69 protein-coding genes, 1 tRNA gene and 1 pseudogene (1 of these 71 running past the window's edge) are annotated in these 53,756 nt (G+C 63.8%); 61 read left to right on the forward strand and 10 right to left on the reverse strand.

From position 1 onward, the window contains the following. The first annotated feature begins 332 nt into the window (after positions 1-332). The 12 genes from ET21_RS0114840 to ET21_RS25975 all read left to right on the forward strand — a co-directional run bounded on the left by ET21_RS0114840 (position 333) and on the right by ET21_RS25975 (position 7,575). Positions 333-869 (forward strand): phage baseplate assembly protein V, encoded by a 537-nt coding sequence (locus ET21_RS0114840; protein WP_030540295.1) that lies wholly within the window; start codon positions 333-335, stop codon positions 867-869. Between the two features lie 8 nt (positions 870-877). Further along, positions 878-1,219 carry a GPW/gp25 family protein gene (locus tag ET21_RS0114845; protein WP_337587956.1) on the forward strand — a complete coding sequence of 114 codons (342 nt, stop codon included), beginning with the start codon at positions 878-880 and terminating at the stop codon, positions 1,217-1,219. A 15-nt stretch (positions 1,220-1,234) separates the two neighbouring features. Beyond that, positions 1,235-2,410: a phage tail sheath subtilisin-like domain-containing protein gene (locus ET21_RS0114850; RefSeq protein WP_030540297.1), complete on the forward strand. Its 1,176-nt coding sequence runs from the start codon at positions 1,235-1,237 to the stop codon at positions 2,408-2,410. A 38-nt stretch (positions 2,411-2,448) separates the two neighbouring features. Next, complete coding sequence (locus ET21_RS0114855; protein ID WP_030540298.1) at positions 2,449-2,961, forward strand: phage major tail tube protein; 513 nt, start codon at positions 2,449-2,451, stop codon at positions 2,959-2,961. Between the two features lie 60 nt (positions 2,962-3,021). After that, on the forward strand, positions 3,022-3,249 hold the full coding sequence (locus ET21_RS25965; protein WP_237751571.1) for a phage tail assembly protein: 228 nt from the start codon (positions 3,022-3,024) through the stop codon (positions 3,247-3,249). 82 nt (positions 3,250-3,331) lie between these two features. Next, on the forward strand, positions 3,332-3,472 hold the full coding sequence (locus ET21_RS0114865; RefSeq protein WP_030540299.1) for a GpE family phage tail protein: 141 nt from the start codon (positions 3,332-3,334) through the stop codon (positions 3,470-3,472). Next, positions 3,472-3,837, forward strand: coding sequence for a hypothetical protein (locus tag ET21_RS28535; RefSeq protein ID WP_237751572.1), 366 nt, complete (start codon positions 3,472-3,474; stop codon positions 3,835-3,837). Before ET21_RS0114865 ends, ET21_RS28535 begins: the two co-directional genes overlap by 1 nt. A 41-nt stretch (positions 3,838-3,878) precedes the next feature. Then, entirely contained in the window at positions 3,879-5,426 is a 1,548-nt protein-coding gene (locus ET21_RS28540; RefSeq protein WP_237751573.1) for a phage tail tape measure protein, read from the forward strand. Then, positions 5,423-5,950: a hypothetical protein gene (locus ET21_RS28545; RefSeq protein WP_030540302.1), complete on the forward strand. Its 528-nt coding sequence runs from the start codon at positions 5,423-5,425 to the stop codon at positions 5,948-5,950. The genes ET21_RS28540 and ET21_RS28545 overlap by 4 nt, the downstream gene beginning before the upstream one ends. Before the next feature lie 12 nt (positions 5,951-5,962). Beyond that, on the forward strand, positions 5,963-6,148 hold the full coding sequence (locus ET21_RS27725; protein WP_037471078.1) for a hypothetical protein: 186 nt from the start codon (positions 5,963-5,965) through the stop codon (positions 6,146-6,148). A gap of 5 nt (positions 6,149-6,153) precedes the next feature. Further along, positions 6,154-6,567: a phage tail protein gene (locus tag ET21_RS0114890; RefSeq protein WP_030540303.1), complete on the forward strand. Its 414-nt coding sequence runs from the start codon at positions 6,154-6,156 to the stop codon at positions 6,565-6,567. 222 nt (positions 6,568-6,789) lie between these two features. After that, positions 6,790-7,575, forward strand: a complete 786-nt coding sequence (locus tag ET21_RS25975) for a contractile injection system protein, VgrG/Pvc8 family (protein ID WP_237751574.1) — start codon at positions 6,790-6,792, stop codon at positions 7,573-7,575. On the opposite strand, the gene ET21_RS0114900 is transcribed toward ET21_RS25975, so the two are convergent. The 4 genes from ET21_RS0114900 to ET21_RS27730 all read right to left on the reverse strand — a co-directional run bounded on the left by ET21_RS0114900 (position 7,572) and on the right by ET21_RS27730 (position 9,107). Beyond that, positions 7,572-7,838 (reverse strand): hypothetical protein, encoded by a 267-nt coding sequence (locus ET21_RS0114900; protein WP_030540304.1) that lies wholly within the window; start codon positions 7,836-7,838, stop codon positions 7,572-7,574. The genes ET21_RS25975 and ET21_RS0114900 overlap by 4 nt on opposite strands. Further along, complete coding sequence (locus ET21_RS0114905) at positions 7,835-8,140, reverse strand: BrnA antitoxin family protein (RefSeq protein WP_051768189.1); 306 nt, start codon at positions 8,138-8,140, stop codon at positions 7,835-7,837. Before ET21_RS0114905 ends, ET21_RS0114900 begins: the two co-directional genes overlap by 4 nt. Beyond that, on the reverse strand, positions 8,133-8,381 hold the full coding sequence (locus ET21_RS0114910; RefSeq protein WP_030540306.1) for a BrnT family toxin: 249 nt from the start codon (positions 8,379-8,381) through the stop codon (positions 8,133-8,135). The genes ET21_RS0114905 and ET21_RS0114910 overlap by 8 nt, the downstream gene beginning before the upstream one ends. A 213-nt stretch (positions 8,382-8,594) precedes the next feature. Beyond that, positions 8,595-9,107 (reverse strand): hypothetical protein, encoded by a 513-nt coding sequence (locus ET21_RS27730; protein WP_156029200.1) that lies wholly within the window; start codon positions 9,105-9,107, stop codon positions 8,595-8,597. 3 nt (positions 9,108-9,110) lie between these two features. On the opposite strand from ET21_RS27730, the gene ET21_RS0114925 reads away from it, so the two are divergent. The 10 genes from ET21_RS0114925 (at position 9,111) to ET21_RS0114975 (ending at position 13,839) form a co-directional block, all read left to right on the forward strand. Then, a complete protein-coding gene (locus ET21_RS0114925) occupies positions 9,111-10,433 on the forward strand; it encodes a hypothetical protein (RefSeq protein WP_030540307.1) in 1,323 nt (440 codons plus the stop codon). Beyond that, on the forward strand, positions 10,399-10,935 hold the full coding sequence (locus tag ET21_RS0114930; RefSeq protein ID WP_030540308.1) for a hypothetical protein: 537 nt from the start codon (positions 10,399-10,401) through the stop codon (positions 10,933-10,935). Before ET21_RS0114925 ends, ET21_RS0114930 begins: the two co-directional genes overlap by 35 nt. A gap of 16 nt (positions 10,936-10,951) precedes the next feature. Beyond that, on the forward strand, positions 10,952-11,392 hold the full coding sequence (locus tag ET21_RS0114935) for a hypothetical protein (RefSeq protein ID WP_156029203.1): 441 nt from the start codon (positions 10,952-10,954) through the stop codon (positions 11,390-11,392). Then, complete coding sequence (locus ET21_RS0114940; RefSeq protein WP_030540310.1) at positions 11,392-11,571, forward strand: hypothetical protein; 180 nt, start codon at positions 11,392-11,394, stop codon at positions 11,569-11,571. The genes ET21_RS0114935 and ET21_RS0114940 overlap by 1 nt, the downstream gene beginning before the upstream one ends. A gap of 11 nt (positions 11,572-11,582) precedes the next feature. Next, on the forward strand, positions 11,583-11,825 hold the full coding sequence (locus tag ET21_RS0114945; RefSeq protein WP_030540311.1) for a DUF2312 domain-containing protein: 243 nt from the start codon (positions 11,583-11,585) through the stop codon (positions 11,823-11,825). Positions 11,826-12,105: 280 nt separating this feature from the next. Beyond that, positions 12,106-12,333 (forward strand): hypothetical protein, encoded by a 228-nt coding sequence (locus ET21_RS27735; RefSeq protein ID WP_156029206.1) that lies wholly within the window; start codon positions 12,106-12,108, stop codon positions 12,331-12,333. Between the two features lie 97 nt (positions 12,334-12,430). Continuing rightward, positions 12,431-12,730: a hypothetical protein gene (locus ET21_RS0114965; RefSeq protein ID WP_030540313.1), complete on the forward strand. Its 300-nt coding sequence runs from the start codon at positions 12,431-12,433 to the stop codon at positions 12,728-12,730. Further along, the gene (locus tag ET21_RS25985; protein ID WP_037471085.1) at positions 12,727-12,972 is read left to right on the forward strand and encodes a hypothetical protein; all 246 of its coding nucleotides are present in this window, start codon (positions 12,727-12,729) and stop codon (positions 12,970-12,972) included. Before ET21_RS0114965 ends, ET21_RS25985 begins: the two co-directional genes overlap by 4 nt. Then, entirely contained in the window at positions 12,969-13,628 is a 660-nt protein-coding gene (locus ET21_RS0114970) for a hypothetical protein (RefSeq protein ID WP_051768190.1), read from the forward strand. The genes ET21_RS25985 and ET21_RS0114970 overlap by 4 nt, the downstream gene beginning before the upstream one ends. 25 nt (positions 13,629-13,653) lie before the next feature. Then, a complete protein-coding gene (locus ET21_RS0114975) occupies positions 13,654-13,839 on the forward strand; it encodes an AlpA family transcriptional regulator (RefSeq protein WP_030540315.1) in 186 nt (61 codons plus the stop codon). Between the two features lie 6 nt (positions 13,840-13,845). Here ET21_RS0114975 and ET21_RS0114980 read toward each other — a convergent pair whose 3' ends face one another. Both ET21_RS0114980 and ET21_RS27740 read right to left on the reverse strand, forming a co-directional pair. Beyond that, positions 13,846-15,189, reverse strand: coding sequence for an integrase arm-type DNA-binding domain-containing protein (locus ET21_RS0114980; RefSeq protein WP_030540316.1), 1,344 nt, complete (start codon positions 15,187-15,189; stop codon positions 13,846-13,848). A gap of 243 nt (positions 15,190-15,432) precedes the next feature. Further along, the gene (locus tag ET21_RS27740; protein WP_156029209.1) at positions 15,433-15,600 is read right to left on the reverse strand and encodes a hypothetical protein; all 168 of its coding nucleotides are present in this window, start codon (positions 15,598-15,600) and stop codon (positions 15,433-15,435) included. Positions 15,601-15,628: 28 nt separating this feature from the next. Here ET21_RS27740 and ET21_RS0114990 point away from each other — a divergent pair, with 28 nt between their 5' ends. The 4 genes from ET21_RS0114990 to ET21_RS0115000 all read left to right on the forward strand — a co-directional run bounded on the left by ET21_RS0114990 (position 15,629) and on the right by ET21_RS0115000 (position 17,964). Next, on the forward strand, positions 15,629-16,024 hold the full coding sequence (locus ET21_RS0114990; RefSeq protein ID WP_202807132.1) for a hypothetical protein: 396 nt from the start codon (positions 15,629-15,631) through the stop codon (positions 16,022-16,024). A 414-nt stretch (positions 16,025-16,438) separates the two neighbouring features. Further along, positions 16,439-16,966: an antirestriction protein ArdA gene (locus tag ET21_RS0114995; protein ID WP_030540317.1), complete on the forward strand. Its 528-nt coding sequence runs from the start codon at positions 16,439-16,441 to the stop codon at positions 16,964-16,966. A gap of 217 nt (positions 16,967-17,183) precedes the next feature. Continuing rightward, complete coding sequence (locus tag ET21_RS28905; RefSeq protein ID WP_081856739.1) at positions 17,184-17,399, forward strand: DUF6499 domain-containing protein; 216 nt, start codon at positions 17,184-17,186, stop codon at positions 17,397-17,399. Positions 17,400-17,490: 91 nt separating this feature from the next. Then, on the forward strand, positions 17,491-17,964 hold the full coding sequence (locus ET21_RS0115000; RefSeq protein ID WP_237751575.1) for a DUF2285 domain-containing protein: 474 nt from the start codon (positions 17,491-17,493) through the stop codon (positions 17,962-17,964). 17 nt (positions 17,965-17,981) lie between these two features. On the opposite strand, the gene ET21_RS0115005 is transcribed toward ET21_RS0115000, so the two are convergent. Beyond that, positions 17,982-18,269, reverse strand: a complete 288-nt coding sequence (locus tag ET21_RS0115005) for a DUF2285 domain-containing protein (protein WP_030540319.1) — start codon at positions 18,267-18,269, stop codon at positions 17,982-17,984. Positions 18,270-18,739: 470 nt separating this feature from the next. Between ET21_RS0115005 and ET21_RS0115010 the strand changes: the two genes are divergently transcribed. The 32 genes and pseudogenes from ET21_RS0115010 to ET21_RS28555 all read left to right on the forward strand — a co-directional run. Continuing rightward, the gene (locus ET21_RS0115010; RefSeq protein ID WP_003052294.1) at positions 18,740-19,012 is read left to right on the forward strand and encodes an AlpA family transcriptional regulator; all 273 of its coding nucleotides are present in this window, start codon (positions 18,740-18,742) and stop codon (positions 19,010-19,012) included. Further along, positions 19,013-20,092, forward strand: coding sequence for a replication initiator protein A (locus tag ET21_RS0115015; protein ID WP_030540320.1), 1,080 nt, complete (start codon positions 19,013-19,015; stop codon positions 20,090-20,092). 58 nt (positions 20,093-20,150) lie between these two features. Then, positions 20,151-20,669 carry a DUF2840 domain-containing protein gene (locus tag ET21_RS0115020; protein ID WP_030540321.1) on the forward strand — a complete coding sequence of 173 codons (519 nt, stop codon included), beginning with the start codon at positions 20,151-20,153 and terminating at the stop codon, positions 20,667-20,669. Next, positions 20,666-21,211 (forward strand): S26 family signal peptidase, encoded by a 546-nt coding sequence (locus tag ET21_RS0115025; RefSeq protein WP_030540322.1) that lies wholly within the window; start codon positions 20,666-20,668, stop codon positions 21,209-21,211. Before ET21_RS0115020 ends, ET21_RS0115025 begins: the two co-directional genes overlap by 4 nt. Positions 21,212-21,248: 37 nt before the next feature. Beyond that, positions 21,249-21,581 carry a DUF736 domain-containing protein gene (locus tag ET21_RS0115030; RefSeq protein WP_030540323.1) on the forward strand — a complete coding sequence of 111 codons (333 nt, stop codon included), beginning with the start codon at positions 21,249-21,251 and terminating at the stop codon, positions 21,579-21,581. Between the two features lie 3 nt (positions 21,582-21,584). Beyond that, entirely contained in the window at positions 21,585-22,427 is an 843-nt protein-coding gene (locus ET21_RS0115035) for a lytic transglycosylase domain-containing protein (RefSeq protein ID WP_237751576.1), read from the forward strand. Next, positions 22,424-23,002, forward strand: a complete 579-nt coding sequence (locus tag ET21_RS0115040) for a hypothetical protein (protein WP_030540325.1) — start codon at positions 22,424-22,426, stop codon at positions 23,000-23,002. Before ET21_RS0115035 ends, ET21_RS0115040 begins: the two co-directional genes overlap by 4 nt. A gap of 1,171 nt (positions 23,003-24,173) precedes the next feature. Then, positions 24,174-25,295: a DUF3363 domain-containing protein gene (locus tag ET21_RS28550; RefSeq protein ID WP_237751579.1), complete on the forward strand. Its 1,122-nt coding sequence runs from the start codon at positions 24,174-24,176 to the stop codon at positions 25,293-25,295. Between the two features lie 176 nt (positions 25,296-25,471). Continuing rightward, on the forward strand, positions 25,472-26,158 hold the full coding sequence (locus tag ET21_RS0115055) for a CerR family C-terminal domain-containing protein (RefSeq protein ID WP_030540328.1): 687 nt from the start codon (positions 25,472-25,474) through the stop codon (positions 26,156-26,158). Further along, positions 26,158-27,165: a secretion protein HlyD gene (hlyD, locus tag ET21_RS0115060; protein WP_030540329.1), complete on the forward strand. Its 1,008-nt coding sequence runs from the start codon at positions 26,158-26,160 to the stop codon at positions 27,163-27,165. Before ET21_RS0115055 ends, hlyD begins: the two co-directional genes overlap by 1 nt. A gap of 1 nt (position 27,166) precedes the next feature. Further along, complete coding sequence (locus tag ET21_RS0115065; protein WP_030540330.1) at positions 27,167-28,897, forward strand: ATP-binding cassette domain-containing protein; 1,731 nt, start codon at positions 27,167-27,169, stop codon at positions 28,895-28,897. Further along, on the forward strand, positions 28,894-30,021 hold the full coding sequence (locus tag ET21_RS0115070) for an ABC transporter permease (RefSeq protein WP_030540331.1): 1,128 nt from the start codon (positions 28,894-28,896) through the stop codon (positions 30,019-30,021). Before ET21_RS0115065 ends, ET21_RS0115070 begins: the two co-directional genes overlap by 4 nt. Beyond that, positions 30,018-31,142: an ABC transporter permease gene (locus tag ET21_RS0115075; protein ID WP_030540332.1), complete on the forward strand. Its 1,125-nt coding sequence runs from the start codon at positions 30,018-30,020 to the stop codon at positions 31,140-31,142. Before ET21_RS0115070 ends, ET21_RS0115075 begins: the two co-directional genes overlap by 4 nt. Positions 31,143-31,145: 3 nt before the next feature. After that, entirely contained in the window at positions 31,146-32,555 is a 1,410-nt protein-coding gene (locus ET21_RS0115080; protein ID WP_030540333.1) for an efflux transporter outer membrane subunit, read from the forward strand. A gap of 117 nt (positions 32,556-32,672) precedes the next feature. Further along, a complete protein-coding gene (locus ET21_RS0115085) occupies positions 32,673-33,614 on the forward strand; it encodes a LysR family transcriptional regulator (RefSeq protein WP_030540334.1) in 942 nt (313 codons plus the stop codon). A 185-nt stretch (positions 33,615-33,799) separates the two neighbouring features. Continuing rightward, a complete protein-coding gene (locus ET21_RS0115090) occupies positions 33,800-35,788 on the forward strand; it encodes a conjugal transfer protein TraG (RefSeq protein ID WP_030540335.1) in 1,989 nt (662 codons plus the stop codon). Between the two features lie 10 nt (positions 35,789-35,798). Next, complete coding sequence (locus ET21_RS0115095; RefSeq protein ID WP_003052333.1) at positions 35,799-36,260, forward strand: CopG family transcriptional regulator; 462 nt, start codon at positions 35,799-35,801, stop codon at positions 36,258-36,260. Between the two features lie 145 nt (positions 36,261-36,405). Further along, entirely contained in the window at positions 36,406-37,371 is a 966-nt protein-coding gene (trbB, locus tag ET21_RS0115100) for a P-type conjugative transfer ATPase TrbB (RefSeq protein WP_030540336.1), read from the forward strand. Further along, on the forward strand, positions 37,368-37,700 hold the full coding sequence (locus tag ET21_RS0115105) for a TrbC/VirB2 family protein (protein ID WP_030540337.1): 333 nt from the start codon (positions 37,368-37,370) through the stop codon (positions 37,698-37,700). Before trbB ends, ET21_RS0115105 begins: the two co-directional genes overlap by 4 nt. Further along, positions 37,700-37,981: a VirB3 family type IV secretion system protein gene (locus ET21_RS0115110; RefSeq protein ID WP_003052343.1), complete on the forward strand. Its 282-nt coding sequence runs from the start codon at positions 37,700-37,702 to the stop codon at positions 37,979-37,981. Before ET21_RS0115105 ends, ET21_RS0115110 begins: the two co-directional genes overlap by 1 nt. A 10-nt stretch (positions 37,982-37,991) precedes the next feature. After that, on the forward strand, positions 37,992-40,448 hold the full coding sequence (trbE, locus tag ET21_RS0115115) for a conjugal transfer protein TrbE (protein ID WP_030540338.1): 2,457 nt from the start codon (positions 37,992-37,994) through the stop codon (positions 40,446-40,448). Further along, complete coding sequence (gene trbJ, locus ET21_RS0115120) at positions 40,445-41,218, forward strand: P-type conjugative transfer protein TrbJ (protein ID WP_030540339.1); 774 nt, start codon at positions 40,445-40,447, stop codon at positions 41,216-41,218. The genes trbE and trbJ overlap by 4 nt, the downstream gene beginning before the upstream one ends. A 10-nt stretch (positions 41,219-41,228) precedes the next feature. Beyond that, positions 41,229-41,504, forward strand: coding sequence for a putative entry exclusion protein TrbK-alt (gene trbK-alt, locus ET21_RS0115125; RefSeq protein ID WP_003052351.1), 276 nt, complete (start codon positions 41,229-41,231; stop codon positions 41,502-41,504). A gap of 3 nt (positions 41,505-41,507) precedes the next feature. After that, a complete protein-coding gene (trbL, locus tag ET21_RS0115130; RefSeq protein ID WP_030540340.1) occupies positions 41,508-42,821 on the forward strand; it encodes a P-type conjugative transfer protein TrbL in 1,314 nt (437 codons plus the stop codon). Continuing rightward, positions 42,818-43,507, forward strand: coding sequence for a conjugal transfer protein TrbF (gene trbF / locus ET21_RS0115135; protein ID WP_030540341.1), 690 nt, complete (start codon positions 42,818-42,820; stop codon positions 43,505-43,507). Before trbL ends, trbF begins: the two co-directional genes overlap by 4 nt. Further along, positions 43,504-44,460 carry a P-type conjugative transfer protein TrbG gene (gene trbG / locus ET21_RS0115140; protein WP_030540342.1) on the forward strand — a complete coding sequence of 319 codons (957 nt, stop codon included), beginning with the start codon at positions 43,504-43,506 and terminating at the stop codon, positions 44,458-44,460. The genes trbF and trbG overlap by 4 nt, the downstream gene beginning before the upstream one ends. Beyond that, entirely contained in the window at positions 44,457-45,620 is a 1,164-nt protein-coding gene (locus ET21_RS0115145; RefSeq protein WP_030540343.1) for a TrbI/VirB10 family protein, read from the forward strand. The genes trbG and ET21_RS0115145 overlap by 4 nt, the downstream gene beginning before the upstream one ends. Positions 45,621-45,622: 2 nt before the next feature. Then, positions 45,623-45,841: a DUF2274 domain-containing protein gene (locus tag ET21_RS0115150; RefSeq protein ID WP_030540344.1), complete on the forward strand. Its 219-nt coding sequence runs from the start codon at positions 45,623-45,625 to the stop codon at positions 45,839-45,841. Positions 45,842-45,988: 147 nt separating this feature from the next. After that, complete coding sequence (locus tag ET21_RS0115155; RefSeq protein ID WP_030540345.1) at positions 45,989-46,303, forward strand: hypothetical protein; 315 nt, start codon at positions 45,989-45,991, stop codon at positions 46,301-46,303. Next, a complete protein-coding gene (locus tag ET21_RS0115160; protein ID WP_030540346.1) occupies positions 46,300-46,653 on the forward strand; it encodes a DUF6516 family protein in 354 nt (117 codons plus the stop codon). The genes ET21_RS0115155 and ET21_RS0115160 overlap by 4 nt, the downstream gene beginning before the upstream one ends. After that, a complete protein-coding gene (locus ET21_RS0115165; protein ID WP_030540347.1) occupies positions 46,650-47,048 on the forward strand; it encodes a winged helix DNA-binding protein in 399 nt (132 codons plus the stop codon). Before ET21_RS0115160 ends, ET21_RS0115165 begins: the two co-directional genes overlap by 4 nt. Then, a pseudogene (locus ET21_RS28555) lies at positions 47,045-48,103 on the forward strand (recombinase family protein); the annotation flags it as partial. The gene ET21_RS0115165 and the pseudogene ET21_RS28555, both read left to right, overlap by 4 nt. Here ET21_RS28555 and ET21_RS28560 read toward each other — a convergent pair. Together ET21_RS28560 and ET21_RS0115190 are read right to left on the reverse strand one after the other, a co-directional pair. Next, positions 47,990-48,538 (reverse strand): hypothetical protein, encoded by a 549-nt coding sequence (locus tag ET21_RS28560; protein ID WP_030540348.1) that lies wholly within the window; start codon positions 48,536-48,538, stop codon positions 47,990-47,992. The pseudogene ET21_RS28555 and the gene ET21_RS28560 sit on opposite strands and share 114 nt — an antisense overlap. Before the next feature lie 141 nt (positions 48,539-48,679). After that, positions 48,680-48,769: transfer RNA gene (locus ET21_RS0115190), tRNA-Ser, on the reverse strand. A gap of 123 nt (positions 48,770-48,892) precedes the next feature. Between ET21_RS0115190 and hspQ the strand changes: the two genes are divergently transcribed. The 3 genes from hspQ to ET21_RS0115205 all read left to right on the forward strand — a co-directional run bounded on the left by hspQ (position 48,893) and on the right by ET21_RS0115205 (position 52,082). Next, positions 48,893-49,264, forward strand: a complete 372-nt coding sequence (gene hspQ / locus ET21_RS0115195) for a heat shock protein HspQ (RefSeq protein WP_021236796.1) — start codon at positions 48,893-48,895, stop codon at positions 49,262-49,264. A 46-nt stretch (positions 49,265-49,310) separates the two neighbouring features. Next, positions 49,311-50,054, forward strand: coding sequence for a GDSL-type esterase/lipase family protein (locus ET21_RS0115200; protein ID WP_237751577.1), 744 nt, complete (start codon positions 49,311-49,313; stop codon positions 50,052-50,054). 93 nt (positions 50,055-50,147) lie between these two features. Next, positions 50,148-52,082, forward strand: a complete 1,935-nt coding sequence (locus ET21_RS0115205) for an OPT family oligopeptide transporter (protein ID WP_030540350.1) — start codon at positions 50,148-50,150, stop codon at positions 52,080-52,082. Between the two features lie 36 nt (positions 52,083-52,118). Here ET21_RS0115205 and ET21_RS0115210 read toward each other — a convergent pair whose 3' ends face one another. Continuing rightward, positions 52,119-53,756 carry the 3' portion of a M1 family metallopeptidase gene (locus ET21_RS0115210; RefSeq protein WP_030540351.1) on the reverse strand. Its footprint extends 1,005 nt past the window's final position, so the window shows 1,638 of its 2,643 coding nt (coding positions 1,006-2,643); its start codon lies beyond the right edge, outside the window — the gene reads right to left on this strand; the stop codon is at positions 52,119-52,121.

The following is a 53,756-nucleotide window of genomic DNA, read 5'->3' on the forward strand; positions in this document are numbered from 1 at the left end:
GCGGCGTGACTCAAACCAACCAGCCTCCGGCAAACCCGGCGCGGTTCAGTACCACCGACAAGGCTTGGTCATGCCTGTCAAGTTGGTCGAACCGTAATGGTACTGCTTCAATCAAGGTCGATGAAAGCGTCTATCGCGAGGCTCGTAGGGCATACTTCAACCAGCGGTAACCGCTATCGAGTGAATCTGGCGGTAAGCTGCCCGTCTCAAATCCACCCATCTCCGCCATGCCCCAGCTGAAGGAGGCTGATCGGCAATGCCCTGTATTTGGACAGCTTTCTGTCCAAATGCAGGGGCGCGAAAGGATGGAGCGCGCGCGTCATGGTCCGCGCATGGCGAACACCCAAGATCCCGAACAGCAGGTCGGCGAGGCGATCCAGTATGGCGTCATCGCATCGGTCGATTATGCGAATGCCACCTGCACCGTCACGCTGGGCGAACTGACCACGGGCGAACTGCCGTGGGTGGCCCAGCGCGCGGGCGCGGCGCGTATTTGGTCGCCGCCCTCTGTCGGGGAACAGTGCGTCGTCCTTTCCCCCGAAGGCGATCTGGAAAATGGGCTGGTTGTGGTCGGCCTCTATTCCGACGCCAACCCAGCGCCTTCCAACGATCCGGACGTCATCCAGATCAGTATGCCCGATGGCGCGTCGTTCAGTTACAATCATGCAACGCACGCCCTTGCCATAACGCTACCTGCAGGCGGCACGATGACCGTGGATGCACCCGGCGGGACAAAGTGGACCGGCAATCTCAACGTCGAAGGCAAGCTTACTGCCTCGGATGACGTCGTTGGCGGGGGCAAGAGCCTCAAGGGCCACAAGCATGGTGGCGTGCAGGCAGGCGCTGCCCAGACCGGAGCACCGGTCTGATGGCGGGCATGGCGCGATCTTCCGGGGCGGTGCTGGACGGCCTCGAACATATCAAGCAGTCGGTTGCGGATATTCTCTCGACGCCGATCGGCACGCGCGCGGGCCGCCGCGAATATGGCTCGCTGCTGCCGGAACTGATCGACCAGCCCATGACCCCGGCGAACATCCTGAGGGTCTATGCGGCGTCGGCTGTGGCTATCTCCCGGAACGAAGACCGGCTGCGCCTGCGCCGGGTCAGCCTCGCCGCCGGGCAGCGCCCCGGAGCGGCCACCATCATCATCGACGCGGAGCGGACCGACACCGCCGCCGCGAATGCCCGCACTCGCCTCGTCCTGCCTCTCTCTCTTTAGCCCAAGGAGCCTGTTATGCCCTTCAAGCATGGTATCACTGTTACCGAAATCGAGACCGGCGCTCGCACGCTGACCGCCGTCTCCACTGCCATCATCGGCTTGGTTGCCACGGCCTCCGACGCGGACGCCGACGTGTTCCCGCTCGACCGCCCCGCGCTGATCACAGACGTGGAGGCGGCAATCGGCGATGCGGGCGTGGATGGCACGCTGGCGAACGCCCTGCGCGCCATTGCCGACCAGACCCGCCCCGTCGTCGTCGTGGTTCGGGTCGAGGAAGGCGCGGATGCTGCCGAGACCGCCAGCAACGTCATCGGCACCACGGATGCCAACGGCCAGAAGACCGGCATGCAGGCGCTGCTGGCTGCGCAGGCGCAGCTGGGCGTCAAGCCGAAGATCCTCGGCACTCCCGGCCTCGAAACGCAGGCAGTTACCACGGCGCTGGCTGTGGTGGCGCAGAAGCTGCGCGGCTTCGCTTATGCCCGCGCGATCGGCGAGACGGTCGCAGCCGCCATCCTCTACCGCGCCAATTTCAGCGCGCGCGAACTGATGCTGCTGATGCCTGATTTCCTCGCCTGGGACACGGCCAGCAACGCCAACGTCACCAGCTATGCCGCTGCCCGTGCGATGGGCCTGCGCGCCCTGATCGACACGCAGACCGGCCCGCACAAGACGCTCTCGAACGTTGCCGTGCAGGGCGTCGTCGGCCTGACGAAGGATATCCATTGGGATATTGAGGATGCGGCCAGCGAAGCCGGGCTGCTCAACGCCAAGGAAGTGACAGCCCTTGTCCGCACGGACACCGGCTATCGCTTCTGGGGCAACCGCACCACGGCGGAGGCGGGAAGCCTGTTCGCCTTCGAAAGCACCGTCCGCGTCGCGCAGCTGCTGGCGGACACGATCGTCAGCGGCATGATGTGGGCGATCGACAAGCCCCTGACGCCTGCGCTGGCGAAGGACATCATCGAGACCATCAACGGCTTCTTCCGCCAGTTGAAGGCGCAGGGGATCATCCTCGGCGCAAATGCATGGTTTGATGAGGCGAACAACAGCACGGCCAGCCTCAAGGCGGGCAAGCTGCGCATCGACTATGACTACACCGTGCCGCCGCCGCTGGAAGATCTGGGCTTCAACCAGCGCATCACGGACAGCTATTTCGCCGACTTTGCGAGCCAGCTCGCCGAGACGGTCTGATCCAGCCCCCTTCATCCCTTCAATCATAGGAGCCAGCGATGGGACTGCCCCGCATCCTCAAGAACATGAATTTCTATAACGAAGGCTTCGCCTATGGCGGCGAGGCCAAGACCATCACGCTTCCCACCCTGACCCGCAAGATGGAGGAATATCGCGGCGGCGGCATGGGCGGGCCGGTCCAGATCGACATGGGCATGGAGGCCATGGAACTGACCGCCACCTTCGGCGGTTCGGTCCGCGACGTTTTGCGCCAGTGGGGCACCCCCACGGTGGACGGCGTCTATCTCCGCTTCTCCGGCTCCTACCAGACGGACGACAGCAGCGCGATCGATACGATCGAGGTCATCGTGCGCGGTCGCTTTTCCGAGATCGAAATGGGCGATCAGGAAGTCGGCGAGGTCGGTGAATCGAAGATCACCATGGCGCTGGCCTATTACAAGCTGGTCTGGAACGGGCGCACGGAAATTGAGATCGACCCGATAAACATGATCGAGATCGTTGGCGGCGTGGATCGCAGCGCCGAACTGCGCGCCTCGATCGGCATGTTCTGATCTATCGGCCCGGCATCGCCGCCGGGCCGCCCTCTCTCCCTTTAACCTCTGGAAACGATCATGAACGAACCCGAACTCCGCTCTGTGACCCTCGACGCGCCGATCGCTCGCGGCGATCAGACCATCGACACCGTGCAGGTCAGGATGCCCCATGGCGGCGAACTACGCGGCCTCTCGCTGTCTGCGCTGCTCAACCTCGACTATGGCGCGCTCGAAACCCTGTTGCCGCGCATCACGATTCCGCCGCTCACCAAGCCGGAGTCGCCGCGCTCCATCCGTCCGACCTGATCCAGCTAGGCAGCGAAGTCATGGATTTTTTGCTGCCGAAGGCGGCAAAGGCGGCGCTCTCCCCGAACGGGTAGAGGAAGTCATGGCGGATCTGGCGGTCGTGTTTCACTGGCCGCCACCCGCCATGGACAGCATGTCTCTCTCTGAATTGATGGGCTGGCGCGCCATGGCCGAAAAGCGCTCCCGTCCCCCTGAAAGCACCGGCAAGCGCGGGAAACGCTGATGTCCGACAGAAACCTTCGAATTCGCGTGCTAATGGAAGGCGCGGACCGGCTGACCCGCCCGATGCGCGAAGCCGCCGCCGGTAGCAGCCGTCTCGCCCAGGCACTGAAAACGACCCGCGACCGTCTCAAGGATCTGGAGGCGGCGCAGGCGTCGGTCGGCGAATTCCGTCAGCTGAAGGTCGGCTTATCGGAAACAGAGCGGAAAATGGCCGAGGCGCAGGCGCGGTCCGCGCGCTTGGGCCGCGAACTGGCGCAGACGGAAAATCCGACGAAGAAGCTGCGCACGGAATTTGACACGCGCGCCGGGAATCAGCGAACCTCTCCACCCAGCATCAGCAACAGTCCGCCCGATTGCAGGAACTGAGGGGCCGTCTTTCGGCTGCTGGCGTCTCGACGCGGGATCTTGTGGCCGGTGAACGTCGGCTCCGGTCCGAAGTGGCGGAAACCACCGATCAGCTGCGCGCGCAGGAACGTCGGCTCCAGCAAGTGACGGATCGCGCACGGCGTTTTTCAGAGGCGCAGGGCAAATTCTCGCAATTGCAGGGCACGGCAACGGGCCTCGCTGCGGGCGGCATGGCGTCGATCGGTACCGGCATGGCCATCGCGGCACCGCTTATGGTCGCCGTGGAAGGCTCCATGGAATTCCAGTCGGTCATGACCGACATCAACCAGAAGGTGAACCAGAGCCGCGAGGCGGGCCGCCTGATGGGCCTCGAATTGCAGAAGGCCGCTCTTTCGATAAATCAATTCCCCGCGGATCTGCAAAAGGGCGTAGATACCCTGACGGGCTTCGGCCTTGGTGCGCGTGATGCTGTGAACATGATGACGCCGATCGGGCGCGCCGCTACCGCCTACAAGGCTGAGATTGATGATCTCGGCAAGGCATCCTTCGCAGCGCATGACAATCTCAAGGTGCCGATCAATCAGACTGCCAAGGCGATCGACGTCATGGCGCAGGCGGGCAAAAGCGGTGCCTTCGAAGTGAAGGACATGGCGCAATATTTCCCGGAACTGACGGCCAATATGCAGAGCCTGAAAGCAACCGGCATTCCCGCTGTTGCAGATCTGGCCGCCGCGCTCCAGATCGTGCGCAAGGGCGCTGGCGATTCCGCAGGGGCTGCCACCAACCTGACTAATCTCCTGTCGAAGATCAACGCGGGGGATACCGCAAAAAACTTCGCCAAATTCGGCATCGACGTACCCGCCGCCATGAGAAAGGCGGCCAAAGAAGGGCGCAGCCCGATCGAAGAGATCGTGCGGCTGACCCAGAAGGCGACCGGCGGCGATCAGGCCAAACTTTCCAGCCTGTTCGGGGACATGCAGGTCCAGCAGGCATTGCGCCCGCTCATGTCGGCATTCTCCGAATATCAGTCGATCCGCGACGATGCGATGGCCGCCAACGGCACAGTAAACACCGACTTCGCCGATCGCATGAACGACGACGCCGAAAAGGTGAAGCGGCTCCAGATCCAAGCCAAGAATCTGTCGACCACCGTGGGCGATCAGCTGCGGCCCATGGTGGGCGACATTTCGGATCGCTTCTCAAAATGGGGATCGAGCATCGCCGCCGTCGCTGAGCGTCACCCTAACCTGACGCGCGCCGCAGCCGTGGCCGCCGGGGTTCTGGCCGCGCTATTCATCGTCGTAGGCGGCGGGGCTATCGTGCTGGCCACCCTCGTTGCGCCGTTCGCCGCTTTATCTGCTGCGGCGACCCTGCTCGGCATCGGCTTGCTGCCCCTGATCGGGATCGCTGCGGGCGTCGTCCTCGGCATCGGTGCTTTGGCGGCGGGAGCCTATCTCATCTACGCGAATTGGGGCGGCATTACCGCTTGGCTGGGCGGCATATGGTCGGAGATCACTGGCTATTTTTCGGGCGGCATCGCGGGAATTACGGCCTTCCTCGTCAACTTCTCACCCATGGGCCTGCTCTACGGCGGATCGCCGCGCTGTTGAACTGGCTCGGCTTCGATGTGCCCGCCCGACTGTCGCAGATCGGCGGATATATGATCCAAGGGCTGATCAACGGGGTCACCGGCATGTTGGGCGCGTTGAAATCGACCATCGTCAATGCCGCCAGTTCGGTTGCAAATTGGTTCAAGGAAAAGCTGGGCATCCACTCGCCATCGCGCGTCTTTGCCGGGCTGGGCGGCTTCGTGATGGCTGGTCTTGATCAGGGGCTTGCGGCCAACGCGTCCGGCCCGCTGGCGCGTATCACCGATCTGTCGGGCCAGATGACCCGCGCGCTGGCCGTAGGCGCGGGCGGCGTGGCGATCGCCACCGCCTCGCCTTTGGCTGCTCAAGTCCCCGCCAGCGCGCTGGAAGCGACAGCAGCAGCGCCCGCGCCGATCCAACAGGCGACCTACAATATCACCATCAACGCCAGTGGCGGGAACGCGCAGGACATCGCCGAGCAGGTCCGCGAGGCGATCGAGCAGATCGAGCGCGAGCGGCGCGGGCGTGGATTCGCCGACGAATAAGGGAGAACCCAGATGCGAGTGAAAGTCGGAGATCAGTGGTTTGAGGCAGGCCCCGGACGCCCGCTCATGGTCGAACTCACCCCTGCTGATCGCAGGAACATTGAGAATATGGCCGAAAGCGCAACGCGCTACGCCTTGTTTCATGACGCGGACGCGGCGGTGCCATCTGAGCGCAAATATGATTGGATGGCGGAGTAACGGCTATGCACCTGATGGCGCTGGGCATGTTCCTGTTTGAGATCGGGACGCTGCCCTATGATGAAATGCAGCGGAAAACGGACTGGCAACACGCCAAATCCCCGCGCATGGGCGCGCGGGACGCGGTGCAGTTCACCGGCCCCGGCGATGAGACGATCAGTCTTTCGGGGGCAGTCTATGCCGAGATTGCGGACGGGCGCGTCTCGCTCGATGATCTGCGCAGCATGGCGGACGACGGCGAGGTGCTGCCCTTGGTCGATGGCAGCGGCACCGTCTATGGCAATTTCGTCATCACGGCACTGGATGAGCGCCACGCCTTCCTAATGTCCGATGGCCGCGCGCGCCGGATCGACTTCGGCATAGATCTGCTGCGCGTGGACGATCCAGCAGCCGCCAACAACGCCCAGGCATCGGCATGAGCGAGAAGATCAACAACATCGCGGATTGGCGCGTGACGCTGGACGGCAAGGATCTGTCGGACCGGCTGCGCCCCCGCCTCGTTTCTCTCTCCCTGTCGGAAAAGCGCGGCGATGAAGCCGACCAGCTGGATATTGTGCTCAACGACACGGACGGCATGCTGGGGATTCCAAAGGAAGGCGCGGTGCTGAAGGTGCAGCTGGGCTGGAAACAGGGCGCGGACGTTGCCGCCGGGGCTGATCGACAAGGGCAGTTTCAAGGTGGACGACGTGTCGCACGGCGGGCCGCCCGATCAAATCACGATCAAGGCCCGCGCCGCCGACTTCACCAGCCAGATCCGCAACCGGCGGGAACAGAGCTGGAAGAACACGACGCTGGGCACGGTGCTGAAAGATGTCGCGGGCCGCAATGGCCTGACGCTCAAAATGGCGTCCGATCTTGCGTCGATCGCGCTGCCGTCCATCAGCCAGAGCCGGGAAAGCGACATCGCCTTCCTGCGCCGCCTTGGTCGCGAGAATGACGCGGTGGCGACGATCAAGGACAAGCATCTGATCTTCGCGCGCAAGGGCGCGGGCACCACGACCAGCGGCAAGGCGCTGCCGACCCTCACGATTCGCCGCACTGATGGCGATCGTCACAACTGGCAGCGGCAGAAGCGGGACGGTCAGGAAGGCGTGACGGCCAGCTGGCACGACAAGAAGGGGGCGAAACGGCAGACCTTCACCGTGGGCAAGGCCGATGGGGCGAAGAAGCTGCGCAAGGTCTATCCTGATGAGGCGTCGGCGAAGCGCGCCGCCATTGCGGAGCGCGACCGGCTAAAGCGTGCCCCTGCCACGCTGGACATGAAGCTGGCGCTGGGCCGCGCTGATGCCATCCCCGAAGCGCGCGTAAAGGTCAGCGGCTATAAAGATGAGATCGACGCGGCCACATGGCTGATCTCGGAAGTGACGCACCTCCTCGACAAGGCGGGCGGCTTCACAACCGATGTGAAGATGGAGACCGCGCCTTAGCCCTTACGGTGAATGGTTTCACCCCTTGCCTCCGCAAGAGCGATGATGTCGATACCGACGCTGCTGGGCACGCTCACCTCTATCATTCGCGCAGCATCCTCGCTGCCATTTGCGCGGCACATCGACGCAGCAGTCGCGAAGGCTTCGTTCAGATCATCACCCGTCAGCAGCCCCTTCCGTGCCAGGGCTTGTGACAAGGCAAGGACCGAAAGAAACGCTGCTGTTGCCCCATCCTCGGCCGATACGTTTATCTTTTCACTCATGCTGCCACCTTGAATGCTTCGGGGTTGGGTTCAAATTGTGTTCCTAGGGGTACTGACCTCAATCGTTCATTGATCCGCGATTGCCATCCCGGCCCCTCAGCGCGGAACCGCTCCAGCACATCCTTGTCGATCCGCAGCGACACCTGTTCCTTGTTCGACCCGCGCGGGCGTCCACCCTTCGATTTAGGGAAGGCGGCGCGGATATGGGCGGGAATGTCGTCACCACGCTTGGCGCGCGCGAAATCGGCGGCGGTCCATTCGGGATTATCGTCATCGAAAATGACGGGGCGTTCGTCAGACATAGCGCTTCATCTCCTTTGCATGGGCGCGGCGCAGGCTGATGACGCGGACCTTTCCGCCCCGATCTGTCCCAGCGACGCAGTGGGCCAAGCCGTCGATCAGGCCATAAAGGCGGAACCGCGGTTCCTCGAAACGGCTGTCATCGACGTAAGCCAGCAATTCGAGATCGGCGGCCCGCTCAAGGGAAATGCCATGCTTTTCGATGTTGGCGGCATCCTTGGCGGGGTCGAACTCGATTTCCATGCAGTTTATGTAGATACAAATATTGTAAGATGCAATGGTTTTTGTAGATGCAAAAAAGGACCGGAAGTGATACTGAGGTGAAGATGGACGCGGCCCTGATCAGATCAGGAAGCCGCCGAACAGCAGCAGCGCGAAGGCCCATAAAGGAACCCAGACCCACAGGCTGTCCGTGCGGTAATTCCAAATGCGGGACAGGAGTCGCAACATAGTGCCTTACAGCCTGCTCCGGCCCTTCGGACCGCGCAACATGGCCTCGGTTCCCCCAAACCAAGTTTGCACCCGGTTCTTTCGGAAGGTGCGCGTATCTCCCTTATCTTCGCACCAACCCTGTATATATTGAGGATATTCAACCCATTTGTGGATCGTACGAACTGTCAACTCGCCGTGATAATCAGCATATTCGAACATCAGTGGACCTTGGTTCCAACCGGTTCGAATGATGCGGCCATGCTCTCCCTCTTCACCAACTTCCGAATAATAATCATTGCAACCAAACGACTGCGATGCCGGATCAGGTCGAGCCGCAGCCGCCTCTTTCCGACGTTGCGCAACATTGGATTGCACGGCTGCGCCTGTCGCCTTGCGCGTTTCCAATGGCACGGATTGCCGATCTCGTTTTCGATCGACGATTTGGGGCGGCTCTTGCTGCCTCTGCCGCTGATTGACGATGAATGTCGCCCATTTGGCGGCAGTCTTCTCGGTCAGACCTGACGGTTCGGGCGGCACGCCGTGGCTTGCCATTCGTCGCGCGAGGACAAGCCCACCCGTTCGCCCAAGCTGGTCTTTGCCTATGATGGCGGCGGCGCAGGAACCAGCGCGAGCCGCCAGCATGTGAAACTGGCGATCGAGCAGGGATGGAAGGCGACCGCCGCCCAGCCCTGCGGCGAGGACGACACCGGCAAGATATTGGACTGGAACGATCTGCTGGGGCTCGAGCGGCTCACGGCCGAGCATCGCGCCGAATATCTGTGGTTCGGCAAGGTGCTACTGGCTGCGAATGCACAGGAAAAGGCTTTCCTGATTTGGGAAAAGCACCGCTGGAACAGCTTCCACTTCACCTTCGGGAATCGGACCTATTGGTGCGCGATCGACGTCGCGGTGGTGCAGGAGAAGATCGAGGAATATCGCAAAAGCTGCACGCGGAAGCTGGACGATATCGACCCGAACGCTGAGGCTGAAATCCGCGCCAAGGCTTCCCGCGAGGCCCTGATGGTCGAGGAAATCGCCAACTGTGCATTCCGCGTCCTCTATCGGCAGCGGGACGAGGCAACCGACGAAACCAAGTTCTTCCTCAACATATCCTTCCCCAGCGGCAAGCGCCCCTCGGTCAAGGGCGATTTCACCGCCGCCCAGTTGCGCAAGGCCTCCAATTTCGAGGACCGGCTGTTTGCTTTCGGCGGCGTCTGGACCGGCAGCGCCCATCAGCTGACCCGCATCCTGCAACAGCAGACGCCCGACCTGCCCGACGTCCGCCCCCTCGGCTTCACCGGCTATTGTCGCGACGCACAGGCCTATGTCTTCGGCCAATATGCCGTCGCTGGCGGGCGGGTCTACAAGCCCAACGACAACGAGTTTTTCCAGATCGGAAAACAGGCGCTGAAACTCGGCACGTCCGAGCGGCTGCTGGATATCGACTATGACCCCGACCAGCTTGACACCAGTTGGTTGCCGGATCTGTGGACCGCCTATGGCGCGAAGGGCATCACCTGCCTGACCTTCTACTTCGCCTCGCTCTTCGCAGAGCAAGTCCGCGGCGAAATGAAATCCTTTCCCTTCCTCGAAATGCACGGCCTGCCCGGCACCGGCAAGACGACGCTGATCGAGTTCCTGTGGAAGCTGCTCGGCCGCGAGAATTATGAAGGCTTCGACCCTGCCAAGGCAACTCCGGCGGCCATGGCCCGCAACCTCGGTGAGGTCGGCAACCTACCCGTCGTGCTGATCGAGGGCGACCGCCGGGAGGAAGCCAGCCACGATCTCCGGCTTCATTGTCCATGCCGCTCGGCGGGAGCAGGAGATCATGGGCCGCTTCCGCCAGGCCTTCGCCCAGTATGAAGGCGAACTGCTGGCCCTGCCGTCGATCCGCACCAACCGCCTTGCCAAGACTCACGGCCAGCTGCTCGCCTTTCTCGACGCGATCCGCGCGGTCGTGCCCCTGTCCGATCAGCAGCAGGCCGAAACCGCCCGCTTCATCGTCCAGATGGCCACCGATCGCCAGCTTGCTGTGAACAGCGAAGATCCGATCGTCAGCCTGTTCTGGGAGCGGTTCGACTATCTCGAAGAGAATGAAGATCCAAAGGCGCTGACCGGCCACATCAACCACCATCGCCGGTGGGAAGAAGGCCTGATCGCAGTCCGCCTCAACGAGATGGAGACTCGCTGCGCAGAGAAGCGGCTGCAGCTGCCCAGCCACACGGAAATGATCCGTGCGCTCAAAACCTCGAAGGCGCGCCGCTTCATCGAGCAGGCGGCCACCGTCAATTCCCGAAACGACATCGGCTCTGTCCGTTGCTGGATCTTCCACGATCCATCGCGGGCCGTCGCCAAAAAATCCTGACAGCGAAAGGACCAAAATGCGTAGCATTCCCTCTCTTCTTGCCATGCTGGACGAAGACAAACCAGCGCGGCCCGTCGTCATGCCCTGGGACTATGTCCGCATGCGGCGCAAGGCCGCCTGCATCACCATCGCCCAGGCGGCGGCCCACTACTGGAAGCGTCGCGAACATCAGGCCGACGTCGAACGAAACATCGCGGAGCTGGAAACCGTCGGCTATCGGATGCAGCAGCATTTCTTCGGCGCAGACATGTCGCGCGCCTACAGCTTCAACGTCGACGTCTATCGCCAGCTTTGCGACACGCCGCCCGATCAGCACCCCCGCATCTGCCTCGCCTGCGGTTGGGATCAGTGGACCACCCAATACGACACAAACGGCAATGACGTCACTTGGTCGGAAGCGGATCCCGATCTTTGCACCCGCTGCGAGCAGCTGGACCGCAAGAAGGTCATCGGCTGATGCGCCGCCCCGCCGCCATCCATGCCGCGACGTGCCGGTGCGACCGCTGCCGCCCGCTGGCAGAACGCCTCGCCGAAACCTCGATCCGGGTTCGCGCCCTCATCACCGCCGCCGCGATCGCCGCCGCCATCATCATCGCCATCTTCGGCCCGCTTGTCGCGGCCGCCATCAAGAACTGAAGGATTTTTCCATGTCCGAAGGAAATGCAGCTGCTGACCAACTCCGCCTTTTCATCGAGCGCATCGAGCGCCTGGAGGAAGAGAAGAAGGGAATCGCGGACGACATCAAGGACGTCTATTTGGAGGCGAAAGCCAATGGCTACGACACCAAAGCCATGCGCGACATCGTCAAGATGCGGAAGATGGAGCGCCATTATCGGCTTGAGCATGAATCGATCGTCGACACCTACAAATCCGCCCTGGGCATCGAATAATGGCGGCTCACAAGAAGCCCACGGTGGCAACCGCCGCCCAGGAGCCCAGCGAACTGGGATCGGCGCCCGGCTATGAGCATTGGACATGCGCCACCGCCGATATCCGCGCTGAAAGGACGCTCCGTATCTTGGAGAGATCGTCAGGATATCTGACAGCAGAGACGATCAGCCTGTTGATGGAGTTGGTTGACGATGCTGGCCCGGCGAACTGCCGCGAAGCCCTTCGCCGCGGTGATTTCGATCGGGTTCCATTTTAATGGCGGCCCGCAAGAAGCGTCCGATGCGGACGTGCGATGCGCCGGGGTGTGACGCCCCGGTCCGTCGCGGCATCCTGATGTGCAGGCCGCACTGGTTTCAGGTGCCCAAGCCCCTTCGTGACGCGATCAGCCAGACATGGGCGTCGGGCCAGATCCGCGCCTGGTCGGCCAACTGCCTCGAAGCGCGCCGCGTCCTCTCCTCTAACTCGCCCAGAGCCATCGCTGATCGCATCACCGGAGACAGATCATGATCAGAGGCATCGCCAAAGCCTTCCTCATCGTAGCCGCCCTGCTGGCGATCCCCTTCATCATCGCTGGCGCCCTCGGCAGCGCCAAGGGAGAAAAGCGTTGACCATAGTTGTAATTCACGGGCCGCCGGGATCTGGCAAAACCACCAACGCCGCGACGCTCGCTCGATTCCACGGCGTCTCGACCATCGTGGATGACGGGGCCTGCATGGGGCAGCGCTTCCCAGCTGGTGACGCGCTGGTCCTGACCACCCGCTCTCCCGATGAAGTTCGTGAGTGGCAAGCGCAGTCGCGGCGCTTCGGCCCCCTGACCTTCGTGCCGATCGCCACCGCCCTCAAGAGCATCGGCGCGCAGCCACCCCGACAGAAGCGCGTCAAGAGCAAGGGAGAAAGCCGTTGAACCGCAAGATTTCCCTGATCGATCATACCGCGTTGACCTTCTTGGCTACCGGCGGTCGTGCGACCACCGTCGCCATCGCTTCATCGTGTGGCCTGGTCGTCGGACGCCGCTGTTTGCCCCAAGCCCGCAACATGCTCCGCCGGCTCCAGCGCCGGGGCTTCATCGCCAACGGATACACCGCCCCGGGCCATTATGCTCTCTGGACCCTCACCGACGCGGACAGAAAGGCGGTGCAACCTTGATCGCCTATGCGTCCCGGACCAACACCCGCCGGAACATTGCTGAAATCAAGGCGGCGAACTGGCGCTGGATGGTTTCGCCCTATGACCGTGGCGGCCCGATCCTTGCCGGATTGAACCATGCGCTCGACAGCGGCGCATGGCATTGCTTTCAGGCATTCCGGCGTGGCGAGCGAACCACTCCCGTCCCCGATCTCCGCCGGTTCGTGGCAGCAGTTCAGCGGTACGGCCCCACCGCCGATTTCATCGTGATCCCCGATGTCGTTATGGGCGGAGAACTCAGCTGGCAACTGTCGCGGGCTTGGCTTCGTAGGATGCAGCGCTGGCCTGTAATTCGGCGAGTTCGGTTGATGATCGCGGTTCAGAATGGCTTTGATCCCGCCCTGGTCGAACGTTTCCTTTCTCCCCGTGTCGGCGTTTTTGTCGGCGGCGACACGGATTGGAAGCTGGGCACGATGGCCGATTGGGCATCGGTCGCGCACCGCAGGGGCGGATTGTGTCATGTCGGCCGCGTCAACACCGCTAGGCGGATCGCCTTGTGCGGAAAGGCGGAAGTGGACAGCTTCGACGGAACGTCCGCGACCAAGTCGCCGTTACGACCCGCCCTCTTGAGCGCGCTCGATATGCCGCGGTGCTTGAGCGCTCCCAAATTGATATAGAACACTATCTCCGAAGGCTTGCCGCATGACAAACCCTCAACATGAACGATTTCTGCGGATCGGGGATGTCATTGCCCGCACGGCGCTGTCCCGCTCCTACATCTATGTCCTGATCGGTCGCAACGAGTTCCCAGCGCCGAGGAACCTAGGGACGCGCTGTTCCCGATGGATCGAAAGCGAGGTGGACGCTTGGATTTCCAAGCGCGCGTGACCCCTATCAACCGGGCCTACCCGGCCCGGTAGCTGCCCATCGGATCGGCTGTCCGATGTGGATCTGCGGCGGCCACATGTCGCCCAGCAGGATCTCGGCCCACTCACAGGCCAATTCCCGCCGCCGGGGCATATAGGCGGCTCGGTTATAGTCGCCCTCGGAGCCTGACACGCCTTGCGGCACATGGGCAAGCATCAGGTCGATGATGGCCCGATCTGGCGACGCGCCGGTGTGCCCGCTCTCCCGCCATTGCCGCTCCACCCGTTCATTCATGATCGTGGAGAACGCGGATCGGAAGCCATGGGGCACATGCCGCTGATGATAGCCCGCCCTGATCAGCAGCGCGCGGAGCGTGTTCTCGCTCATGGGCTTGTGCGGATGCCGATCAGTTGGGAACACCAGCTCCCAATCTCCCGTCAAAGGGCGCATCGCATTTATGACCGCCACGGCCTGCGGGGCAAGCGGCACAAGATGGTCACCCTCCATCTCGGCTTTCCGTTCTTTGTCGCCTTTCATCCGATGCGCCGGGATGCGCCAGAGCGGTTCCGGCCTGTCCAGACCCTCGAACTCCATCCGGCGCGCATTGTGCAGTTCGTTCGGGCGAACAGCTGTCAGGGCGATCAGCCGCAATGCCAATTTGGTAGGCGCGCGGCAGCGCTCCGCATCACAATTGATGATCAGCTGGCGAAGGTCGATCAGCGCCGTGACCGCAGGCTGCAGCCTCGCCTTCGGCTTCTTGGGCAAGGCTATGGACAGGCTGGCCGCCGGATCGGCAGACGCGCGCCCGGTGGCTATCGCATAGACGAAGATGGCGCTGATCCTCTGCCGCGTCCGGTGCGCCGTCTCGACGGCCCCACGCTCGGCGATGCCACGCAGCAGCTGGAACACCCTCGGCGCATCGATCTTGACGATCGGCATAGCACCGATCTGGGAGAAGACCTCGTTTACCAGGTTGTCCAGCACGTCTTTGGCATGGACCTTCGACCATCTCCCCTTCTGCAGATCGTGCCACTCGCGTCCGAGAGCCTCAAAGGTGGGCCTTGTGTCTTCCGCTGGGGCGGCGCGCTGAAACAAATCTTCCGGCTTTGGCTCGTTTCCCTTTGCCAGCAACGTCTTGGCGACGTCACGCGCGTCGCGGGCATCCTTCAATGAGATCGCGGGATAGATGCCGATCGTCAGTGTCTTTCGGATCGGATTGCCCTGGGCGTTTCGTCCGAACTGGTAATTCATCCGCCAAGTGCGGCCCCCGGCGGTGGAAACATGCAGGTACAGCTGCCCCCCATCCGTCAGCTTATAGGCTTTCCCAGCTGCCTTGGCATTCCGCACCTTCGCGTCCGTCAGCGCGCCCATACCATATTCCCCGAATCGCATACCATAGAACAGCCCATATGGCAGACAGGCTACATGAGAACAAACAAGGACCGGAGTGGACAAACTGCACGCGCAAAAAGCCCGGAAATCCGGGCCTTATGGGCGCATGTGGCGATAAGAAGAAAAAGTGTTGGCGGGACGTGCGGGATACCGATGAGCACTACGTTTACTCCATAGCCCTCCAAAATGAACCATGAAAATCGGCCGGAATCTGCTGAAATCTCAGCAGGTTTCCGGCCGCTTCTGTTTAATCACGCTTGTTTCGCCGGCTTGCGCGAGAAAGCCATGTTCACGGTCGACAGAATAAACGAGGACCGTCATCATAGGCGCATCGCCACGCGAAGGAGCAAGAAAGAGCGAACCGCGCCAGTCGTAAAGGAGCAGAGCCATGGCCGTCGTAATGATAATGAGCGTTGTATTGATCGCAATGCTTTGCGTCGCAGCCTATACGCTCGCGGTCTATGCGCTGCCCTTCATGCTCGGATTGACGGCTGCGCAGTTCGCCTATCAGACCGGCTCCGGCTTGATCGGCGCAGGCTTGGTCGGGTTGGTCGCGGCCGGTGCAGCCTTCGGCGTCCTGGCGCTTCTCTTTGACTCGCTACGCTCCCCGATCCTGCGCCTCGCTGTGGCGCTGATCTTCGCTGCACCCGCTGCCGTGGCCGGCTATGCGCTGGTCCACGGCGTCACCAAGGAATCGGTCCCGTCCGAAATCTGGCGGCAAATCTTCTGCATCATCGGTGGCGGCTTTGTCGGGATTTCGGCCTTGCTGCGACTGGCAGCACCTTCGGCCAGCGGACCCACGCCCGTTCGCTAATCCAACGGCGTAATATCAAATTGACCCGGCGCTAAAACGCCGGGGCTTTGTCACTGGCGACCCTCCGGCTCACTACGGCGCAATTTGGAAGCGCGTTCACCTCCGGGTCGGCGCGGCTGTCGCCGCGTCGTTCGACACCTACCGCCTGGAAATATGGAGAACCGGACGCATGGTAGTCCGGCCTGCTGATTTTCTTTTTCGAGAGATTGCTAAGGGCGTTGCCCTCGCGCGGCGCAAGAAAACTCTTTGCCCTTTCGCGGCATAAACGGCCCGCTCCCCGCAAGCGGGTCCCCTCCATTTATTCCACGGTGCCAAAGACTTCTCCTGCGCCTTGCTACCCGTGGCTCGCCGCCGGGCAAGGGTTCAGGAGCGGCGCTTCGCTGCTCTGAACCCAACACCCGAAGGAACAGAGACATGACCAGCGCAACCGACAGCAATCCCCGCATCTATGTCGCCTGCCTCGCAGCCTACAACAACGGCTATCTGCATGGTGCCTGGATCGACGCGGATCAGGACGCCGACGAGATCAGGGACGAGATTGCCGCGATGCTTGCGCGCTCGCCGATCAAGGGCGCGGAGGATTATGCCATCCACGACTATGAAGGTTTTGAGGGCGTCATTATCAAGGAATATGCCGGCATCGAGAGCGTGGCGCGGATGGGTGCTTTCATCGCCGAGCATGGCGCGCTAGGCGCTGGATTGCTGGAGCAGTTCATAGGCGACATCGACCAGGCCGAGAGCACCTTGCAGGACTGCTATGACGGCCAGTTCACCAGCCTTGCGGACTATATGGAGGAGCTGACCGCCGAGAGCGTCACGATCCCCGAAGCCCTACGCTACTATGTCGATTGGGAGGCAATGGCCCGCGACGCCGAAATGGGCGGCGAGTTCTTCACGATAGAAACCGCTCGTGACGAGGTGCATATTTTTTCCAACAGGTGAGACTTGGGTTGCCTTGCCTGCGCCAGCGGGCAAGGCAACACGCACGACCTCGCAGACTAGTAAAATCACAGAAATGTTGTTAAGAAGAAAATAACTATAAATGTGCGGCCTGCACGAACAACATTCCGTATAACTCCAGCTATATCCAGTGTTGGCGATTTCGGAAACTCTCTATCCGGGCGTTGCCCTGCGCCGCCCGGCATAGGGAGGTGACGCCATGCTTAGCATTGATTGGCGTGCGCCGGCGGCTTACGGGCACGCGAAAGCTATTCCCCCCGCCGGTTTCGCCTGGGAGTATCTTCGTCGCCATGAGGACTATCATCGCGACTTCCAAACAATATCCCAGGTGAAGGAGCCAGCCGGCGACCAGCTTGATGGATTCTCGCAGCGTTGGGGTTTGCGATTTCCCGTGCGATCCCGAAACGCCGCCTGATCGGCAATCCCTGTTCTGGATTCCAAGTCTCCAGCCGCAAGCGGTTCTCTTGTCCCCGGTGCAGCACCGTGACGGGGCGACGGAACCTATAGTGACGCTGGCGCACCTGTCCGACCTCGACCTACGGCACGCGGCGGATGGGTGGCATGGCATCTGGAATGTGGATGGCGTCGCGCATCAATTCTGGCTGCCCCAGGCCGTGCCCGACGTAGCGGCCTTCTATGCCGTATCCCTTCCGATGGATTCTTTCATGGAGCTTCGCGCCCATGCCGCCCGCCGACTTTGGCGGTCCCTCAATGGGCGAGCGCCCGGCGCGGACTTCCGCACCATGCCGGCGCAGCTCCGCAAGTTTCATATCCTGTCCCTGCGCGCGCTCGACGCCCGCTTGCGAGGCGAAAGCTATCGCACCATCGCGGAAGTCCTGCTTGGCTTTCGCGGGACCAAGGAGGATTGGGAAGCCGACCCCCGCAAGAACCAGGCCCGCCGATTGGTCGCGCACGGCCTGAGAATGATGAGGGGCGGCTACCGCCTATTGCTGCACTATCCGATCAAACGGCCCGCTTAGCGAAGTGCCGGCAATGGTCAGCGTCCGGCCGCGACCGCCTGTTCCAAGATTCGCCGATAGCCTTCGCGTGAAAGCCATTGGGCGCGGGCAAGGTGGCTTTCCCAGCATTGCCGCGTCCGCGCTTCATCGCCGACCGGATCGCGATGCAGCACGATTCGCGCGACTTCCATCCAGTCCGCCCCTTCGGCCTTCGCGTCGAGAAGGCGCAAATAGGTGACGTAATGCCGTTCGTCATAAGGCGTTATGTCGTTTCCCGCTGGCGCTTCGTCGTCCACATCGGGATCGAGTTCGACAGGCACTCGCATGGCCGTTCCCCGTGTCCGAGAGGGTTTGTTTGCGGTGCGCCCCCGCAAACGATTCTCTCTGACTCTTGGTGATCGGGGAGTTCGAAACCGTGGTTAGACGGCCCTATGGCCTTTAGCTCGGAGAGCCTGTTGTATACGCCACAGGCTCCCCGACCATAAGGTCAAGGAGTTCGGTGCCGTCACGGCCGGCACCAACCGCTAACCAGGGGTTTCGACGCCCCGGAGCAGCGCGTCTGCTCCACTTCCATGTCTAGCCGAACCGCGCCGGGATGTCTTTCCCTAATCAGGGCGACAGGCAATGACGCGCTGAAATCCATCGTCTTTTCAGCTTGCCGTCGCTCCCGCAGGGGTGCCGTCAGCGCATAGACGCAAATGCGGCACGCTACGCGCCGCCGATCCCTCGCCATGGTTCGCCACAGCCCGCCGAAGTTTTCGGCGGCCACATCAACCGACGAACCAGAGGTGATCTTATGGCCATCCGCCGCAATGCGGACCTGCCGCCGCGCCTGCTTCGCACACAGGAAGCCGCGCGCTTTCTCGGCCTGTCCGTCCGCACCCTTGAGAAGCATCGCACATACGGCACCGGCCCGACCTATCGCAAGATTGGCGGCCGCGTCCTCTACACCGTCCGCGACCTTGAAGCCTGGAGCGCAGTCGGCACCCGCAAATCCACGCGCGACAAGAACGCCGGCACGGTTTTTCCCGCGCGCCCGCTCACGCCCAAAGAGCTGGGCGATTGCTGAATGTTGCGCGAGGACGACCATAGCCCCGCGCAGCCGGCCGACGCCAGCGAACGCAGCCGACTCGACCCCTTCGTGGTCGCGACCGGCGACGCCGCACCGCGCGACCAGCGCGATTTGATGGAGCGGCCGTTCTTCTCCCTGGCGAAGACGCCGCGCACCAAGCCGATTTTCTACAAAGCCGCCGATGTCGAGGTGCAGGTGTTCGGGATGCCCGAGCACGGCATGGCGACCATATGGGACGCCGACGTGCTGATATGGGCGGCCTCGCAGATCGTCGCGGCCGAAAACAACGGCCTCACCACGTCACGCTTCGTCCGCTTCACGCCTTACCATCTACTGCGCGCCATCGGGCGGCCGACCGGCAACCATCAATACCTGCTCCTGAAAGCCGCGCTCGCGCGACTGCAATCGACCGTCATCGCCACTACCATCCGCAACGGCCCGCATTGGCGTCGCCGGCAATTTTCATGGATCAACGAGTGGGAGGAAATGACGACGCGCGCCGGCCGCGTCGAGGGCATGGAATTTGTCCTGCCCGAATGGTTCTACAACAGCGTCATCGACCGCTCGTTGGTCCTGACCATCGACCCGGCCTATTTCCGGCTGACAGGCGGCATCGAGCGTTGGCTTTACCGCGTCGCCCGTAAGCACGCCGGCCGCCAGCGCCATGGCTGGCTGTTCGAGTTTGCGCACCTTCATCAGAAATCCGGCAGCCTCGCACGGCCGTCCGATTTCGCGCTCGACTTGCGCCGCATCGCGGCCCGCCAGCCGCTTCCTGGCTATCGACTCCAGATCGAGCGGGAAGACGGCCGTGAGCTGCTTCGCATCCGCCCGGTAAACCTGTCCACAGTGCCTGTTGATAACGGTGTGAATGCCATCGGCACATCAGGCGCACGGGGTATCGGCACATCAGGCGCAACCCTATCGGCAGATCAGGCGCATGAACCCCAGCTAACGCTTTGGCCTGAAACGCGCAATCCGACCGCTAACTTAGAGTCTAACAGAGAATCTAACTTTTCTTCTTTGACGCGCGCACACGCGAGGCGTGGTGCCGGTGCCGCCGAGCGAGGCGAACCATGACGCCCGCCCTCGACGCGGTGCGCCCGCGCAACCCCCAAGCCATCACCGGAGACGAACAATGACCCGTCGCGCCCATCGCAGCGCGCACGACCGTCCGCTGCCGGACGGACCCGCGCCCTTCACCACGCTTGTCGAATTGACTTTCGAGAAACGCAAGGTCGAGCACTGGATACGCTTCGGCCGCAAGAGCTACGAACAGATCATCGACCGTCGCCGAAGCGTCGTCGGCTTCGCGCCGAACAACATCTTCGCCTTCGTCCGCTGGGCGGCCGGCGAGCACGGCACGATCATTTCACGCATCGACATCGCGCGGGCCACCGGTCGGGGCGAGCCGTTCCAGACATTGCCCTTCGTCCGGCCTGGGGGCGACATCCTGTTACGCCTGGACGGCTGGCCGAAAGTGCAGCGCGCACTTGCCGTCATCGACGCCGTGGAGGCGCTGGGCCTCGACCCGGCCGACGTGTCGCCGGACTACTGGCGACACGCGCACAACCGCCTAGCCGCCAATCTGGAGCCGAGCGACTACACGCCGGAACGACATGCGGCGTGGATTGGGCGTCGGAGGATCGACCCGTGACGCGCCGCCGCTATCTCGCCGTCACGGCGCTGGCCGCGATGGGCGTTGCCGTCGCAAGCGCCATCGAGACGCCGACGAAACTCATTTGGAACGCCACGGCCAGCGCGCCGGTAGGCTTCTACACCGTCGAGCCGGCCGACCGGATCGAGGTGCCCGAGCTGGTCGCGGTCATGCCGCCCGAACCGCTCGCCGCCTTCATGGTGCAGCGCGGCTATGTCGGACGCGGCGTGCCGTTGTTGAAGCGCGTCGTCGGCCTTCCAGGGCAGCGGGTTTGCCGCGCCGGCCGCACGATCACGGTTGACGGGATCGAGATGGGCGAGGCGCTGGAGCGCGACCGGATCGGCCGTGAACTGCCCGCCTGGCAGGGCTGCCGCGTCATCGCGCCCGGCGAAATCTTCCTCATGAATTGGGATGTCCGCGACAGCCTGGACGGCCGTTACTTCGGACCCATCCCCGCAAGCTTCGTCATCGGCCGAGCGGTCCCGCTCTGGACCGATGAGGAAGGCGTCGGCCGCTTCGAGTGGCGCGCGCCGACGCACTGACTTCGCGCTTACCCAACCAATCACAAGGAGACTGACAATGCCCGCCAATATCTTTGAACCCACCGCCAACGGTTACGCCGGCCGCGTCCGGCTGTTCGGCATTGACGAGGCAATCGCGCTCGTCGCCATCGAGCCGGGCGACGGCGAGAACACGCCGGCCTATCGCATCCACCTCGACGACGAGGACGGCCCCGAGATCGGCGGGGCGTGGAAACGTGTCGGCGAACGCGCGGGGGACTACATCGCCCTGGAGATCGACAGCCCGCTTTTCCCTGCGCTGTTTCGCCCGGCGCTGTTCCAGACCGACGACGAGGCACACACCTTTCGGCTCGCGTGGAAGCGGCCGAAGGCGCGCGAGGATCGGAGCTAATTGGTGCGCGTTCCGATCATCCCTTTGTTCGCGGGAACGCACTCGCATCCCTTCGTCCCGCTCGGCGACAAGACGGCCGGCGCGCGCAGCGAAGGTCAAGGGCGGCCACCGGCCGGCGCTTTGCGCGCACCCTTTACCGTAGCGAGCACGCTGGCAGGCTGGCGTCATAGCGGCGACAGGAAGCCATGGCGCTATGCCGTCCTGTTGCTGGCCGGCGCACTATCAGTCTGCGCCGGATCGGGCGTCGCGGTCGCGCAATCCGCGTCGGTCGTGCGCCCGGTTGCCGTCGATCCCTATGCCGCGCACATCACCGAGGCGTCGCAGCGGTTCGGCATCCCCGAGCACTGGATTCGCGCCGTGTTGCGCGCCGAGAGCGCGGGCGACGTGCGCGCGATTTCGTCGGCCGGCGCGATGGGATTGATGCAGGTTATGCCCGACACTTGGGCGGGCCTGCGTGCCCGTCACCGGCTCGGCCGCGATCCCTATCAGCCCCGCGACAACATCCTCGCAGGCACGGCCTATCTGCGCGAAATGTGGGATCGCTACGGCAATGTCGGCGCGATGCTCGCGGCCTACAACGCCGGCCCCGGCCGCTACGACGAGCACCGTTCGACCGGCCGTCCGCTGCCGGCCGAAACCCGCGCCTATGTCGCCGCGCTCGCGCCGATCTTCGGCGGCGCGGCTGCATCTGAAGCGCCGTCATCGGCACCGCCACCGCCGCCCGACTGGCGCGACGCACCGCTCTTTGTGCTGCGCCCGAACGACAGCCAATCGACGGTCGCGCCGTCATCCGAGACACAACCCGGCGACCTGTTCGCTGCCGTTTCGGGGCCGGATCGCCGATGAAGATCGCCTATGCCGACCCGCCTTATATCGGCTGCGCACACCTCTACCGCGACCATCCCGACTATGCGGGCGAAGTCGATCATGCGCGCCTGATAGAGCGGCTGGATCGCAACTATGACGGCTGGATTTTGCACGCCGCCGCGACGCCCCGTTCCATTGCGACGCTCGCCCCATTTGTCGAGCGGACGGGCGCGCGGTGGATGGCCTGGGTGAAGGGATTCGCCGCGTTCAAGCGCAATATTCCCGTCGCGTTTGCGTGGGAGCCGGTCATCGTGAAGGCGGCGCGAAAGCCCGTCGTCAGCAAGCGCCTGGTGATGCGGGATTGGATTCAGGAGAGCATCACCCTGCGTCGCGGCCTCACTGGCGCGAAGCCCGAAGCGGTCTGCCATTGGGCGTTCGAGATGGTCGCCGCGCGCCCCGACGACACGCTCGACGACCTGTTTCCAGGCAGCGGCGCGGTCGCCGAAGCGTGGCGCACATGGCGTCTCAAATTCGCATTGCCGGACGAGCCGGCGGCGCGGGTCGCTGCACCCATCGGTGTGCAGGATCAGGCAGCGGATGGAGCAGAACCATGAGGGCCGGAGAGGCAGAGAAGGGCGAAAGAGCGGAGGGCAAGATAAAGGAAACCGGCACTAGGTCGGCCGGATTTCTGAAATTGTTGTTGTCTGCACACTGGTTAGGTGGTCCGCGAGCGGCACCATGCTTTTTGATCCCGCGTGCCGCGATATTGCGCAAAGCCTTGGCTTTGCTGGATTTCGACCGGCACCATGACCGCCGAACGCCCGATTTTCTTGGGTTTTGGCCGGAGGCGCGGACGTGAGCGCCGACGACGAAAACCGCTTCCGCCCGAAGCCCGGCCGCATCCGATCCGACGCGCCGAAGGGCGGCAAGACCAAGAGCTTTCTAACCCAGGCGAAGAAGATCGCTCGACAGCACAGCACCACGTCATCCAGATCGTCGCCGCGCCCAGGCAAGACCCCGACCGCCAAGGGCGGCAAGGGAGCGCGCTCGACTGGAGGACCGGGCGTCCGGCGTGGACGCGGCGCGGCCTTCGTGCGCGCTCGCACCCTGTCGGGCGGCTGGCGTCACAGCGCGCCCGGAATGCGCCGCGTCGTCGTCAAGACCCGCTACGTCAAGGAGGCGGGCAGGAACGGAAGGGCGGCCGCCCATCTGCGCTACATCCAGCGCGACGGCACATCGCGCGACGGCGAGCGCGGGCAGCTCTATTCGGCGACCGAGGACCGCGCCGATGGCGCTGCCTTCCTTGAGCGCGGCCAGGAGGATCGCCACCAATTCAGATTCATCGTCTCGCCGGAGGACGGCGCGGACCTGTCGGACCTGACAGCCTATACCCGCGACCTCATGCGCCAGATGGAAGCCGACCTTGGCACGAAACTCGATTGGGTTGCGGTCAATCACCACAACACCGGCCATCCCCATGTGCATGTCATCGTGCGCGGCAAGGATGACCTGGGCGAGAACCTTGTCATCAACGGCGACTATCTCGCCAACGGCATCCGCGAGCGGGCGAGCGAATTGACCACGCTGGAGCTTGGCCCCGTCACCGAGATCGAGCAGACCCGCAAGCTGTCGGCCGAGATCGACCAGGACCGTTTCACACGCATCGACCGGGCTATGGTCGAGGAAGCCGACGATAGGTTCCTCGACCTTCGCCAAGAGCCGGCCGAGCCGCGCCGCCAGTTCAACCGGGCGCTTCGCCTGCGCCGTCTCGCCAAGCTGGACAAGATGGGGTTGGCGACCGAGCACGCGCCGGGCGTTTGGGAATTGAGCGAGCGCATGGAGCCGACCTTGCGCGAGATGGGCGAGCGCGGCGACATCATCCGCAACATGCACAAGGCGTTGAAGGCCGATGGCCTGGAGCGCGACCCGCTGACCTTCCAAATCCATGACGGGCCGCCCGAAAAGCCCATCGTCGGCCGCGTCGTCGATAAGTATCTGTCCGACGAGCTGGGCGAGAACCTGACCGTCGTGGTGGACGGGATCGACGGCCGGACCCACCATGTCGCCGGCATCGACCCGGCCCGCGTCGAGGACGCGCGGATAGGCAGCGTCGTCGAGATCGGCCCGGCCGAAACGGCAAGCCGTCCGTCCGACCGAAGCATTGCCGCCATCGCCGAGGACGGCATCTACCGGCCGAGCCGGCATCTGGAGCAGGCCAAGTTCGAGGGGCGCGTTCCGGGCGGCGATTATGAAGGTTATGTTGATGCTCATGTGCGCCGGCTGGAGGCATTGCGCCGCGCCGGCATCGTCGAGCGGATCGACGCCGACCAATGGCGCATCCCCGAAGATTTCGAGAGCCGCGCCGCCGCCTACGACGCCGGCCGCAACCGGCAGGCCAGCGTTCGCGTCCTTTCGGTGCTCGACCTTGAAAAGCAGATCGGCGCGGACGGCGCGACCTGGCTCGACCGGCGCTTGGTTACGCCCGACGCAACCGACCTTGCATCGGCCGGCTTCGGCCAGCAGGTGCGCGAGGCGATGGACCAGCGCCGCGAGCATCACGTCGAGCATGGTGACGCCACGCGCAGCCGGGACGGCCGAATCTTCTATCGGCGCAATCTTCTCGCGACGCTGCGCGAGCGCGAGGTTGCCAGCTTCGGCACGGCGATGGCGGCGAACAAGTCGCTGCCGTTCCGCGCCGTCGCCGATGGCGAAACCGTCAGCGGCAAGTTCACTGGCACCGTGCAGCTAACCAGCGGCAAGTTCGCCATCGTCGAGAAAGCGCACGAGTTCACCCTTGTCCCATGGCGACCTGTCATCGACCGCCAGCTCGGCCGTGAAGTCGCGGGCGTCGTGCAGGGCGGTTCGGTGTCGTGGCAATTGGGCCGGCAGAAGGGTTTGGGGCTGTAGCGCTGTCCAACCGAGGCGCTGGCAATGCTGGTGCCGGACACCAAATAGTAACTAAATCATGTGATTGATTTAGTCGCTGATCCACGTTAAAGCTGACCATGGGACAGGGGCCGGCACGCACCGCAAGCGAGCGGACGGCTTTCGGTTCCCAAGATGAAGGATGGAGCACGGGCGTCATGTCGGGACGAAAGATCGAGCGCGGCGATCAAACTCGCGAGAAGCTGCTTATCGCAGCCGTGGATGTTTTCGGGCGTGTCGGCTTCGACGGCGCGACGACCCGGATGCTTTGCGAGAAGGCCGGGGCAAACCAGCAGGCAATTGCCTACTACTTCGGAAACAAGGACGGCCTTTACCTCGCTGCGGCCACCTCCATCGGGGATGGCATCAAGGATCATATCGCCCCGCTGCGAAGCCTCGTCTTTGCCCGTGTCGAAGAAGCGCGCTCGGGAACGCCACTTGGAACGGATGAGGCACGCCGCCTGCTGACCGAGATCATTCAGCGGATGGCGGCGCTATTCGTGAGCAGCCGTTCCGAGCCTTGGGCGCGCTTCATTATCCGCGAGCAGATGCAGCCGACTACGGCCTTTCGTTGCCTCTACGACGACTTGATGGGACCGCTGCTCAATATATGTGACCATCTAATTGGAACCTTGCTCGACGAAGACTCTGCTTCCGAGCATGTGCGCCTCAGAACCCTCGCATTGGTTGGAAGCGTCCTCATGTTCAGGATGGGGCGCGCTTCGGTCCTCGCCGCGCTCAATTGGGAGACGATAGACGACAAGGGCCTCGCGGCTGTTGAGGCTTTGGTGGTCGAACTTGTCGCGTCCATTGCGCCTGCCTCCTCGAATGTGGGGGGCGCATAGTGCCCCGCCGCATCATCATCCTGGCAGTCATCATCGCGGGCGTCGCAGCGGCGGGATACTACACTCGCGGCTTCGGCTTCTTGGACAAGCCCAACGAGGGGCTGATCCTCTATGGGAATGTCGATATTCGTCAGGTGAATCTCGGGTTTCGCGTTGCGGGTCGTATCGCCGAAATGCCGATTGATGAAGGTGCTTCGGTCGAGGCTGGGGCAACTCTGGCCCAGCTTGACCAACAGCCATTCATTGACGCGCTGGCGGGTGCGGAAGCGCAGGTTGCGACCGCTCGCGCCGAACTCGAAAAACGGCGCAACGGGAATCGACCCCAGGAAATTGCCCAGGCGGAGGCTGCGGTCGCCGTCCGAAGGGCGGACATGGTGCGAACACGAGAAGCCTTCCAGCGTCGCCGAGCGCTGGTTGCGACCGGCGCTGTATCCCAATCGGTTTTCGAGGCCGCCGAGGCTGAATACCTCGCCGCCGAGGCGCAGCTTCGGGCGGCAGAGGAAGCATTGGCGTTGCTTCGCGCCGGCTCTCGCGTCGAAGACATCGCGGCAGCGGAGGCGCAACTCGCGGCGGCGATAGCAGAACGCGATAGGGTGAAAACCAATCTGGCCGACACGACGCTTAAAGCACCGGACGCTGGCACGATCCTCACGCGAGCGGCCGAGCCCGGTGCCATCGTCCAATCCGGCGCAACTATCTTCACGCTCACCATCAATCGGCCGATCCGGGTGCGCGCCTATGTTGCCGAACCCGACCTTGGGCGGATTGCGCCCGGCATGACCGTGTTCGTAACCACTGACGGCAACCCCAAAGTCTATCGTGGTGTCATCGGCTTCATTTCACCAACCGCCGAATTTACGCCGAGGACGGTTCAGACCGAACAACTGCGCGCCGACCTCGTTTATCGTTTGAGGATCAACGTCACCGATCCCGATGACCGTCTCCGTCAAGGTCAGCCCGTGACCGTGAGGCTCCAGCAGAGCCCGGACCCAGGGGCGGGCCAGTGAAATGACAGAGGCAGTCGCCCACGCTGTAGATGTCACCAAACGCTTCGCGCCCAATGCAGCCCCGGCACTTGATGCCGTGAGCATGGAGGTGATGGGCGGCGTGATGACGGGCTTGGTCGGCCCCGATGGCGCGGGCAAGACAACCCTGATCCGTTTGCTCGCCGGATTGCTCGACCCGGATGAAGGGGAAGTTACCCTTCTTGGCGAGCCCGCCATCGCGGCCGACAGGTCGGCGCTAGGCTACATGCCGCAACGCTTCGGACTCTACGAAGACCTGTCGGTTATCGAGAACCTTTCGCTCTACGCTGATCTTCGCGGTTTACCCCCAGGGAAAGAACGCACGGAGCGCTTTTCCCAACTCCTGTCTTTCACGGACCTTGAGCGATTCCGCCCCCGGTTGGCTGGCCGTCTATCGGGCGGCATGAAGCAAAAGCTGGGCCTGGCCTGCGCGCTGGTGCGGCCCCCTCGCGTGCTGCTGCTTGATGAGCCTGGCGTTGGCGTCGATCCCGTGGCCAGGCGGGAACTATGGGCGATGGTCCGCCAGCTCACGACGGAGGGCATGGGCGTCGTCTGGTCCACCGCCTATCTCGACGAAGCCGAGAAGTGCGATACGGTATTCCTGCTGAACGAAGGCAAGCTGCTGTTCAGTGGACCGCCGAAGCGGCTGACATCCCGTGTCGAAGGTCGGACCTATCGTCTGTTTGGTCCTTCCGAAAGCCGGCGGTCTTTACTCGCCAGCCTTGTCCTTCGCGACGATGTAAAGGACGCCACCATTCAGGGCGCTTCCGTTCGCGTCCTCATGGACGAAGGCGCTGCTGCGCCGACCACAGAACGATTCGGAATGTCGCAGGGCGACCGAATCGAAGCCGTGCAGCCGCGATTTGAGGATGCGTTCATTGACATCCTTGGTGGAGGACCGAAAGGCGTCAGCCAACTCGCCGCGAGCTACAAGCCCATCGAAAAGTCCGACGCGCCGGCCATCGAGGCGCGAGGGCTTACCAAGGTGTTTGGGACGTTCACGGCGGCAGGCGACATCACATTCTCCGTGCCGCAAGGCCGGATATTCGGCCTTCTCGGGCCGAACGGCGCGGGCAAATCCACGACCTTCAAGATGCTTTGCGGGCTTCTCACGCCGACAGCGGGCGAAGGCCGCGTTGCCGGCCATGATCTTCGCACCGCCAGCGCGGAGGCGCGTCAGTCTCTCGGCTACATGGCGCAGAAATTTTCCTTGTATGGCGATCTTAGCGTCAAACAAAATCTGGACTTCTTCGCCGGAGCCTATGGCTTGAACCGACGCCAGCGGGCCGAGGCCGTTGCGCGCGTCATCGACATTTTCCAGCTTGAACGTCATCTGCCGGTGAACAGCGGAACATTGCCGCTAGGCTTCAAGCAACGGCTCTCGCTTGCCTGCGCCGTGCTCCATCAACCGCCCGTGCTTTTCTTGGATGAGCCGACATCGGGCGTGGACCCTATCACCCGCCGCGAGTTCTGGTTGCACATCAACGGCCTCGTGCAACGCGGCGTGACGGTGCTCGTCACCACCCACTTTATGGAAGAAGCGGAATATTGCGACCGCATAGCGCTGATCTATCGCGCGCAGGAAATCGCCCAAGGCACGCCCGAAGACCTCAAAACCCGCGCGGCTGAAATCAGTGGCGGCACAGACCTTACGATGGAGGACGCTTTTATTGCGCTGATCGAGGAAACGGATCGAAAGCGGGAGGCCGCATGAACGACCGCTTCTATCCTCGACGCTTCATGGCCCTGCTCGTCAAGGAGTCGCTACAGATTCTCCGCGACCCCTCGACGATGCTGATTGCCTTTGTGCTGCCGCTGCTCCTGCTTTTCCTGTTTGGATACGGTGTGTCTCTCGATACGGCGAGGACGCGGATCGGCTTGGCGGTTCAAGATTCCAGCGAAGCGGCGGCCAGCCTGGCGGGGGCCTACCGATCATCCCGGTGGTTTCAGGTTCAATCCCGGCGCGACGTGACTTCGCTCAAGGATGAACTGATCGCTGGGCATATCCGGGGCATCGTGGTCATTCCGAGTGATTTCGGCCAGAGGGTCGCAGCCGGGATCGACGCGCCGATCCAGGTGATTACCGATGGCTCGCTGCCGAACACGGCATCCTTTGTCGCCGCCTATGCCGAAGGTGTTCGGGCTACCTGGGCGGAAGGCCGTGCATTGGATCGTGGTGTGCGACTAGCTCCCGCAATCGCCCCGCTGCCCCGCTTCTGGTTCAATCCGGGCCTCGAAAGTCGCTTCGCTCTCATTCCCGGCTCGATCAGCATTGTCATGACGATGATCGGGACGCTTCTGACCGCGCTCGTCGTCGCGCGGGAATGGGAGCGCGGCACGCTCGAAGCGTTGATGGCTACGCCCGTCAGCATGGGCGAGTTCCTGGCCACGAAAATCATTCCCTATTTCGTGCTCGGGCTCGGTTCGATGACGCTCTGCGTCATCGTCGCCGTCTTCCTGTTCGGCGTGCCCTTTAGAGGGTCGATCCTCGCGCTGTATGCGGTTGGCGCGGCCTTCCTCATGCCAGCATTGGGCCAAGGCTTGCTGATTTCGGCGGCGACGAAGAATCAGTTCGTGGCCAGCCAGGTTGCGTTGCTAACGGCATTTATGCCGGGCCTGCTGCTGTCTGGATTTCTGTTCGAGATCGGCTCGATGCCGAAATTCATTCAGGGGATGACCTATGCGGTTCCAGCCCGCTACTTCATCCCGCCCCTGACCAGCGTTTTCGTGGTGGGCGATCTTTGGCCGATGTTCGTTCGCAGCATCCTGGCGATGCTGGGTTTCGGCCTCCTGTTCTTCGGCCTCGCCTTCCGAGTGACGCGCCGGAGGATCGCATGATGAGTTCCGCCAGCTTCGCGCGACTATCTGCGATCATCGTGAAAGAGCTATGGGCGGTCTTTCGCGACCCCAGGGCTCGCATCACCCTTATTGCGCCTCCGTTACTTCAACTCGTCCTGTTCGGATTCGCGGCGACGCTGGAAGTGCGCAACTTCGACGTTGGCGTGCTCGACCGCGATTCCGGCATCTGGAGCCATGAAATTGTTTCGCGGGTGGCAGGCAGCCCCAACGTCGGCCGCATGGTGCCGCTCGCCTCGCCCGACGACATGCGGGAGGCAATCAACAATCAGCAGGTCATCGCCGTTCTCAGTTTCGATTCGCGATTCAGCGCGGCTATCGAGGGCGGGCAGATTGGCGAGGTTCAGATCGTCCTAGACGGGCGACGCTCGAACGCATCGCAGATCGTTTCCTCATACCTGCAACAGATCATTGGCCAGGTCGCAGCCGAAGCGCGCCCCGCCGCAACTCCAGGGCAGTCCACTACCCGAACCGTCGTCACCAACTGGTTCAATCCCGCGCTGATATACCTTTGGTTCGTGATGCCGGCGTTGCTTGTGACCCTGGGCGCAACCGGCACCTTGTCGATTACGGCTCAATCCGTTGCCCGCGAGCGGGAGCTAGGCACCTTCGATCAGCTTATGGTTTCGCCGTTGAGGGTCCACGAAATCCTCATTGGCAAGATGGCACCGCCTTTGCTGATCGGATTCTTCAATGCCACGCTCTATGTGATCCTTATCCCCACGGTCTTCGGAGTGCCGCTTACCGGCTCCGTGGCGTCGTTCTACTTCTCTCTGTTCTTCTATGTAGTATCGCTGATCGGCGTCGGAATGCTGGTATCCACGTTGTCGCAAACCCAGCAACAAGCCTTTCTCGGCATGTTTCTGGTGACGGTGCCGCTAATCCTGCTGTCCGGCTTCGCCACTCCAGTCGATAACATGCCCGGCTGGCTACAGGTGATCGCTTTCGCCAATCCCTGTCGGCATTTCCTCGTCGTCTCCGAAGGCGTCTTCCTGAAAGACATGCCGGCGGCGGTCATTCTCGCGAACACATGGCCGCTGGCGGCTATCGCGTCCGTCACGCTGACCGTTTCGGCAATTCTTTTCCGCGCTCGGATGGAGTAGCCCATGCGTCATCCCCCGTTCCCGGCACTACTAGCTTCTCTTAGCGTTGCGGCCTGCACGGTCGGACCAAGCTATGTCGAATCCAGCCCGGCGGTGGCGCCCGGCTGGATTTCCGCTGCCAATCCACATCCGATTGATGAAGATTGGTGGCGCTCGCTCAATGATTCACAGCTCGTTGAACTTGTGGAATTGGCTGTAACCAGCAACCACGACGTTCGGGAGGCGGAAGCGCGCCTACGCGAAGCGCGGGCGCTACGCGACGCCGCACGCGGTCGCGCTGGTCCAGATGCAGCACTATCCGGCGCGGCCACGGCGAACCGCGTCAGCGAAAACGGTCAATTGCCGGTTGCCAATGTTCCGGGGTTCGATCCTCAATTTTCCCTTTTCGATTTCGGATTCGATGCGTCGTGGGAAATCGACCTATGGGGCCGAACACGGCGTAGCATCGAAGCGGCGGACGCCCGTGCAGAGGCAATGCAGGAAGCCCGGCGCAATGTCATCTTACAGGTGATCGCAGAGGTTGTCCGAAGCTACGTCGATCTACGCGGCTCCCAAACTAGGCTGTTGGTTGCTCGCGCAGACGCCAACGCACAGCAGGCCATCGCCAGCCTGGTCGAAAGGCGGTTTAGGTCCGGCGAGGCGTCGCGCTTCGACTTTGCTCGTGCCGACACACAGGCTCGGGCAGCCAGCGTAAGCCTTGATGGGATTGAGGCCGACGCGCGCGCGGCAGCCTATCGCTTATCCTTGCTAACTGGCCAAGCACCGGGGGCCACTTCACTTCGGTTGTTGAGCCCTGGGTCGCTTCCGGTTGCTCCATCGCAGATTACGGCTGGGCTTCCATCCGAACTGTTAAGGCGACGCCCGGATATACGTCAGGCAGAGCGCGAATTGGCGGCTTTCACCGCTGACGTTGGCGTGGCCACGGCTGACCTCTTTCCGCGACTATCGCTCATTGGGTCGATTGGTCAGCAAGCTCAGAGCGCGGGCGATCTGGCATCGGGGGCGAGCACACGATTGCAAGTTGGGCCGAGCTTCCATTGGCCCATATTCTCCATGGGGCGCATCCGAGCGCAGATTCGGGCGGCGGATGCCCGAGCCGATGCAGCCATGATCCGCTACGAGCGGAGCGTAACGGGCGCGCTTACTGACAGTGAGACGGCGCTTAACCGATATGCCGCCGCACAGATCATGCGCCGGAAAGCGGAGGGGGCGACAACGCAGGCGGCCGCTGCGGTCGATCTTGCCCGCCAGCGCTACCAGGCTGGCGAGGACGACCTAACGATATTGCTGGACGCGCAATCCGCATACAGCGCTGCGGAGCGTGCGAGTCTTGATGCTCGCGTCGGTGAACTGATGGCCGTTGTCGCTCTCTACAAGGCACTAGGGGGCGGATGGGAGGCCGCCGTCTCATGATCGGTCTGCCGCTGATTTTCCGGTCAGACATTCACAATGTTCCCGGTATCCGGCGCGACGGTCGCCGTCGATTGACCGAGCACAGGTGAAACGGTGCGGCGGCGGCGTTCAACACCCATGATCGACCGCAAATGGGGAGTGCCGACCTCGTTGGGTTCACGCATTCCCCTCGCGTCCCTCATTCAAACGCTCGCCGTCGCCGAATATCTGAACTTCCGGCACGCTGCGAACGCACTCGGCGTCAGCCTGTCGAGCGTCAGTGCTCGCGTGAAGACGCTGGAGCAAGACCTTGGCGTTTTGCTGTTCGAGCGCCATGCGCGAGGCGTCCGGCTGACAGAGGCCGGTCGCCAGTTCGTCGAGCATGTTGCGGCCGGCGTCGATCAACTCGACCATGCCGTGAAGACCGCCGGCATGGCGGCGTCAGGAGAGTGCGGACGCCTGCGCATCGGCGTCCATGCCCTGATCCCTCGCAGCTTCCTCGCAGGACTGATCGGACAGTATCGCGAAGACTATCCCGGCATCGAAGTCGAGATCACGGAAGGCACAGCACGCGATGCGGTTATGCAATTGCGCGCCGACCGTCTGGACATCGTATTCATGGCAGGCACGCCCGAGCTACCCGACTGCCACACGCGGCGGATATGGACCGAACCGCTGGTCGCCGCGCTGCCGGATAGGCATCGGCTCGCCAAGCAAGCCGCCGTCACCTGGGCCGATCTAGCGGGCGAGACGTTCCTTGCCCGGCACGGCGGCACCGGCCCACAAGTCCATGACCATATCGTGCTGCGCCTTGCCGGACGCTGGCCGGCATCATCTATCCAACGCTTCGATGTCGAGCGCGGCACGCTGCTTTCCATGGTCGGACAGGGCTTCGGCGTCACCATCGTCGGCGCGGCTACGTCGCTGCTACGAACTTCCGACGTTACTTTCCTTCCGGTCGCGGACGAACCGGAGCCGGTTCCTTTCTCGGCCGTCTGGTCGCCATTCAACTGTAGCGCGGCACTTCGCAATTTGCTCACCCTCGCAAGAGAAATGGGGCGAACTATCCCGGCGGATTGAGTCTCGTCCGCGATTCGTTACGGTCTTCCCGCGACAGACATCCGCGCAGATAAATGAGTGGACGCAACCCGTCCTATTTGCCGCCGATAGTATCCGACAGCCCTCCCGCTCTACCTTTCCTGTTGCCTGTCCCATAATTGCCTACTCTCTGATCGGCTCCGTCTCTTTTTCCGACTGGAGCCCGTATGCGCGGAGGCCGAATCCTTTGGGGTCAGATCGCCGTCGTCTTCACCATCGTTCTGGTGATGACTTGGGCGGCGACGCAATGGACCGCATGGCGTCTCGGCTTTCAGGCGCAGCTCGGCAATCCATGGTTCGAGCTGGCTGGCTGGCCGATCTACTACCCACCCGCGCTGTTCTGGTGGTGGTATGCCTTCGACGCCTATGCGCCTTCGATCTTCGTCGAGGGTGGCGTCATCGCAGCGTCGGGCGGGCTTATGGCCATCGCCGCCGCAATCATGATGTCGATCATCCGGGCGCGGGAGGCGCGCAACGTCGCCACCTATGGATCGGCACGATGGGCCGAGGACAAGGAAATCCGCACGGCCGGATTGCTCGGCCCCGATGGCGTCGTGCTCGGCCGGCGCGAACGCGACTATCTGCGCCATGATGGGCCGGAGCATGTGCTTTGCTTCGCACCTACGCGGTCAGGCAAAGGCGTCGGCCTCGTGGTGCCGACGCTGCTAACCTGGCCGGGAAGCTGCATCGTCCACGATATAAAAGGGGAGAACTGGACGCTGACCGCCGGCTTCCGCGCGAAGCACGGCCGCGTTCTGCTGTTCGATCCCACGAACGCCAGATCGTCGGCCTACAACCCGCTACTGGAGGTGCGCCAGGGCGAATGGGAAGTCCGCGACGTGCAGAACATCGCGGATATTCTCGTCGATCCCGAAGGGAGCTTGGATCGAAGAAACCATTGGGAGAAGACGAGCCACAGCCTGCTTGTCGGCGCAATCCTGCACGTCCTCTATGCCGAACCCGACAAGACGCTGGCCGGCGTCGCCAGCTTCCTTTCCGATCCGAAGCGCCCCGTCGAGGCGACCTTGCGCGCGATGATGGACACGCCGCACCTGGGCGAAGCCGGCGTTCATCCCGTCATCGCGTCATCGGCCCGCGAGCTGTTGAACAAGAGCGAGAACGAGCGCAGCGGCGTGTTGTCCACCGCCATGTCGTTCCTGGGTTTGTATCGCGATCCCGTCGTGGCGCGCGTCACGGCGCGGTGCGACTGGCGCATTGCCGATCTTGTCGGCAGCAGGAAGCCGGTCAGCCTCTACCTTGTCGTGCCGCCGTCCGACATCAACCGCACCAAGCCGCTCATTCGCCTGATCCTCAATCAGATCGGCAGGCGGTTGACGGAGGAATTGCACACGTCCGGCAAGCGGCATCGACTGCTGTTGATGCTCGACGAGTTTCCTGCGCTCGGCCGGCTCGATTTCTTTGAATCCGCGCTCGCCTTCATGGCCGGATATGGCCTCAAATCCTTCCTGATCGCGCAGAGCCTCAATCAGATCGAAAAGGCTTACGGGGCGAACAACAGCGTATTGGATAATTGCCACGTCCGCGTCGCCTTCGCCACGAACGACGAGCGGACCGCGAAACGGATCAGCGATGCGCTTGGCACCGCGACCGAGTTGCGCGACTCTACCAACTACGCAGGACACAGATTAGCGCCATGGCTGGGGCATCTCATGGTGTCACGGCAGGAGACAGCGCGGCCGCTGCTCACGCCGGGCGAGGTGATGCAGCTCCCGCCATCCGATGAAATCGTGATGGTCGCCGGCACGCCGCCCATCCGCGCGACCAAGGCTCGCTATTTCGAGGATGCGCGGTTCATGGAACGCATCCTGACCCCGCCCGATCCGGCAGCCGATCCCGCCGCCGCGAACCCGTCATCCGACGATTGGTCGAGCCGCATCGTCGCGGCGACGAAAGCAGCGGCCCCGGCCACGGCCGGCGGGACCGAAGGCGATCCGGCCAATGCCGGTATCCGCCGCGAGCCGGAATTGCCGGAGCATGAGGAAATCATCTCGCCGCCACGTCCGCCCGAACAGGAGTTCGACATTCTGGACGATGAACCGGACGTTGACGCCGCCAAAGCCCGCGCGCTGCGCCAGCGTATGCGGATGGTCGCGCGGCAAGCGTCGCTGGACCCCGGCGACGGCATCGAGCTTTGAGGATACGCCCATGACCACCCGAACCCGCATGAACGTCTATTTCGCCCCGGACTTGCTCGCCCAGGTCGAGGCGCTGGCGCTGCGCCGCCAAGTGTCGAAATCCGCCATCGTCGAGGCAGCCGTCGCTTCCTTCCTGTCCGGCGACAGTTCGGATCGGCTGGAGGCGGCCATGTCGCGCCGCCTCGACAAGCTCGGCCGCGAGATCCACGCGCTCGACGAGGATCTTGCCGTGCTCGGCGAAACCGTCTCGCTGTTCGTCAACATCTGGCTTTCCGCCACGCCGCCGCTGCCGGAGAGCGCGCAGGCCGCCGCCCGCGCGAAAGGTGCCGAACGGTTCGAGGGTTTCATGCAGACGCTCGGCCGGCGTCTTGCGACCGGCGACAGGTTCCTCAAAGAGTTGTCGCGCGATGTCGATTCGCTTCCCGATAGTCCATCGCAAGATCAGTTCGAGGCCGATGGCAGCGTAACCTGAATTTCCAACCCGTCCTATTCGCCGCCGATAGCCGCCGATCACCGCATCCTCTTCGATACTTGTTGAATCAGCCTGATTTCAGGCTCCTTTAATCGACCCCGTTGCGGGGACGGTCTGTCGCGCCCCGTCAGGAATCGGGGCCGATATGACATCCACACACCATAAGCCGGAAGCGATACAGCGCGGCGCGCGCATGTTGCGCACCGCGCTCGGCGCGGCCATCGCCCGGTTTCTGGAAGACCCGGCCGTGGTTGAGGTCATGCTGAATCCAGACGGGCGAATCTGGATCGACCGACTTTCCGAAGGGCTGGCCGACACGGGCGAAACGATGTCGCCGGCCGATGGCGAACGCATCGTCCGTCTTGTCGCTCACCACGTCGGCGCAGAGGTTCACGCGCGATCCCCGCGCGTCTCGGCAGAGCTTCCCGAAACCGGCGAGCGGTTCGAGGGACTTTTGCCGCCCGTCGTCGCTGCACCGGCATTTGCGATCAGGAAGCCCGCCGTCGCGGTGTTCAGCCTCGACGACTATGTGGCGGCCGGCATCATGTCCGCCGACCAGGCCGTGACGTTGCGCGAGGCGGTCGCATCCCGCGCCAATGTATTGGTGGCGGGCGGCACCTCCACCGGCAAGACCACGCTGACCAACGCGCTGCTCGCCGAGGTGGCGAAGGGCGCGGATCGCGTCGTCATCATCGAGGATACGCGCGAGCTGCAATGCGCCGCGCCCAACCTTGTCGCCATGCGGACGAAATCCGATCTTGTGCGGTCCTCGCTTCGCCTGCGCCCCGACCGCATCCCCATCGGCGAGGTGCGCGGCGCGGAAGCCCTCGACCTCCTGAAAGCGTGGGGCACGGGCCATCCGGGCGGCATCGGCACCATCCATGCCGGCACCGGCATCGGCGCGCTCCGTCGCCTTGAACAGCTCATTCAAGAGGCTGTCGTCACGGTCCCGCGCGCCCTGATCGCGGAAACCATCGACCTTGTTGCCGTCCTTTCCGGGCGCGGTTCCGCGCGCCGGCTGGCCGAACTCGCCCGCGTCGAAGGGCTGGGGTCGGACGGCGATTACCGCATCACCCCCGCAATCCCCAACAGCACAGGAGAACCCAAATGATCCGCACGCTTTCGCGCGGCTACCGCACCATGGCGACCGCAACCGCCGCTGTTTCCATCAGCATCATCCTCGCCCCGGCCGCTCATGCGTCCGGCTCGTCAATGCCGTGGGAGCAACCGCTTCAACAAGTCCTTCAATCCATCGAAGGGCCGGTTGCCAAGGTGGTGGCCGTTATCATCATCATCGCAACCGGCCTGACCCTCGCGTTCGGCGATACCAGCGGCGGCTTCCGTCGCCTGATCCAGATCGTATTCGGTCTGTCCATCGCGTTCGCGGCATCGAGCTTCTTCCTGTCGTTCTTCTCGTTCGGCGGCGGGGCGCTCGTTTGATGGCCGCCGTCCTCGAACAACTCGACGCGGTGCCGGGATTTTCGGTCCCGGTCCATCGGGCGCTGACCGAGCACATCATGCTCGGCGGCGCACCGCGCTCCATCGCCATCATGAACGGCACGCTCGCCGGGGCCGTGGGCCTTGGCCTGCGCCTCTGGCTTGTGGGCCTCGCCATATGGGCCATCGGCCATTTCGCGGCCGTATGGGCGGCGAAGCGCGACCCACTCTTTGTCGAGGTGGGGCGGCGGCATCTGCGCATCCCCGCAAACCTTGCAGCGTGAGGGCGTGGCCATGATGAACCTCGCCGAATATCGCCGCACCGCCAGTCGCCTTGCCGACTTTCTGCCCTGGGCCGCGCTGGTCGGCTCTGGCGTCGTCTTGAACAAGGACGGCTCGTTCCAGCGCACGGCCAGGTTTCGCGGTCCCGATTTGGATTCCGCCGTTGCGGCCGAGCTGGTCGCCGTCGCCGGTCGCATCAACAACGCCTTCCGCCGTCTCGGATCGGGCTGGGCGATTTTCGTCGAGGCGCAGCGCAGCGAGGCCGCGACCTATCCCGACAGCACGTTTCCCGATCCGGCGTCGGCCTTGCTCGACGCCGAGCGCAAGGCCGCCTTCGAGGAAGCCGGCGCGCATTTCGTGTCGGGCTATTTCCTGACCTTCCTCTACATGCCCCCGGCCGAGGAAGCCGCCCGCGCCGAAACCTGGCTCTATGAAGGCCGCGAGCAATCCGGCGTCGATCCCTATGAAGTGCTGCGCGGTTTCATCGACCGCACCGACCGCGTGCTCGCATTGCTCGACGGCTTCATGCCGTCCTGCCGGTGGCTCGACGACAGCGAAACGCTGACCTACCTCCATTCCACCGTCTCGACCAACCGGCATCGCGTCCGCGTTCCCGAAACGCCGATCTATCTCGACGCGCTGCTCGCCGACCAGCCGTTGACCGGCGGGCTGGAGCCGCGCCTTGGCGACCAGCATCTCCGCGTCCTGACCGTCACCGGCTTTCCCACCGCGACAACGCCCGGCCTGCTCGACGACTTGAACCGGCTCGCCTTCCCGTATCGCTGGAGCACGCGCGCGGTCCTGCTCGACAAGACCGACGCGACGAAGCTGCTCACCAGGATCAGGCGGCAATGGTTCGCGAAGCGCAAAAGCATCGCCGCGATCTTGAAAGAGGTGATGACCAACGAGGCATCCGTTCTCGTCGATACGGACGCCGCCAACAAGGCCGCCGACGCCGACATGGCCTTGCAGGAGCTTGGGGCAGATGTCGCCGGCATGGCCTACGTCACCGCCACCATCACCGTATGGGACGCGGACCCCAGGATTGCCGACGAGAAATTGCGGCTGGCCGAAAAGGTCATCCAGGGCCGCGACTTCACCGCCATGGTGGAGACGGTCAACGCGGTTGACGCATGGCTCGGCAGCTTGCCCGGCCACGCCTACGCGAACGTCCGGCAGCCGCCCATCAGCACTTTGAATCTCGCCCACATGATCCCGCTTTCAGCGGTGTGGGCGGGGCCGGAACGGGACGAGCATTTCGGTGCGCCCCCTCTGCTTTATGCAAAGACCGAAGGCTCGACCCCGTTCCGGTTTTCCCTTCACGTCGGCGATGTCGGCCATACGCTCGTCGTCGGCCCCACAGGCGCGGGTAAGTCCGTCTTGCTCGCACTTATGGCGCTCCAGTTCCGGCGCTACGACCGCAGCCAAGTCTTCGCCTTCGATTTCGGCGGCAGCATCCGCGCCGCGTCGCTCGCAATGGGCGGCGACTGGCACGACCTGGGCGGCGGCCTGACCGAAGGTTCCGACGCTTCCGTATCGCTCCAGCCGCTCGCCCGCATTCACGACACCTATGAACGCGCCTGGGCGGCCGACTGGATCGTGGCCATCCTCATGCGCGAAGGCATGACGATCACGCCGGAGGTGAAGGAACATATCTGGACGGCGCTGACCTCGCTTGCCTCCGCGCCAATCGGGGAACGCACCATCACCGGCCTCGCGGTGCTGCTGCAATCCAACGACCTCAAACAAGCCCTTCGGCCGTATTGCGTCGGCGGTCCTTATGGCCGGCTGCTCGATGCCGAAGCCGAACATCTCGGCTCGGCCGACGTGCAGGCGTTCGAGATTGAGGGGCTTGTCGGCACGGGAGCCGCGCCCGCCGTTCTGGCCTACCTGTTTCACCGCATCGGCGACAGGTTGGACGGGCGGCCGACGCTGCTCATCATCGACGAGGGTTGGCTTGCGCTCGACGATGAAGGCTTTGCCGGCCAGCTCCGCGAGTGGCTTAAAACGCTGCGCAAGAAGAACGCCAGCGTCATCTTCGCCACGCAAAGCCTGTCCGACATCGACGGCAGCAACATTGCGCCTGCGATCATCGAGAGCTGCCCGACGCGGCTGCTTTTGCCGAACGAGCGTGCCATCGAGCCGCAGATCACCGCCATCTATCGGCGCTTCGGCCTCAATGACCGCCAGATAGAGTTGATCGCCCGCGCTACGCCGAAGCGGGATTACTACTGCCAGTCGCGGCGCGGCAATCGCCTGTTCGAGCTGGGCCTGTCCGAAATCGGCCTCGCGCTCTGCGCCGCATCCGCCAAATCCGATCAGACGCTCATTGCGCAGATCGTCGCCGAACACGGCCGCGACGGCTTTCTCGCGGCTTGGCTCACGACCCGCGATGTCGGCTGGGCCGTCGAGCTTCTTCCGAACTTCCCGACGCTGATCCCCCAAACCGAAAAGGAGTCCCAACCATGACCATTCGTCTTTTCCGCTCGCGTGCCATCGTCATGGCCGCAACGATGCTCGCCGCCCCGCTGGCCGTTTCGTCCATGCTGGCAACGCCGGCACATGCGCAATTCGGAAGGATCGTCTTCGACCCGTCGAACTATGCGCAAAACATCCTCACGGCCGCGCGCACGCTGGAGCAGATCAATCATCAGATCACCTCGCTCCAGAACGAGGCGACCATGTTGATGAACCAGGCGCGCAATCTGGCGAGCCTGCCGTTCTCGTCGCTCCAGCAGCTTCAACAGAACGTCCAGCGCACGCAGCAGCTTTTGAGCCAGGCGCAGAACATCGCCTTCGACGTGCAGCGCATCGACCAGGCGTTCCAGCAGCAATACGGCAACGTGTCGATGTCGGCGACGGATCAGCAGCTCGTCGCCAACGCTCGCACGCGCTGGCAGAACACCGTAGGCGGCTTGCAGGACGCCATGCGCGTTCAGGCCGGCGTCGTCGGCAACATCGACAGCAACCGCACGCAGATGTCGGAGCTGGTCGGCCAGAGCCAGAACGCGACCGGCGCGCTCCAGGCGACGCAAGCCGGCAACCAGCTTCTAGCCCTCCAGTCGCAGCAGCTTTCCGACCTTGTTGCGTTGCTCGCAGCCAACGGCCGGGCGGGCGCGCTGACCGAGGCCGAACGCGCAGCGGCGGCCGAACAGGGGCGCGAGCAGCGCCGTCGCTTCCTCACGCCCGGCAACGGCTACCAGCCCGGCAACGCGCAAATGTTCAACAACGGCAATTGAGGGCGCGGCCATGGACGGCAAGATGCTGGCCCGGCTGGGCGCAATCGTATTCGTGGCCATCGCCATCACGGCGACAGCCATCGAAATGACCCGCAAGGAAGACGCGCCGGCATCGCCGCCGCGTCTTCTCCAGCCCGAACGTGACCCGCTGCGCGAAGGGCAGCGCCGGTGCCAGCAGCTTGGCCAGCAGGCCGCCGACGACGCGGAATGCCTACGTGTATGGGCCGAAACCCGTGACCGCTTTCTCGGCCGGACGCGCGCGCCGGCCGCACCGGAAGGGCGGTGACGCATGGGCGGCGCAGGCGTCATCGACAATTTTCTCGGCACGTTCACGCAATACATCGACTCCGGCTTCGGCCTGTTGGGTGGCGAGGTGGCGTTCATCGCCACCACGCTCATCGTCATCGACGTGACGCTCGCAGCGCTGTTCTGGAGCTGGAGCGCAGACGACGACATCATTGCGCGGCTGGTGAAGAAGACGCTGTTCGTCGGCGTCTTCGCCTATCTTATCGGCAACTGGAACAACCTCGCGAAGATCGTCTTCGACAGTTTCGCCGGCCTGGGCCTGAAAGCATCCGGCACGGGCTTCACCGCGCAGGATTTGATGCGGCCCGGCAAGGTGGCGCAAACCGGCCTCGACGCAGCGCGTCCGCTGCTCGATTCCATTTCCGACTTGATGGGCTGGATCGCGTTCTTCGAGAACTTCATTCAGATCGCGTGCCTGCTGTTCGCCTGGGCGCTCGTCATCCTCGCCTTCTTCATTTTGGCGATCCAGCTTTTCGTGACGCTGATCGAGTTCAAATTGAGCACGTTGGCAGGCTTCGTGCTGATCCCGTTCGGCCTGTTCGGCAAGACCGCCTTCATGGCCGAGCGCGTGCTTGGCAATGTGATTTCCAGCGGCATCAAAGTGCTGGTGCTCGCCGTCATCGTCGGCATCGGCTCGACGCTGTTTTCGCAATTCACGCAAGGCTTCGGCGGCCAGACTCCTAGCATCGACGACGCCATGGCCATCGTGCTCGCGGCGCTTTCGCTCGTCGGGCTGGGCATCTTCGGCCCCGGCATCGCTTCCGGCCTTGTTAGCGGCGGCCCGCAGCTCGGCGCGGGCGCGGCGGTCGGCACCGGCCTTGCCGTTGGTGGCGCGGCGCTAGCCGCAGGCGGTGCAGCCGGGCTTGCCGCAAAGGGAGGCGCTGCCGCCGTGCGCGGAGGCGCGACCGCAGCCGGCGCTGCATCCGCCGCCTATAGCCTTGGCTCGCTCGGCCAGTCCGGCGCGGCGGGCGTGGCGTCCGGCCTGGGCGGCGTGGCGCGCGCCGTAGGCAGCACAGCCACATCGCCGCTGCGCCGGGCGGCGGCAAGCGTCAAATCCAGCTTTTCCGATGGCGTGAAAGCCGGGTTCGGCGCGACCGGCGGCACATCCTCCATGGGATCGGCCGGCAGCACGTCCGCATCCGCGCCGGCCGCTGGCACATCGCCCGGTTGGGCGCAGCGGATGCGCCAATCCGGCCACACCGGCCATGCCGTCCAGACGGCCGCGCACGCCGTCCGCTCTGGCGACAGCCACGCCTCTGGTTCTTCCGTCAACCTCTCTGAAAGCGACCGCACATGAGCATCTTCAAGCGACCCGCCGTGCATTACGGCAAGACCCCACAACCCGAAACGCCTTATCAGCGCGCCGCGCAGGTTTGGGATGAGCGCATAGGCTCGGCCCGCGTGCAGGCGAAGAACTGGCGCTACATGGCGTTCGGCAGCCTGATCCTTTCGGCCGGCTTCGCCGCCGCGCTTGTCTGGCAATCGGCGCGCGGGACCGTCGTGCCCTGGGTAGTCCAAGTTGATCGGCTCGGCCAGGCGCAGGCCGTCGCGCCCGCCACAGCCGACTTCCGCCCGACCGATCCGCAAGTGGCATGGCACCTGGGGCGCTTTATCGAACAGGTCAGGAGTATCCCCGCCGATCCCATCATCGTCCGCCAGAACTGGCTACGCGCATACGAGTGGACGACTGACAGGGGCGCGGCGGCGCTCAACGACTATGCGCGCGCCAACGACCCCTTCACCAAGGTCGGAAAGCAACAAGTCGCGGTCGAGGTGTCGAGCGTCATCCGCGCCTCGCCGGATAGCTTCCGCGTCGCTTGGACCGAACGCCACTACGAATCCGGCCAGCTTTCAACAACCGAGCGATGGACCGCGATCCTGACCATCGCAATCCAGCCGCCGCGCGATACCGAACGGCTGCGCGCCAATCCGTTGGGAATCTACGTCAATGCAATTTCGTGGTCGCGGGAGATGAGCCAATGAGGACGATCATCCGCACCCCGGCGATTCCCGCCGTCCTGCTTTCCGCAACCATGCTTGCCGGCTGCGCGACCTACAAACCGCCGCAGATCAGCTACGATGCGAGCGTGCCGCCGTTGCCGGCCGTCCCCGCGGCCGTCACCGACGACCGGCCGCGGCCGATCCATATCCCGCCCGCCTGGACCGTCGCACGCGGCGGCACCGCCGCCGGCACACCGACCGCGCGCGTCGAGAACGCCAATGCCGCCGCCCGCGTGCAGCCGCGCCGCGAGGGCTATTACAACTCCATCCAGATTTACCCGTGGAGCGACGGCGCGCTCTATCAGGTCTATGCCGCGCCGGGCCAGATCACGAACATCGCCCTGGAGCCAGGCGAAAGCCTGACCGGCGCAGGGCCGATAGCGGCCGGCGACACGGCACGCTGGATTATCGGCGATACGGAATCCGGTTCGGGCGTCACGCGCCGAGTCCATATCCTCGTGAAGCCAAGCCGGCCGGACATCACCACGAACCTTGTCGTGACGACCGACCGGCGCGTTTACATGCTCGAGCTGCGCTCGGGCGAGAAGCCCTATATGCCCGCCGTCGCTTGGGCCTATCCGCAGCAGCCGGCCGGGCAGCGGCAGGCGGTGCCGGCCACGCCGGTCATCCCGGCCGTCGCCGCGCGCAACTATCGCTATGGACTGACAGGCGACAATCCAGCTTGGAAGCCCGTCGCCGTCTATGACGACGGCAGGCGCGTCTATGTCGAGTTTCCGCGCGGCATCGTTCAAGGCGAAATGCCGCCGATCTTCGTGCTCGGCGCGGACGGCGAGGCGCAGATCGTCAACAGCCGCATCCATCAACACATCCTGATCGTGGACCGCCTGTTCGGCGCGGCCGAGCTGCGCCTTGGCAGCGGCGACCGCCAACAGACCGTCAGGATTGTCCGCACAGACGGGAGGCCATCGTCATGAGTGAGAATGACACCAATACCGCCACGCCGATGCGGCTTCGCGCGGAAGCCCCGCGCGTCACCCGCCTGTCCCGCAAGGTGCTCGCCAGCGTGGCGGCCGTCGCGCTGGTCGGCGTCGGCGGCGCGCTGATCTACGCGCTCCAGACCCGCGACGGCGGCACGGGCGGCGAAGAACTGTTTTCCACCAACAACCGCCAGCCTGCCGATGGGCTTGCCGGCCTGCCGCGCGACTATACCGGCCCGGTCCTGGGGCCGCCGCTGCCGGGCGACCTCGGCAGACCCATCTTGGATGCGCAGAACAGGGGCCAGCCCGTCGTGCCGCCGACGATCACCACGCCGCCCGTGGATCGCGCCGAGGAACGCCGGCTTGCCGAGGAAGAAGCCGCGCGCGTCAGCCGCGTGTTCTTCCAGACCGAGGCCCGCACCGGCAGCCCGGCCGCAACGCCGGGCGGCGCGACCACGCCGGGACTTCCCGGCCTCGACCTTGCCGGCTTGACAGGGCAACCCGGCCAGCAGACCGCGCAGGACAAGCAGCTTGCGTTCCTCAATGCACCCGTCGATCGCCGCACCACGTCGTCGGATCGCGTCATGGCTCCAGCCTCGCCCTTCGTGCTCCAGGCCGGGGCCGTGATCCCGGCCGCGCTCATCACCGGCATCCGTTCCGATCTTCCGGGCCAGATCACCGCCCAGGTGACGCAGCACATCTATGACAGCCCGACCGGCAGCCTGCTCCTGATCCCGCAGGGGACGCGGATCATCGGGCAGTATGACAATAGCGTTCAGTTCGGCCAGCGCCGTGTGCTGCTCGTCTGGAATCGGCTGATCCTCCCCAATGGCCGCTCTATCGTTCTGGAGCGCCAGCCGGGCGCGGATAGCCAGGGCTACGCCGGTCTTGAGGATGGCGTCGATTATCATTGGTGGGATTTGGCGAAGGCCGCCGGCCTTTCGACGTTACTTGCGGTCGGCACGGAGCTGGCCGTCAGCGACGAGGACCGCCTTGTGCGCGCCATCCGCGACGGGGCGCAGGACACCATCAACGACGCCGGCCAGCAGATCATCCGCCGCCAGTTGCAGGTTGCGCCGACGCTCACGATCAGGCCGGGCTTCCCCGTCCGCGTGATCGTCACCCGCGACCTTGTGCTCGAACCATACAGAGGTTGACCATGAGCAAGCTGAAACTCGGCACGTTGCCCGACGACAAGCCCGTTAAGGTGTCACGCGAATTGCCCGCGACACTCTTTCGAGATTTGCAACTTTATGGACGCTTGTTGGCAGGGGCAGGACAGCCGCCGATAGAGCCGGAAAAGCTAATTGTGCCGATGCTGGAACGCTTCCTCGCCACGGATCGAGAGTTTCAGAAGGCCCGCCGCGCGGCCAGCTAACCTAGTTGGCGGCACCCGACAGCAGGGGTGCCGCCAGCGCGTGAGCGCAAATGCGGCACGCTACAGGCCGCCGATCCCCCTCCATGCTTCGCCTAATTCCGGGGCTTCCAGCCACCCGGAATCCAGCAACGAACCACGGAGGATTCCATGTGCGCGAGACGCCGCCATACCCAAAGGGGCCGCCCACGACAGCCGGCTCCGCAGACGCTTCCCGATGACCTTTACGACTATGACGACGATCCCGCGCCGCGCATCAGCCCGCCGCGCGGAAGCCCGCCCGATGCCTTCGACGTGGAGAAGCTGCCCGTCATCGACGACTGGCCGGAGAAAGTGCCGATCACCGAGGCAGAGATTCAGGTGTTCGAGCGATGGTTTGCCGATGTCTTCGACGAGATGTTCGGCCCACTTCCAACCGTGCCGGGCTTGACTAAGTTATCTTCATCTGATAACAAAAAGCCATGAGCGAGGATCGTGATCCGAACCTCGACACGCTTCTGAACCTCGACGGCCAGGTGCTCGTTGTCGATCCCGAGGGCGGCCATTGGGTGAAGTTCATCGTCACCCGCGTTCCGGCATCGCCGGAGAAGCCGCACGGCCTCGATTACTCGCTCACGCTTCACGGGCCTTCGGGCGAACGGTTGGTCGGCTTCGACAACGCCCATCCAGTCGGCCGAGGCAGGCGCGGCGATCCGATGGACCATCGGCACCGCCTCCAGACCGTGAAGCCCTACGCCTACGAGGATGCGGCCACGCTGCTGGCCGACTTCTGGCAGGCGGTGGACGCGGTTTTGAAGGAGCGAGGCGTAACATGACCACATTGAAAGTCGGGATTGCCGGCTACGACGAAATGAAGGCCCGCACCATGCGGATTGCCAAGGGCGAGGAAAAGCCCGCGCCCGGCGATCCGAAGGTGTGGTTCACATCCATGGAATCCTTCGCCAAGGTGCTGTCGGCGGGCAATCGCGAATTGCTGCGCGTCATCGACCAGCAAGCGCCGGGTTCGCTGGAGGAACTGGCCGAGATCACCGGCCGGGCCAAGTCCAACCTGTCCCGCACTCTGAAACGGATGGCCAGTTACGGCCTTGTCCGCATGGAGAAGGGCGAAGGCCGCAAGCTCACGCCCAGGGTCATCCACGACCGAGTAGAACTAGACCTGCCGCTGACCGAGCGCGCAGGGCCGCGCAAGGCGGCAGGAGGCCGGCAATGAACGTCCATAGTCCCACCGTCCACAATCCCAACGTCACGCTGCGCGCCGCCCTCTATCTGCGCGTCTCCACCACTCGGCAGGCCGAGCATGACGTGTCGATCCCCGACCAGAAGCGCCAGGGCGAAGCCTATTGCGAGGCGCGCGGCTATCAGCTTGTCGAAACATTCGTGGAGCCGGGCAACAGCGCGACCAACGACCGCCGCCCGGAGTTCCAGCGGATGATAGAGGCTGCCACCGCCAAGCCGGCATCGTTCGATGTCGTCGTGGTTCACAGCTTCTCACGCTTCTTCCGCGACGAATTTGAAATGGAGTTCTATTACCGCAAGCTGGCGAAGAACGGCGTGAAGCTGGTTTCGATCACGCAGGAGCTTGGCGATGATCCGATCCACGACATGATGCGGCGGATCATGTCGCTATTCGACGAATACCAGTCCAAGGAGAACGCCAAGCACGTCCTGCGCGCCTTGAAGGAGAACGCCCGGCAAGGCTTCTGGAACGGCTCGCTGCCGCCCATCGGCTACCGCGTCGTCGCGGCCGAGCAGCGCGGCGCGAAGGTCAAGAAGAAGCTGGAAATCGACCCGCTGCACGCCGAGACGATCCGGCTCATCTATCGCCTTGCGCTGGAGGGTGAAGGTTCATCCGGCCAGATGGGCGTGAAGGCCATCGTCAAGTATCTCAATGGCAAGGGCATCTTCACGCGCGACGGCGGGCGCTGGGGCATCGGTCAGGTTCACCGCATCCTGACCCGGCGCACCTATATCGGCGAGCATCGGTTCAATCGCCGCTCCAACAAGGGAGAGGTGAAGCCCGAAGACGAGGTTATCACCGTTCAGGTGCCGGCGCTTATCGAGCGGGAGACGTTCGACGCGGTGCAGAAGCTTTTGCAGGCCCGGAATCCCAAGACCGAGTTGCCCGCGCGCGTCGTGATCGGGCCGACGCTGCTAACCGGCATCTGCTATTGCGGCAATTGCGGAGGCGCGATGACCATTCGCACCGGCAAGGGTGGCCGCTATCGCTACTATGCGTGCTCGATCAAGGCGCGTCAGGGCGAAACCGGCTGCAAGGGCCGCGCGATCCCGATGGATAAGCTCGACCGAATGGTGGTCGGGCATATCGAGGAACGCTTGCTCGATGCCGACCGGCTGGAGGACTTGCTTGGCACCGTGCTCGGCCGTCGCGACGATCAGGCCGAGCGTCGCCGGCACCACATCGCCGAACTGGAGCGGCGCGCGACCGAATCGGAATTGCGCCTCAAGCGCCTCTACGACGCCATCGAGGCGGGCGTCGCCGATCTTGACGACCCGGCGCTCAAGGAACGCATCGCCGGCCTCAAGGTCATCCGCGATCAGGCCAGGGCCGACGCCGACCGGGCGCAAGCCTTGCTCGACAGCCCCGGCCACAGCGCCATCACCCCGACCATGATCCGGGGATTTGCGCGTCGCGCACGCGAACGCATCCGGGGCAGCGAGGGCGGCTATCGGCGGGATCATCTGCGCTCACTGGCGCAGCGTGTCGAGGTCGCCGACGACGCAATTCGCATCATGGGATCGAAGACGGAGCTGCTAAGGACGCTTATTGCTGGCCAAGTGCGGCAATCGGCGGTGGCTGGCGTGCCCAGAGGGGTTCCAAAGTGGCGGAGAGGGAGGGATTCGAACCCTCGGTACCGTTGCCGGCACGCCGCATTTCGAGTGCGGTGCATTCGACCACTCTGCCACCTCTCCGCAGAAAGGCCAGCGCTTGCCAGCCCGGTCGAGCGGCGGCCATTAGCGAATGATGATCCGCTTGCCAAGCGGCGCGGACCGTATTTTTCTTGTAACAGAGCGGCAGCGCCTTAAATTACGGGTATGACCAACCTGAACCCCCTTTTCGGAGCCGACGTAATCGCCCCGCCCATCGTCCATGCGCGTTTCAGCATCGGCGATATCGTCAAGCACCGGCATTTCGGCTTTCGCGGCGTTGTTTTCGACATCGATCCCGTGTTCGCCAATAGCGAGGAATGGTATCAGGCAATTCCCGAAGAATCCCGCCCGGACAAGCATCAGCCCTTCTATCACCTGCTCGCCGAAAATGGCGAAACCAGCTATGTCGCTTATGTGAGCCAGCAGAATCTGGTTGCCGACGACAGTGACGAGCCGGTCGACCATCCCGCGATCGGGGGCATGTTCGGCACCTACGCCAATGGCAAATATCAGTTGCGGCCGCTGCATCGTCACTAAGAACCGCCGGACGCGCGCTGCGCACGCATATCGCCTTGCGGCGGCTGTGCCGCTGCTTGTCCTCGCCGGGGTGGCGCAAGGGGAGGCGAAACCGTCCGCACCGGCAGAAGAACCGCGCGTCAACGCCGATCCGGCCTTTCCCTTTTCCAATGAGATCGCGGCTTTCGCCAAAGCCGATGAGGCAGGGCCTGCCCTTCGTGACGCAATCCTGTTCCTCGGCAGTTCCAGCATCCGCTTGTGGGACATAGGCGCAAGCTTTCCCAGGCGCAGCATCATCAATCGCGGCTTTGGCGGCGCGACGACGGCGGATGTCCTGCGCCACTATCCGCGCCTCCTTCCCCGCGCGAAGCCACGCGCGGTCCTCGTCTATGTCGGAGAGAATGACCTTGCGGGAGGCGCGAGCCCGGCCGCGGTCGCGCGTGACGTGCTGAGCCTGCTCAAGCGGCTGCGGACCGACTATCCTGCGGCGCGGATCGCCTATTTGTCGCTCAAGCCGAGCCCGATCCGCTGGACGCTCTGGCCCAAGATGGCGGCTGTCAACATGACGGTCGCGGCGCGCAGCCGCGTTGCTGGCTTCGATTATCTGAACGTTGCCGGCAGCCTGCTTGCGAGCGATGGCCTGCCGGACGCGTCGCTGTTCCGAAAAGACGGGCTTCACATGAATGCGCGCGGATATCAACGCTGGACCGGGTTGGTGCAGGCATGGCTTGGGGCGGTCTTTCCACAGCAGCTCATAAAGGAAGAACCGCAGAAAGCGCCAGCCAGCGCACTTTCATCACTTTCCGATTGATCCACGGACAAGCAATATTATTACCGTTCACCAAAGCAGGGCTGGACGAAGAGGGAATGATCCGTGACGATTGATGCGACCAAGGCCGCGCCCATGGCGGAACTCACCCTGCGAGGCGTCATCCTCGGCGCGATCATCACCTTGCTGTTTACCGCGGCGAACGTCTATCTGGGCCTCAAGATCGGCCTGACTTTCGCTACCTCGATCCCGGCGGCGGTCATATCCATGGCGGTGCTGCGCCTGTTCGCGACGGGCACGATCCTGGAAAACAACATCGTCCAGACGATCGCGTCGGCGGCGGGCACATTGTCGGCGATCATCTTCGTGCTGCCCGGACTCGTGATCATCGGCTGGTGGCAAGGTTTCCCCTATTGGCTGTCGGTCTTCACCATCGCGCTGGGCGGCATATTGGGCGTCATGTATTCGGTGCCGCTGCGCCGGGCGCTCGTGACCGGATCGGACCTGCCCTATCCCGAAGGAGTGGCGGCCGCCGAGGTGCTGAAAGTCGGCGCGGGATCGCGCCAGGGGCTTGAGGAGAACAAGCGCGGGCTGGCGGCCATCGTCATGAGCGCGCTTGCCGCCGCAGCCTTTTCCGTCGCCGCCAAGATGAAGCTGATCGCGGAGGAAGCCGCAACCTTCCTCAAATTGGGCGCGGGCGCGACATCGCTGTCGACCAGCTTTTCGATGGCGCTGATCGGCGTCGGTCATCTCGTCGGCCTGTCGGTCGGCATCGCGATGTTCGTCGGCCTGCTGATCAGCTGGTTGGGGCTGGTGCCGTGGTTGACCTCGCCTTTGCCTGCCGGAGCCGATCTTGCCGAAGTGGTCGGAACCACCTTCCGCACCAAGGCGCGGTTCATCGGAGCGGGCACCATCGGCGTGGCGGCGATCTGGACGCTGCTCAAGATACTGGGCCCGATCATCAGCGGCATCCGGTCAGCCATGGCTGCGGCGAAGGTACGCAAGGCCGGGGATGCAGGGCTGCTGGAACTGACCGAGCGCGACCTGCCGATCGGCATCGTCGGCGGCACGATCGTAGCGTCACTGGCGCCGATCGCGGTGCTGCTCTGGTACTTCGCGCAAGGAGGACCGATCGCGCTCAACCCCGTTCCCATCCTGATCCTGACCCTTGCCTATATCCTGGTCGCGGGGATCGTGATCGCGTCGGTCTGCGGCTATATGGCCGGGCTGATCGGCGCGTCCAACAGCCCGATTTCGGGCGTCGGCATCCTGGCCGTGCTGGGCGCGTCCCTGATCCTGGCGGCGATCTATGGCTCGGGCGGCGACCCGGCGCAAACCCAGGCGCTGGTCGCCTATGCCCTGTTCGTGACGGCCATCGTCTTTGGCATCGCCACCATCTCCAACGACAATCTTCAGGACCTGAAGACCGGTCAGCTCGTGGGCGCGACGCCTTGGAAGCAGCAGGTGGCGCTGGTGCTCGGCGTGATCTTCGGCGCGCTCGTGATCCCGCCAGTGCTTGACCTGCTCAACAGCGCCTTCGGCTTTGCGGGCGCATCGGGAGCCAAGGCCACCGCCCTCCCCGCGCCTCAGGCGGCGCTTATCTCCGCGCTGGCCAAGGGGGTGCTGGGCGGCGATCTCGACTGGAACCTGATCGGCACGGGCGCGCTGATCGGCGCTGTCGTCGTGCTGGCGGACGAGTTGCTCGGCCGCGCGGGCAAGCTGCGCCTGCCGCCGCTTGCGGTGGGCATGGGCATCTATCTGCCGATGTCGCTGACCCTGCTGATCCCGATCGGCGCTGCGATCGGCCATGCCTATAATCGCTGGGCGATGCGGCAGGCGGACCCGGATTTCGCCGAACGGATGGGCGTGCTGATGGCGACGGGCTTCATCGTTGGGGAAAGCCTGTTCGGCGTCGCGTTCGCGGGCATCGTCGCCGCGACGGACAGCGACGCACCGCTGGCGCTGATGACGGAAAATCCCTGGGCGGTGCCGTTGGCGCTGCTGATCTTCGCCGGGGTTGTGGGTGCGCTTTACGCCCGGCTCAAGCGGCAGGCGTCGCTGCCGCTTTGACGAACGTGCTCCTGCCGAAGCAGGAGCACCATAGTCCTATTTCCTGCCGAACCATGCCACCAATTCGGGCTTCAATCTTGCCCGCGTCTCGATCCGCGTCTTGATCGCGGAGATGGACCGGTCGACGACCTTGCGCGATTCGGGCGTCAGATACTGCGTGGCATAGGCGTCGAGCTTCGTCACCATCGCCGGATCGGCCGATCCGCCGCCCAGCCGCGCGATCGCCTGGGACCGTGCGGACACGTCGATCATCGCCTCATATTGCTGACGATGTGCCAGCACATAATCGACCGCCAGCATTGGATGTTCGCCCCCGACCTGTGAGATGATCGCCGCGCTGGTGGTCTTGCCCGGCTCGTCGGTAAGGGCAAGGTCGAGCGCCTTGTTCGCCAGGGCCTCATCCTTGGCAGCGCCGAGCAATGCGAAGAGGGTGCTCTTTTCCAGATCCGTCTTCGCGCCGTTCGCCATGGCGCGCAGCCGATCCCAGCTTGCCGCGTCGGCATTTTCCGCGATGATCCGCAGCCACACATTGCGCAGCGGACCGTCGAGCGCCGCCGGATTTTCCCCAAGCGCGGCAAAGCGCCGCCGCGCCTCGCCCACTACGGCCGCATCGCCCATGCTGCCGAGTGCTGACACGAGGGCGGAGCGCAGCACCGGAACCTGCGGCCCTTCCCCGGCCTTGGCGTCATAGCCGATACTGGCGAGCACCGGCGTCAGCTTCCCGGAAGCATAGGCCGCGACCTTCGCCTGAGCGGCCTTGTCGCTTTCCAGCATGGTGTAGGCGCTGGTGAGATAGTCCGGCACCTCCGCGAGCACCGCGGGGCTCGCCGTGGCAGGGACGGCATCGATCAGGTCAAGCGCCAGCCCCATGGGCTGATATCCCCCCAGCCCCAGTTGGAAATTGTCCGCGAGAAGGCCGGTTTGATCGATGCTGGCGAGGCGGGTGAAGCCTTTCGCCAAAGCGCGGACATTTTCCTGCGGATAGAGCGAGCGGTAATAGCCGGTCTGACCCGCATTGATCACATAAGCGCCGCAGCCGGGCAGCGTCATCTGCCCCTGTCCTTTCAGGATCAGCCGCTGCTCTTGCCCGCCGATCGTCCGCGCCTTGACCGGCACGTTCCAGCTGAGCGGCGCCTTGCCCTTCTGGTCACGGCTGAATTCGCCCTGGCTGAGTTGCAGCACGGTGTTGCCGCCCCGGCACTGGGCGCTGTCCACCTTGACCAGCGGGATGCCGGGCTTTGTGGTGAAGTCATGGGCGATCGACACCAGCCCGGCGGCCCCCGCGCCCTCCACGGCTTTCCACAAATCGTCGGTCACCGTGTTGCCGTAGGCATGGGCCTTCATGTAGCTGCGGATGCCGCTGCGCCACACGTCTTCGCCTGCATAGCCTTCCAGCATGGTGATGACGGCTTCACCCTTTTCATAAGTGATATCGTCGAAAGCCTGGTTCACCTGATCCACGGTCTGGATCTTCTGCACGACGGGGTGCGTGGTCGCCAGTGCGTCCAGCGCCATGGCGCGTTCCCGCCCGCCGACGCGGGTCAGCAGCATTTCCCAGCTGGGTTGCAACTTGTCGGTTACCTTGGTCGCCATCCAGCTGGCGAAGCCTTCGTTCAGCCACAGATCGTCCCACCAGGCCATGGTGACCAGATCGCCGAACCATTGATGGGCCAT

Origin of the sequence: Sphingobium sp. DC-2 (assembly GCF_000722555.1) — a bacterium.
Taxonomy (GTDB): domain Bacteria; phylum Pseudomonadota; class Alphaproteobacteria; order Sphingomonadales; family Sphingomonadaceae; genus Sphingobium; species Sphingobium quisquiliarum.

What these genes read in the sequence shown, in the direction of transcription:
- ET21_RS0114840 (WP_030540295.1), top strand. Translation starts at nt 333, where the DNA reads ATGGCGAACACCCAAGATCCCGAACAGCAGGTCGGCGAGGCGATCCAG.
- ET21_RS0114845 (WP_337587956.1), top strand. Translation starts at nt 878, where the DNA reads ATGGCGCGATCTTCCGGGGCGGTGCTGGACGGCCTCGAACATATCAAG.
- ET21_RS0114850 (WP_030540297.1), top strand. Translation starts at nt 1,235, where the DNA reads ATGCCCTTCAAGCATGGTATCACTGTTACCGAAATCGAGACCGGCGCT.
- ET21_RS0114855 (WP_030540298.1), top strand. Translation starts at nt 2,449, where the DNA reads ATGGGACTGCCCCGCATCCTCAAGAACATGAATTTCTATAACGAAGGC.
- ET21_RS25965 (WP_237751571.1), top strand. Translation starts at nt 3,022, where the DNA reads ATGAACGAACCCGAACTCCGCTCTGTGACCCTCGACGCGCCGATCGCT.
- ET21_RS0114865 (WP_030540299.1), top strand. Translation starts at nt 3,332, where the DNA reads ATGGCGGATCTGGCGGTCGTGTTTCACTGGCCGCCACCCGCCATGGAC.
- ET21_RS28535 (WP_237751572.1), top strand. Translation starts at nt 3,472, where the DNA reads ATGTCCGACAGAAACCTTCGAATTCGCGTGCTAATGGAAGGCGCGGAC.
- ET21_RS27725 (WP_037471078.1), top strand. Translation starts at nt 5,963, where the DNA reads ATGCGAGTGAAAGTCGGAGATCAGTGGTTTGAGGCAGGCCCCGGACGC.
- ET21_RS0114890 (WP_030540303.1), top strand. Translation starts at nt 6,154, where the DNA reads ATGCACCTGATGGCGCTGGGCATGTTCCTGTTTGAGATCGGGACGCTG.
- ET21_RS0114900 (WP_030540304.1), bottom strand. Translation starts at nt 7,838, where the DNA reads ATGAGTGAAAAGATAAACGTATCGGCCGAGGATGGGGCAACAGCAGCG.
- ET21_RS0114905 (WP_051768189.1), bottom strand. Translation starts at nt 8,140, where the DNA reads ATGTCTGACGAACGCCCCGTCATTTTCGATGACGATAATCCCGAATGG.
- ET21_RS0114910 (WP_030540306.1), bottom strand. Translation starts at nt 8,381, where the DNA reads ATGGAAATCGAGTTCGACCCCGCCAAGGATGCCGCCAACATCGAAAAG.
- ET21_RS0114930 (WP_030540308.1), top strand. Translation starts at nt 10,399, where the DNA reads ATGGGCCGCTTCCGCCAGGCCTTCGCCCAGTATGAAGGCGAACTGCTG.
- ET21_RS0114935 (WP_156029203.1), top strand. Translation starts at nt 10,952, where the DNA reads ATGCGTAGCATTCCCTCTCTTCTTGCCATGCTGGACGAAGACAAACCA.
- ET21_RS0114940 (WP_030540310.1), top strand. Translation starts at nt 11,392, where the DNA reads ATGCGCCGCCCCGCCGCCATCCATGCCGCGACGTGCCGGTGCGACCGC.
- ET21_RS0114945 (WP_030540311.1), top strand. Translation starts at nt 11,583, where the DNA reads ATGTCCGAAGGAAATGCAGCTGCTGACCAACTCCGCCTTTTCATCGAG.
- ET21_RS27735 (WP_156029206.1), top strand. Translation starts at nt 12,106, where the DNA reads ATGCGGACGTGCGATGCGCCGGGGTGTGACGCCCCGGTCCGTCGCGGC.
- ET21_RS0114975 (WP_030540315.1), top strand. Translation starts at nt 13,654, where the DNA reads ATGACAAACCCTCAACATGAACGATTTCTGCGGATCGGGGATGTCATT.
- ET21_RS0114980 (WP_030540316.1), bottom strand. Translation starts at nt 15,189, where the DNA reads ATGGGCGCGCTGACGGACGCGAAGGTGCGGAATGCCAAGGCAGCTGGG.
- ET21_RS27740 (WP_156029209.1), bottom strand. Translation starts at nt 15,600, where the DNA reads ATGGCTCTGCTCCTTTACGACTGGCGCGGTTCGCTCTTTCTTGCTCCT.
- ET21_RS0114995 (WP_030540317.1), top strand. Translation starts at nt 16,439, where the DNA reads ATGACCAGCGCAACCGACAGCAATCCCCGCATCTATGTCGCCTGCCTC.
- ET21_RS28905 (WP_081856739.1), top strand. Translation starts at nt 17,184, where the DNA reads ATGCTTAGCATTGATTGGCGTGCGCCGGCGGCTTACGGGCACGCGAAA.
- ET21_RS0115005 (WP_030540319.1), bottom strand. Translation starts at nt 18,269, where the DNA reads ATGCGAGTGCCTGTCGAACTCGATCCCGATGTGGACGACGAAGCGCCA.
- ET21_RS0115010 (WP_003052294.1), top strand. Translation starts at nt 18,740, where the DNA reads ATGGCCATCCGCCGCAATGCGGACCTGCCGCCGCGCCTGCTTCGCACA.
- ET21_RS0115015 (WP_030540320.1), top strand. Translation starts at nt 19,013, where the DNA reads ATGTTGCGCGAGGACGACCATAGCCCCGCGCAGCCGGCCGACGCCAGC.
- ET21_RS0115020 (WP_030540321.1), top strand. Translation starts at nt 20,151, where the DNA reads ATGACCCGTCGCGCCCATCGCAGCGCGCACGACCGTCCGCTGCCGGAC.
- ET21_RS0115030 (WP_030540323.1), top strand. Translation starts at nt 21,249, where the DNA reads ATGCCCGCCAATATCTTTGAACCCACCGCCAACGGTTACGCCGGCCGC.
- ET21_RS0115040 (WP_030540325.1), top strand. Translation starts at nt 22,424, where the DNA reads ATGAAGATCGCCTATGCCGACCCGCCTTATATCGGCTGCGCACACCTC.
- ET21_RS28550 (WP_237751579.1), top strand. Translation starts at nt 24,174, where the DNA reads ATGGGGTTGGCGACCGAGCACGCGCCGGGCGTTTGGGAATTGAGCGAG.
- ET21_RS0115055 (WP_030540328.1), top strand. Translation starts at nt 25,472, where the DNA reads ATGTCGGGACGAAAGATCGAGCGCGGCGATCAAACTCGCGAGAAGCTG.
- ET21_RS0115065 (WP_030540330.1), top strand. Translation starts at nt 27,167, where the DNA reads ATGACAGAGGCAGTCGCCCACGCTGTAGATGTCACCAAACGCTTCGCG.
- ET21_RS0115070 (WP_030540331.1), top strand. Translation starts at nt 28,894, where the DNA reads ATGAACGACCGCTTCTATCCTCGACGCTTCATGGCCCTGCTCGTCAAG.
- ET21_RS0115075 (WP_030540332.1), top strand. Translation starts at nt 30,018, where the DNA reads ATGATGAGTTCCGCCAGCTTCGCGCGACTATCTGCGATCATCGTGAAA.
- ET21_RS0115080 (WP_030540333.1), top strand. Translation starts at nt 31,146, where the DNA reads ATGCGTCATCCCCCGTTCCCGGCACTACTAGCTTCTCTTAGCGTTGCG.
- ET21_RS0115085 (WP_030540334.1), top strand. Translation starts at nt 32,673, where the DNA reads ATGATCGACCGCAAATGGGGAGTGCCGACCTCGTTGGGTTCACGCATT.
- ET21_RS0115090 (WP_030540335.1), top strand. Translation starts at nt 33,800, where the DNA reads ATGCGCGGAGGCCGAATCCTTTGGGGTCAGATCGCCGTCGTCTTCACC.
- ET21_RS0115095 (WP_003052333.1), top strand. Translation starts at nt 35,799, where the DNA reads ATGACCACCCGAACCCGCATGAACGTCTATTTCGCCCCGGACTTGCTC.
- trbB (WP_030540336.1), top strand. Translation starts at nt 36,406, where the DNA reads ATGACATCCACACACCATAAGCCGGAAGCGATACAGCGCGGCGCGCGC.
- ET21_RS0115105 (WP_030540337.1), top strand. Translation starts at nt 37,368, where the DNA reads ATGATCCGCACGCTTTCGCGCGGCTACCGCACCATGGCGACCGCAACC.
- ET21_RS0115110 (WP_003052343.1), top strand. Translation starts at nt 37,700, where the DNA reads ATGGCCGCCGTCCTCGAACAACTCGACGCGGTGCCGGGATTTTCGGTC.
- trbE (WP_030540338.1), top strand. Translation starts at nt 37,992, where the DNA reads ATGATGAACCTCGCCGAATATCGCCGCACCGCCAGTCGCCTTGCCGAC.
- trbJ (WP_030540339.1), top strand. Translation starts at nt 40,445, where the DNA reads ATGACCATTCGTCTTTTCCGCTCGCGTGCCATCGTCATGGCCGCAACG.
- trbK-alt (WP_003052351.1), top strand. Translation starts at nt 41,229, where the DNA reads ATGGACGGCAAGATGCTGGCCCGGCTGGGCGCAATCGTATTCGTGGCC.
- trbL (WP_030540340.1), top strand. Translation starts at nt 41,508, where the DNA reads ATGGGCGGCGCAGGCGTCATCGACAATTTTCTCGGCACGTTCACGCAA.
- trbF (WP_030540341.1), top strand. Translation starts at nt 42,818, where the DNA reads ATGAGCATCTTCAAGCGACCCGCCGTGCATTACGGCAAGACCCCACAA.
- trbG (WP_030540342.1), top strand. Translation starts at nt 43,504, where the DNA reads ATGAGGACGATCATCCGCACCCCGGCGATTCCCGCCGTCCTGCTTTCC.
- ET21_RS0115145 (WP_030540343.1), top strand. Translation starts at nt 44,457, where the DNA reads ATGAGTGAGAATGACACCAATACCGCCACGCCGATGCGGCTTCGCGCG.
- ET21_RS0115150 (WP_030540344.1), top strand. Translation starts at nt 45,623, where the DNA reads ATGAGCAAGCTGAAACTCGGCACGTTGCCCGACGACAAGCCCGTTAAG.
- ET21_RS0115155 (WP_030540345.1), top strand. Translation starts at nt 45,989, where the DNA reads ATGTGCGCGAGACGCCGCCATACCCAAAGGGGCCGCCCACGACAGCCG.
- ET21_RS0115160 (WP_030540346.1), top strand. Translation starts at nt 46,300, where the DNA reads ATGAGCGAGGATCGTGATCCGAACCTCGACACGCTTCTGAACCTCGAC.
- ET21_RS0115165 (WP_030540347.1), top strand. Translation starts at nt 46,650, where the DNA reads ATGACCACATTGAAAGTCGGGATTGCCGGCTACGACGAAATGAAGGCC.
- ET21_RS28560 (WP_030540348.1), bottom strand. Translation starts at nt 48,538, where the DNA reads ATGATCCCGCCGATAGCCGCCCTCGCTGCCCCGGATGCGTTCGCGTGC.
- hspQ (WP_021236796.1), top strand. Translation starts at nt 48,893, where the DNA reads ATGACCAACCTGAACCCCCTTTTCGGAGCCGACGTAATCGCCCCGCCC.
- ET21_RS0115205 (WP_030540350.1), top strand. Translation starts at nt 50,148, where the DNA reads ATGGCGGAACTCACCCTGCGAGGCGTCATCCTCGGCGCGATCATCACC.